The 55759-nt window shown below is 59.1% G+C and carries 56 protein-coding genes and 1 tRNA gene (1 of these 57 running past the window's edge); 42 read left to right on the top strand and 15 right to left on the bottom strand.

The window, feature by feature from the left end; all coding sequences use genetic code 11:
* The first annotated feature begins 188 nt into the window (after positions 1–188).
* The 6 genes from B2790_RS06620 to B2790_RS06640 all read left to right on the top strand — a co-directional run bounded on the left by B2790_RS06620 (position 189) and on the right by B2790_RS06640 (position 5586).
* Positions 189–1559 (top strand): oligosaccharide flippase family protein, encoded by a 1371-nt coding sequence (locus B2790_RS06620; protein ID WP_137163525.1) that lies wholly within the window; start codon positions 189–191, stop codon positions 1557–1559.
* Positions 1560–1980: 421 nt separating this feature from the next.
* Positions 1981–2055 (top strand): hypothetical protein, encoded by a 75-nt coding sequence (locus B2790_RS24950; RefSeq protein ID WP_350059728.1) that lies wholly within the window; start codon positions 1981–1983, stop codon positions 2053–2055.
* Positions 2056–2098: 43 nt separating this feature from the next.
* Positions 2099–3058, top strand: a complete 960-nt coding sequence (locus B2790_RS06625; RefSeq protein WP_414708566.1) for a hypothetical protein — start codon at positions 2099–2101, stop codon at positions 3056–3058.
* Positions 3059–3091: 33 nt separating this feature from the next.
* A complete protein-coding gene (locus B2790_RS06630) occupies positions 3092–4207 on the top strand; it encodes a glycosyltransferase 61 family protein (protein WP_286918500.1) in 1116 nt (371 codons plus the stop codon).
* 126 nt (positions 4208–4333) lie between these two features.
* Positions 4334–4903: an SPOR domain-containing protein gene (locus B2790_RS06635; RefSeq protein ID WP_025338525.1), complete on the top strand. Its 570-nt coding sequence runs from the start codon at positions 4334–4336 to the stop codon at positions 4901–4903.
* Positions 4904–5160: 257 nt separating this feature from the next.
* Complete coding sequence (locus B2790_RS06640) at positions 5161–5586, top strand: HD domain-containing protein (protein WP_003260953.1); 426 nt, start codon at positions 5161–5163, stop codon at positions 5584–5586.
* Positions 5587–5600: 14 nt separating this feature from the next.
* Here B2790_RS06640 and B2790_RS06645 read toward each other — a convergent pair whose 3' ends face one another.
* Entirely contained in the window at positions 5601–5843 is a 243-nt protein-coding gene (locus tag B2790_RS06645) for a DUF1654 domain-containing protein (protein WP_075044724.1), read from the bottom strand.
* Between the two features lie 437 nt (positions 5844–6280).
* Here B2790_RS06645 and B2790_RS06650 point away from each other — a divergent pair, with 437 nt between their 5' ends.
* The 3 genes from B2790_RS06650 (at position 6281) to B2790_RS06660 (ending at position 9717) form a co-directional block, all read left to right on the top strand.
* Positions 6281–7663 carry an NAD(P)/FAD-dependent oxidoreductase gene (locus B2790_RS06650; protein WP_274120237.1) on the top strand — a complete coding sequence of 461 codons (1383 nt, stop codon included), beginning with the start codon at positions 6281–6283 and terminating at the stop codon, positions 7661–7663.
* 14 nt (positions 7664–7677) lie between these two features.
* Positions 7678–8028 (top strand): cupin domain-containing protein, encoded by a 351-nt coding sequence (locus tag B2790_RS06655; RefSeq protein ID WP_025338531.1) that lies wholly within the window; start codon positions 7678–7680, stop codon positions 8026–8028.
* Between the two features lie 177 nt (positions 8029–8205).
* Entirely contained in the window at positions 8206–9717 is a 1512-nt protein-coding gene (locus B2790_RS06660) for a CoA-acylating methylmalonate-semialdehyde dehydrogenase (protein WP_286918501.1), read from the top strand.
* A gap of 74 nt (positions 9718–9791) precedes the next feature.
* On the opposite strand, the gene B2790_RS06665 is transcribed toward B2790_RS06660, so the two are convergent.
* Positions 9792–10880, bottom strand: coding sequence for an asparaginase (locus tag B2790_RS06665; RefSeq protein WP_075044731.1), 1089 nt, complete (start codon positions 10878–10880; stop codon positions 9792–9794).
* A 406-nt stretch (positions 10881–11286) separates the two neighbouring features.
* On the opposite strand from B2790_RS06665, the gene B2790_RS06670 reads away from it, so the two are divergent.
* The 7 genes from B2790_RS06670 to B2790_RS06700 all read left to right on the top strand — a co-directional run bounded on the left by B2790_RS06670 (position 11287) and on the right by B2790_RS06700 (position 18324).
* A complete protein-coding gene (locus B2790_RS06670) occupies positions 11287–12243 on the top strand; it encodes a sugar ABC transporter substrate-binding protein (RefSeq protein WP_075044734.1) in 957 nt (318 codons plus the stop codon).
* A gap of 21 nt (positions 12244–12264) precedes the next feature.
* Positions 12265–13818: a sugar ABC transporter ATP-binding protein gene (locus tag B2790_RS06675; RefSeq protein WP_085692082.1), complete on the top strand. Its 1554-nt coding sequence runs from the start codon at positions 12265–12267 to the stop codon at positions 13816–13818.
* Positions 13815–14810, top strand: a complete 996-nt coding sequence (locus tag B2790_RS06680) for an ABC transporter permease (protein WP_015269786.1) — start codon at positions 13815–13817, stop codon at positions 14808–14810. Before B2790_RS06675 ends, B2790_RS06680 begins: the two co-directional genes overlap by 4 nt.
* 4 nt (positions 14811–14814) lie before the next feature.
* A complete protein-coding gene (locus tag B2790_RS06685) occupies positions 14815–15837 on the top strand; it encodes a LacI family DNA-binding transcriptional regulator (RefSeq protein ID WP_075044736.1) in 1023 nt (340 codons plus the stop codon).
* Between the two features lie 15 nt (positions 15838–15852).
* Entirely contained in the window at positions 15853–16761 is a 909-nt protein-coding gene (rbsK, locus tag B2790_RS06690; protein WP_286918502.1) for a ribokinase, read from the top strand.
* Complete coding sequence (gene rbsD / locus B2790_RS06695; RefSeq protein WP_025338538.1) at positions 16758–17156, top strand: D-ribose pyranase; 399 nt, start codon at positions 16758–16760, stop codon at positions 17154–17156. Before rbsK ends, rbsD begins: the two co-directional genes overlap by 4 nt.
* A gap of 166 nt (positions 17157–17322) precedes the next feature.
* A complete protein-coding gene (locus tag B2790_RS06700) occupies positions 17323–18324 on the top strand; it encodes a nucleoside hydrolase (RefSeq protein ID WP_286918503.1) in 1002 nt (333 codons plus the stop codon).
* Here B2790_RS06700 and B2790_RS06705 read toward each other — a convergent pair.
* Positions 18296–18508 (bottom strand): hypothetical protein, encoded by a 213-nt coding sequence (locus B2790_RS06705; RefSeq protein WP_003260960.1) that lies wholly within the window; start codon positions 18506–18508, stop codon positions 18296–18298. The genes B2790_RS06700 and B2790_RS06705 overlap by 29 nt on opposite strands.
* 276 nt (positions 18509–18784) lie before the next feature.
* On the opposite strand from B2790_RS06705, the gene B2790_RS06710 reads away from it, so the two are divergent.
* Entirely contained in the window at positions 18785–19105 is a 321-nt protein-coding gene (locus tag B2790_RS06710) for an I78 family peptidase inhibitor (RefSeq protein ID WP_003260961.1), read from the top strand.
* 166 nt (positions 19106–19271) lie between these two features.
* Here the strand turns inward: B2790_RS06710 and B2790_RS06715 are convergent, their stop codons facing one another.
* Together B2790_RS06715 and B2790_RS06720 are read right to left on the bottom strand one after the other, a co-directional pair.
* Complete coding sequence (locus B2790_RS06715; protein WP_003250656.1) at positions 19272–19484, bottom strand: cold-shock protein; 213 nt, start codon at positions 19482–19484, stop codon at positions 19272–19274.
* Between the two features lie 162 nt (positions 19485–19646).
* Entirely contained in the window at positions 19647–19952 is a 306-nt protein-coding gene (locus B2790_RS06720; RefSeq protein ID WP_286918504.1) for a hypothetical protein, read from the bottom strand.
* Positions 19953–20290: 338 nt separating this feature from the next.
* Here B2790_RS06720 and thrS point away from each other — a divergent pair, with 338 nt between their 5' ends.
* The 9 genes from thrS to B2790_RS06765 all read left to right on the top strand — a co-directional run bounded on the left by thrS (position 20291) and on the right by B2790_RS06765 (position 27777).
* Positions 20291–22213 (top strand): threonine--tRNA ligase, encoded by a 1923-nt coding sequence (thrS, locus tag B2790_RS06725; RefSeq protein WP_013972004.1) that lies wholly within the window; start codon positions 20291–20293, stop codon positions 22211–22213.
* Entirely contained in the window at positions 22213–22764 is a 552-nt protein-coding gene (gene infC, locus B2790_RS06730) for a translation initiation factor IF-3 (RefSeq protein WP_013972005.1), read from the top strand. The genes thrS and infC overlap by 1 nt, the downstream gene beginning before the upstream one ends.
* Before the next feature lie 61 nt (positions 22765–22825).
* Complete coding sequence (gene rpmI / locus B2790_RS06735) at positions 22826–23020, top strand: 50S ribosomal protein L35 (protein ID WP_003250667.1); 195 nt, start codon at positions 22826–22828, stop codon at positions 23018–23020.
* Between the two features lie 27 nt (positions 23021–23047).
* Positions 23048–23404, top strand: a complete 357-nt coding sequence (gene rplT, locus B2790_RS06740) for a 50S ribosomal protein L20 (RefSeq protein ID WP_003250671.1) — start codon at positions 23048–23050, stop codon at positions 23402–23404.
* Positions 23405–23513: 109 nt separating this feature from the next.
* Positions 23514–24530 (top strand): phenylalanine--tRNA ligase subunit alpha, encoded by a 1017-nt coding sequence (pheS, locus tag B2790_RS06745; protein WP_013972006.1) that lies wholly within the window; start codon positions 23514–23516, stop codon positions 24528–24530.
* Positions 24531–24561: 31 nt separating this feature from the next.
* Positions 24562–26943, top strand: a complete 2382-nt coding sequence (gene pheT, locus B2790_RS06750; RefSeq protein WP_286918505.1) for a phenylalanine--tRNA ligase subunit beta — start codon at positions 24562–24564, stop codon at positions 26941–26943.
* A gap of 4 nt (positions 26944–26947) precedes the next feature.
* Positions 26948–27250 (top strand): integration host factor subunit alpha, encoded by a 303-nt coding sequence (gene ihfA / locus B2790_RS06755; RefSeq protein WP_003250679.1) that lies wholly within the window; start codon positions 26948–26950, stop codon positions 27248–27250.
* Complete coding sequence (locus B2790_RS06760) at positions 27231–27587, top strand: MerR family transcriptional regulator (RefSeq protein ID WP_003250681.1); 357 nt, start codon at positions 27231–27233, stop codon at positions 27585–27587. Before ihfA ends, B2790_RS06760 begins: the two co-directional genes overlap by 20 nt.
* A gap of 113 nt (positions 27588–27700) precedes the next feature.
* Positions 27701–27777 (top strand) — tRNA-Pro (locus tag B2790_RS06765).
* Positions 27778–27899: 122 nt separating this feature from the next.
* On the opposite strand, the gene B2790_RS06770 is transcribed toward B2790_RS06765, so the two are convergent.
* Positions 27900–28742, bottom strand: coding sequence for a hypothetical protein (locus B2790_RS06770; protein WP_023464844.1), 843 nt, complete (start codon positions 28740–28742; stop codon positions 27900–27902).
* A 604-nt stretch (positions 28743–29346) separates the two neighbouring features.
* Here B2790_RS06770 and B2790_RS06775 point away from each other — a divergent pair.
* Together B2790_RS06775 and B2790_RS06780 are read left to right on the top strand one after the other, a co-directional pair.
* The gene (locus tag B2790_RS06775) at positions 29347–29601 is read left to right on the top strand and encodes a helix-turn-helix transcriptional regulator (protein WP_023464843.1); all 255 of its coding nucleotides are present in this window, start codon (positions 29347–29349) and stop codon (positions 29599–29601) included.
* A 326-nt stretch (positions 29602–29927) separates the two neighbouring features.
* Positions 29928–30899: an inovirus-type Gp2 protein gene (locus tag B2790_RS06780; protein ID WP_100413884.1), complete on the top strand. Its 972-nt coding sequence runs from the start codon at positions 29928–29930 to the stop codon at positions 30897–30899.
* A gap of 13 nt (positions 30900–30912) precedes the next feature.
* Here B2790_RS06780 and umuC read toward each other — a convergent pair whose 3' ends face one another.
* From umuC to B2790_RS06795, 3 genes are all read right to left on the bottom strand, one after another.
* On the bottom strand, positions 30913–32187 hold the full coding sequence (umuC, locus tag B2790_RS06785) for a translesion error-prone DNA polymerase V subunit UmuC (RefSeq protein WP_102082569.1): 1275 nt from the start codon (positions 32185–32187) through the stop codon (positions 30913–30915).
* Positions 32180–32617, bottom strand: coding sequence for a LexA family protein (locus B2790_RS06790; protein ID WP_037014824.1), 438 nt, complete (start codon positions 32615–32617; stop codon positions 32180–32182). The genes umuC and B2790_RS06790 overlap by 8 nt, the downstream gene beginning before the upstream one ends.
* A 332-nt stretch (positions 32618–32949) precedes the next feature.
* Positions 32950–33825 carry a WYL domain-containing protein gene (locus tag B2790_RS06795; protein ID WP_041506108.1) on the bottom strand — a complete coding sequence of 292 codons (876 nt, stop codon included), beginning with the start codon at positions 33823–33825 and terminating at the stop codon, positions 32950–32952.
* 138 nt (positions 33826–33963) lie between these two features.
* On the opposite strand from B2790_RS06795, the gene B2790_RS06800 reads away from it, so the two are divergent.
* The 11 genes from B2790_RS06800 to brxL all read left to right on the top strand — a co-directional run bounded on the left by B2790_RS06800 (position 33964) and on the right by brxL (position 50615).
* Positions 33964–34629 (top strand): OB-fold protein, encoded by a 666-nt coding sequence (locus B2790_RS06800; protein ID WP_041506107.1) that lies wholly within the window; start codon positions 33964–33966, stop codon positions 34627–34629.
* Positions 34630–34718: 89 nt separating this feature from the next.
* Positions 34719–34922: a methylation-associated defense system helix-turn-helix domain-containing protein MAD1 gene (gene mads1 / locus B2790_RS06805; RefSeq protein ID WP_025297450.1), complete on the top strand. Its 204-nt coding sequence runs from the start codon at positions 34719–34721 to the stop codon at positions 34920–34922.
* Positions 34915–35526: a DUF1819 family protein gene (locus B2790_RS06810; RefSeq protein WP_041506106.1), complete on the top strand. Its 612-nt coding sequence runs from the start codon at positions 34915–34917 to the stop codon at positions 35524–35526. The genes mads1 and B2790_RS06810 overlap by 8 nt, the downstream gene beginning before the upstream one ends.
* Complete coding sequence (locus B2790_RS06815; protein WP_041506105.1) at positions 35523–36179, top strand: DUF1788 domain-containing protein; 657 nt, start codon at positions 35523–35525, stop codon at positions 36177–36179. Before B2790_RS06810 ends, B2790_RS06815 begins: the two co-directional genes overlap by 4 nt.
* A gap of 11 nt (positions 36180–36190) precedes the next feature.
* Positions 36191–39745: a BREX system P-loop protein BrxC gene (gene brxC / locus B2790_RS06820; protein ID WP_041506104.1), complete on the top strand. Its 3555-nt coding sequence runs from the start codon at positions 36191–36193 to the stop codon at positions 39743–39745.
* A gap of 79 nt (positions 39746–39824) precedes the next feature.
* A complete protein-coding gene (gene pglX, locus B2790_RS06825; RefSeq protein ID WP_041506103.1) occupies positions 39825–41633 on the top strand; it encodes a BREX-1 system adenine-specific DNA-methyltransferase PglX in 1809 nt (602 codons plus the stop codon).
* On the top strand, positions 41630–42343 hold the full coding sequence (locus B2790_RS06830) for a hypothetical protein (protein ID WP_041506102.1): 714 nt from the start codon (positions 41630–41632) through the stop codon (positions 42341–42343). Before pglX (B2790_RS06825) ends, B2790_RS06830 begins: the two co-directional genes overlap by 4 nt.
* Positions 42340–44112 (top strand): BREX-1 system adenine-specific DNA-methyltransferase PglX, encoded by a 1773-nt coding sequence (gene pglX, locus B2790_RS06835; protein WP_156155245.1) that lies wholly within the window; start codon positions 42340–42342, stop codon positions 44110–44112. Before B2790_RS06830 ends, pglX (B2790_RS06835) begins: the two co-directional genes overlap by 4 nt.
* A gap of 3 nt (positions 44113–44115) precedes the next feature.
* Positions 44116–45993: a DUF262 domain-containing protein gene (locus B2790_RS06840; RefSeq protein WP_041506100.1), complete on the top strand. Its 1878-nt coding sequence runs from the start codon at positions 44116–44118 to the stop codon at positions 45991–45993.
* Complete coding sequence (gene pglZ, locus B2790_RS06845; protein ID WP_041506099.1) at positions 45990–48503, top strand: BREX-1 system phosphatase PglZ type A; 2514 nt, start codon at positions 45990–45992, stop codon at positions 48501–48503. Before B2790_RS06840 ends, pglZ begins: the two co-directional genes overlap by 4 nt.
* Positions 48504–48515: 12 nt before the next feature.
* Positions 48516–50615 (top strand): BREX system Lon protease-like protein BrxL, encoded by a 2100-nt coding sequence (gene brxL, locus B2790_RS06850; protein ID WP_041506098.1) that lies wholly within the window; start codon positions 48516–48518, stop codon positions 50613–50615.
* Between the two features lie 93 nt (positions 50616–50708).
* Here brxL and B2790_RS06855 read toward each other — a convergent pair whose 3' ends face one another.
* The 6 genes from B2790_RS06855 to B2790_RS06880 form a co-directional block, all read right to left on the bottom strand.
* Positions 50709–50879: a hypothetical protein gene (locus B2790_RS06855; protein ID WP_017940310.1), complete on the bottom strand. Its 171-nt coding sequence runs from the start codon at positions 50877–50879 to the stop codon at positions 50709–50711.
* Positions 50880–50888: 9 nt separating this feature from the next.
* Positions 50889–51386, bottom strand: coding sequence for a RadC family protein (gene radC, locus B2790_RS06860; RefSeq protein ID WP_041506097.1), 498 nt, complete (start codon positions 51384–51386; stop codon positions 50889–50891).
* On the bottom strand, positions 51358–52308 hold the full coding sequence (locus B2790_RS06865) for a hypothetical protein (RefSeq protein ID WP_041506096.1): 951 nt from the start codon (positions 52306–52308) through the stop codon (positions 51358–51360). The genes radC and B2790_RS06865 overlap by 29 nt, the downstream gene beginning before the upstream one ends.
* A gap of 92 nt (positions 52309–52400) precedes the next feature.
* The gene (locus tag B2790_RS06870) at positions 52401–53405 is read right to left on the bottom strand and encodes a YqaJ viral recombinase family protein (protein WP_041506095.1); all 1005 of its coding nucleotides are present in this window, start codon (positions 53403–53405) and stop codon (positions 52401–52403) included.
* Between the two features lie 79 nt (positions 53406–53484).
* Positions 53485–54453 (bottom strand): DUF932 domain-containing protein, encoded by a 969-nt coding sequence (locus tag B2790_RS06875; RefSeq protein WP_031299399.1) that lies wholly within the window; start codon positions 54451–54453, stop codon positions 53485–53487.
* A 97-nt stretch (positions 54454–54550) separates the two neighbouring features.
* Positions 54551–54880, bottom strand: a complete 330-nt coding sequence (locus tag B2790_RS06880; RefSeq protein ID WP_010953431.1) for a hypothetical protein — start codon at positions 54878–54880, stop codon at positions 54551–54553.
* A gap of 204 nt (positions 54881–55084) precedes the next feature.
* Here B2790_RS06880 and B2790_RS06885 point away from each other — a divergent pair, with 204 nt between their 5' ends.
* The 3 genes from B2790_RS06885 to B2790_RS06895 form a co-directional block, all read left to right on the top strand.
* On the top strand, positions 55085–55330 hold the full coding sequence (locus tag B2790_RS06885; protein ID WP_010953432.1) for a type II toxin-antitoxin system Phd/YefM family antitoxin: 246 nt from the start codon (positions 55085–55087) through the stop codon (positions 55328–55330).
* A gap of 124 nt (positions 55331–55454) precedes the next feature.
* Positions 55455–55727 carry a CopG family ribbon-helix-helix protein gene (locus B2790_RS06890; RefSeq protein ID WP_010953433.1) on the top strand — a complete coding sequence of 91 codons (273 nt, stop codon included), beginning with the start codon at positions 55455–55457 and terminating at the stop codon, positions 55725–55727.
* Positions 55715–55759, top strand: the beginning of a protein-coding gene (locus tag B2790_RS06895; RefSeq protein ID WP_010953434.1) for a type II toxin-antitoxin system RelE/ParE family toxin. It continues 249 nt past the right edge of the window; the window shows 45 of its 294 coding nt (coding positions 1–45); it begins with the start codon at positions 55715–55717; its stop codon lies beyond the right edge, outside the window. Before B2790_RS06890 ends, B2790_RS06895 begins: the two co-directional genes overlap by 13 nt.

Raw genomic sequence — 55759 nt, forward strand, 5'->3', positions numbered from 1 at the left:
GAGTCCAATTGTGCCTACCAAACAAAAGTCCCGGTTTCCGGGCATCAAAAGGGCGACCCCAAGGGGTCGCCCTTTTGTTTTTGTCGTGCCCAACGAAGGGCGACTTCACGCGCTACAGCCTCGTCGGATAACCGCATAGCGAATTGCGACTATAGTGAGTCTCTAGCGATGGGGTCAGAGATGCGGCTATGCCTTCGATTGATGTGTCGCTTCCGTTGAGCCTGCGCAAACGAGCCATGTTGGCCAGTGCGTTGAACCTTCTCGCTGTCTTTGCTTCCCAGGTCATGCGGCTGGGCGGCAATCTGGTTATCACCCGCTTGCTCGTGCCGGAAATGTTCGGCGTGATGGCCATTGCCACCACTGTTGCAGTGGTGCTGCAACTGCTTTCCGATGTTGGACTGCGGCCGAACGTCATTCAGAGCTCGCGCGGCGACGAACCGCTGTTTCTCGATACCGTGTGGACGGTGCAAGTCATCCGTGGGTTTGTGCTGTTCCTTCTGACGTTGCTATTGGCCCTGGGCGCTAAATTCACGCAGTACATCGAACTGTGGCCGGCCCATTCCACCTACGCCGCTCCAGAGCTACCGATGGTGCTGGCTTTGTCTGGGTTCGCCGCGATCATCTATGGCTTCCAGTCGCCCAAGGTCGATGTGGCCATCCGTGTCTTCCAGCAGAAGAAGGTAGTGATCGCCGAACTGATTGCACAGTTTGTCGGTTTGATCGTGATGCTCGTGGCAGGCTATCTCACCCGCTCCATCTGGTCATTGGTGGCGGCGGGGCTGCTGAGCACACTGGTTTTCACCGTACTCAGTCACCTGGTCTTCCAGGGGCCGCGCAACCGCCTGCGATGGGACCCCGCCGCGCTGCGCGAGGTGTTCGATTACGGACGCTGGATCTTGTTGTCGTCCTCCGTAGGGGTGCTGGCGATGCAGGGTGACCGGATCTGGTTCGGCGGAAGTATGTCGGTCGCGGAACTAGGGGTCTATTCCATCGCTGTCGCCATCCTCGGGGCCATTCAGTCGGTCCTGCTGCGGCTGGCGGGGGCAGTCGCCTTGCCGGCCTTCAGTGAGGCAACGAGAAGTGGCGACAAAGAGCGGGTGCGCAGCCTTTACTACCGTTCCAGGGTGCTGTTCGACCTGACCTCGCTGTTCGCTTGCGGTTTTTTGCTGACTGCCAGCCCGCTGTTGATCAGTTGGCTGTACGACGACCGTTATGCCGGCGCCGGCAATACCATGGCCATTCTCTCGCTCTCTCTTTTCACCTTGCGCTTCACGCTGGCACACCAGCTCTGGTTGGCCCTGGGGCTGACCAAATACGTGGCGATGGACAACATCATCCGGGTCGTTTCGCTGTTTATCCTGCTGCCGGTCCTCATGGCCATCGGTGGCGTGAGCTATGCCATCTGGGGTGTGGCGCTGCATACCTTCTTCACGCTTTTCCTGATTTTTCCTGTCAACCGCAAACTGGGTCTGCTGGACCTCAAGCGCGAGGTTGTAGTACTGCCTGCCCTGCTGATCGGCGTCATTTTCGGTGAAATGATAACCAGCCTGTTCACCTGATTGGGCCGTGAAGGCGCAGGCAGGTGAGCGTGTGGTCGGTAGACACATGGGCCGCGAAAGGTTCCAGCGCCTGGGAGGGGAGGCTGCATCAGGCGGCCCCTGAGGCCGCACGGTCAGGTATGCCGTTGTTATCTTTCGCCATATTCACAAGTAGAAAAAATGGCGCCATAAAACATACAGTTTCCACTGGCTAATCATTGAATAATCAATGATTAAGCGTGTCTTGACAGATCTTTTTCGCAGATCTTTAATCTTTTGGTATATGGCAGCCTGAGGCGTTTAACTGCCAAAGGTTATTGCGTGTTTATTTGGCAGCGCTTATTACCTGTTAACTGGATAAGCTCCAAGGACATGAAATGAGAGAGCACATACGAAAGCTCATAACGCCGTCGATGCGCTTCGAAATAAGAAAGTTCTTGACTTGGGCCCAGGATATAATGGGGCGCGCGTGTTTGTGGCGCTGGGAAATTACCAGGTTTCGGCTGCAGACAAGTAACGACTACGAAGTCTTATATGTGGGTCGAAAGAGCCGCAAGGAGATGGCCAAGCTGCTCATCGGCGGTAAACCCGAGGCCGACACCAAATCCGGCGATGGCACGCAACAGCCTGGCGCCGCGTCCCATAGGGTGTTGATTAGCGAGATGCCCAGTGCAGGTGCCCTGTACGTGCCCCATTACCTGAGTGCCATCATCCCCCTGGGGCGTCCGCTGGAAGAGATCATCGCCCGCTACGACGGTGAACTGCGCCGCAACATCCGCAAGTGTCGGCCACTGTACCGCATGCAGCAGGTGCTGACGGACGAGGAGATTGGCAAGGCCGACCGGGAAATGTTGCAGCCATATGCTCAGGCGCGGCATGGCCTGCATGCCAAACAATTCGACTCCCAGGAAGTGTTGCGCATCGCCCAGACCGTTGGCCGGCTCGACCTCGTGATGAAAGGCGAGGAGGTTGTAGCCTGTCATTTCGGTTGTGTAATAACCCGGGCCGGCAAGCGCTATTGGAGCACGCTTCGCTTTGGCTACCCGGAGGCCGTCTTCAATGACCCAAAACGACTGCGCGAGGTCAACTCGATCACTACCTTCATGGCCCTGGAATGGGCCATCGAGCAGGGTTTCGATTATTACGATATCGGCCAATGTCTGGCACGTCCGGACGATGGGCTTTTGAAATGGAAGCGCCGGCGCGGCGGTGATGTGGATACCTTGGGCAACCAGGCTTATATGTTTGTCCGGCTGCCGAAGACCGGCATCGCCAAGTTTCTCTGGGAATTCCCGTTATTTGCCGTCGAGAACAGCAGGCTCACACTGCATCTGGGTTTGCCGGATGGGCCAAGTGACGAGGAAGTTGTCGACCGCTATCGTGAAATGGTCTTCGGTGGATTATTCAAGATATACATTTACTGTGCGAAAGCGCCTGGCGAACTGCTGCTGGAGAACTTGCGCGATCGATATGCTCACTTCCAGTCCCCTCCCATTCTGGAAAAAGTAGTGTGCAACTGAGCGTGAAAGAAAGCCTTTCAATGAGAGCGCTGCATGATGAACGACATTTCGGATGTAGACACGAAGGGATCCGACCATAAAAGCTGGAGCTTGGCCGCATACAAGTACCTCGCAAGAAAGCGGCTGGTACGAAAGCCGTCGGAGAACCTGAAGAACCTTGCGGTCAGGACCTGGGATATCGCCCCGGTCGAGGTCACCCCAGCGCCTCCCGCTTTCTTTCTGCCGAATCAGTTGGAGCGAGTGACCGGCTGGGAAGCGAAACGTTTCTTTCCTTTCGAGCATCCGCGGCGGACCATGGAGGGGCTGGGCAGCGTCGCACAGGCCCCTACCAAGGGCTATCTGATCAAGGATGTCATTCTGATCGATGGCGCACTCTACAAGAACAATGCCAGCTTCTGGCTGTCTGACCGGCCCAACGGGTTGCCGCGAATCGTCGTGGAGCAAGAGATCGAGCGTGGGGCCGCTTATTGTTCACGTTACGGCAACCGTTGGTTTGGAACGTGGCTGGCCGAGGATTGCGTCACATATGCTTTGGCCCGTAACGAAGGCGTGCCGGTCACCACGGCACCCTCCGGCAGGTTCCCCCTTTTTTCCCAGGCTGCGCAGTACGAAGAATGGCTTGGCATGCATCCGCTTCGGCTGCACACGGCCTTTTTTCGAGAGTTGGTGCTGTTCGATGACTTCAGCCACAACACAAACCAGTCCGAGCGATACCGCGCCATGGGCCGGAAGTTGTTGTCGCGGGTAAATTACCAGTCCCACCCCGGGGTTTTCATCTTGCGGGGCTGTGACGGAGATCCGCGCCTGCTGCACAACGAACTGGAGATCGCCGAACATCTGCAAAAACATCGCGGCTTTCGCATCCTTGCCCCTTTGAAGTGCGACCTGGCAACCATCGTGGAAACCTGTGCCGGGGCGAGGGTAGTGGTGGGCGTCGAAGGCAGCCAGCTCATCCACGGTATGAATGTGCTGTCGCCCGGCGCTTCGGTGCTGACGCTGCAGCCACCTGATCGCTTTGTCTGCTTCTACAAGTACCTGACTGATCGCGATCAACAGCATTTCGGCTTTGTGGTCGGGATACCTGATGGCAGCGGCTTCCGCATCGACCTCGATGAGCTCGAACGGACCTTGGATCTGCTGCCGTCATGACAAGGCAAGGCATGCCATGACTGCCTGAGGTGCATGGCCACTGGTTGCACGGTGTAACGTATGGTCGCGGTCCTTGCCCGGGGAGGGCGTGCTAGAATCCGCGCCTTCGAATCTGGAGGTACACGCGTGCGCAAACTGGCTGTGGTAATGGCAGTGCTCGCCCTGGCGGGCTGTGAGAACGAGGTCGAAGGCGTGCACAAACAGGTGGCCGAACACCTGCACAATCCCAAGACCGCCAAGTTCGGCAACGTGCGGATCGACACCCAGGGCACCATCTGCGGCCAGGTCCGCGGCAAGGATGATGCCGGGCAGTACGAAGCCTACCGCAGCTACGTGGCGATCAAGCGCGATGGCCAATACGAAATCATCGTCGACGACAGCGGCAACAACCTGCGCATCCGCGAGATGTGTGGCGGCGCCGAGCTGCAGCGTCGCGCCGAAGCCCTGGCTGGCCAGCCGGCCCCGCAAGGCTGGGATGTGGAAGTGATCCAGGGCGCCAACATGGGCGCGCTCAGCGACATGACCGCGCGCCTGATCGAAAAGGGCATCCCGTCCTCGGTGGAGTACCGCGACGGCAAGCCGGTGGTGCTGATGGGGCCGTTCCCCAGCCGTGAGGAAGCCGAAGCACGCAAGGCCGAGGTGATGGCCAAGCTGGGTACCGATTCGGTGGTGATCCAGCACGGCGCAGCGCGCTGAACCCGGTTTCTGCAGGCGCGGCCTTTTGTGGGAGCGGCCTTGTGTCGCGAAAGGGCTGCGCAGCGGCCCCAGAATCTTGAACCCTGCACAGATTGCCGGGGCCGCTATGCGGCCCTTTCGCGACACAAGGCCGCTCCCACACGGCTTCCACAAGGCCGCTTGTGCAAGGTCGGCGCGGCACAGTCAAACGCGCGCTAGACATTGTCCGCACAGTTTTGGCTATGCTTGGCAGGAAGAAGCCGAACGGGGAGGGCCTCATGTCTACACTGGAGCGGGCCATTGCCGTGGCCGCCAGGGCGCATGAAGGGCAATACGACAAGGGTGGGGCTGCTTATATCCTCCACCCGCTACGCGTGATGATGCGGGTTTCCACAACCGAACAACGGATTGTCGCGGTGCTTCACGATGTGATCGAAGACACCCCGCTGACCCTGTCCGACTTGGCGCGCGAGGGGTTCGCGCTGAAAATCCTTGCCGCCTTGCTGGCGCTCAGCCGCCGTGAGGGCGAGGCCTACCAGGACTTCGTGGTGCGCCTGGGCGGTGACCCGCTGGCACGCACCGTCAAGCTGGCCGACCTGGCCGACAACAGCGACCTTTCGCGCATCCCCTGCCCAGGCCCCACCGACCTGGCGCGGCTGGCGCGTTACCGCGAAGCAAGCGCCTACCTGCAGGCGTTGGCCTGAGGTTGAATACGCGGTCAGTCTTCCTTCGGCACGGTCCAGAAAATCTGCACACCGCCATCGTCGCGGTGGGCGAGGGTGACGTTATCGTTTTCGGCGATTTCCTCGAGCAGGGTTTCCCAGTCTTCCGGGGCTTCCTGTTCCAGGCGAAAGATCAGCGCCGCGCGGCTGCGCTGGGCAGTGGGGCTGTTGATGATCTTCTGGATGCGCATACCCAGTTGTTCATAGCTGCTCGGGGTGGCGGAGGCGGTGCTGGACACAAGTGTTTCCTTGTTTTTGCTGTATGCACATACAGTATTTCACTGTAAGTAATTTCGCAACAGCTTGTCAGGCGAAAACTGTGCTCAAGCCTGGGCCGATCCGTGCGCAGCGTTATCCAGGGTATTCCACAGGCTTCTCATCGTAGGGTTCTGATGCGGGAGACCCTGTGGGAGCGGGCGTGCCCGCGAACACCGGCGAAGCCGGTGCCATACACCGCGTCGCATGCTTCGCGGGCATGCCCGCTCCCACAGGTATCGCGCAACTGCAAATGCTGATGATCATTCATACATTTGTATGGCTGATGGCTCCGTCTATTGAAAATGGTCGATACCACCCCCCGCCAACCCCGCATAACCTCAGGCCAACACGCACTGGTCACTACTGACAAGACGAAGCCCTCTACACCAGTCGCAAACGCCAACGGGAAGCCACCAGCATGTCAGCGAAATCCGATTTGTCCCTGTTACCCAACAAACCGCTATGGTTTGCCCCGAGCGCGCCACGGGCCCGGCTGGACGGCGTGGCCGATGCCGATGTGGTGATCGTCGGTGCCGGGTACACGGGGTTGTGGACCGCCTACTACCTGCTCAAGAGCGACCCGTCGCTGCGCGTGGTGCTGCTGGAAAAGAACGCCGTCGGCTTCGGCGCCTCAGGCCGCAACGGCGGTTGGGCCTCGGCGATCTTCCCGATTTCCCTGCACCGGGTGGAGCAACTGTATTCCCACCCTGCGGCCTTGCACCTGCAGGCTGCGATGAACGCAACGGTCGACGAGATCGGCCGGGTGCTGGCGCTGGAAGAGATCGATGCCGACTATGCCAAACAGGGCTTCCTCTCCCTGGCCCGCAGCGCCCCGCAGATGGCGCGGGCGCGTGCGGCCGTGGAGTCCTCGGCGCGCTTCGGGCTGCCTGACCAGTGGCAAGTGCTGGAGGCTGCCGAAGCCCAGGCCCGGACCGGTGCCCAAGGCACCCTTGGCGGCCTCTACACCGAACACTGCGCGCTCATCCACCCCGGCAAGCTGGTACGTGGCCTGGCCAAGCTGGTCGAAAGCCTGGGCGCGACAATTTACGAGCAGTCGGCGGTCACCCAGATGGCCCCGGGCGTGGTGCACACCGAACATGGTTCGGTACGTGCCGGCATGACGGTGCGGGCCACCGAGGCATTCACTTCGCAACAGCCGGGCAAGTCGCGTTTCGTCATCCCGCTGTATTCGCTGGTGCTGGCCACCGAGCCGTTGCCACGAGAGCTGCTGGCCCGGCTAAACCTCGACCACCGCCTGGCGTTCAACGACATGCGCCACCTGCGCGTATACGGCCAGGTCACCGCAGAAGGCCGGCTGGTGTTCGGTGGCCGGGGCGCGCCCTACAAATGGGGCTCGAGCATGCCTGAGCAGGCCGACCTGGTGGACAGTATCCACGGCAAGATCCACGACACCCTGCTCGAATTCTTCCCGGCCCTGCGCGACGCCCGCATCACCCACCGCTGGGGTGGCGCGCTGGGTGTTTCCCGCGACTGGTGCCCGACCGTCAGTATCGACCGCAACCAGCGCATGGCCTGGGCCGGCAACTACGTCGGTGATGGCGTGGCCACCAGCAACCTGGCCGGGCGCATTCTGCGCAACCTGATTCTCGAGCGTGATGAAGACATCAACACGCTGCCCCTGGTTAACCACCGCTCGCCATCCTGGGAGCCAGAACCGCTGCGCTGGTTCGGCATCAACAGCGGCCTGGCTGCCGCGTCGCTCAGTGATCTGGAGGAGCGCTACACCCACAAACCTTCACGTACCGCGATGCTGCTGGAAAAGCTCACCGGCGCCCATTGACAAGGAGAAACCCCATGCCTTCGTTCACCATCATCAAGCACGCCGATATCAAGGCACTGCCACTGAACCCTGCCGGTCAGCGTGCCGGCGCCGACAAGGGAGACCCTCAGATCGCCATCAGCAAGCAGGCCCCGGAAGCGGTCGGCAACCTTGGTGTGTGGGAGTGCCAGCCGGGTGGCTGGCCGGTGGTCGACCGCCCTGACACCGAGTTCACCTACATCATCTCCGGCAAGGCGCTGCTCACCGACGACAGCACCCGGGAGGTGGTGGAAGTGACCGGCGGCGACCTGATCATCCTGCCGCCAGGCTGGACCGGCCGCTGGGACGTGCTGGAAACCGTGCGCAAGGTCTACGCCATCTACTGACGCAACACTGGCCCTTTGTACCTTGCTCGGCATTTGAAAGCTGGCGCGATCCCTGTGGGAGCGGGCTTGCCCGCGAACACGGGCGAAGCCCGTGCCATCCACCGCGGTGCCTGATTCGCGGGCACGCCCGCTCCCACAGGGGCAGGCGCTCTACCAATGAATTACGGGAAAAATACAATGACCCAAACCATCATGAACTGGATCTCCGGCGCTCAGGCCGAGACCACCAGCGGCCAGCAACTGCCGGTCTACAACCCGGCCACCGGCGTGGTCACCGGCCAGGTGCAGCTGTCTGCGCAAAAGGACGTGGACGCCGCCGTCGCGTCGGCCAAGGCCGCTTTCCCGGCCTGGAGCAACCTCTCGCCACTGCGCCGTTCGCGGGTGCTGAACAAGTTCCTGGCGTTGCTCAACGAGCACCGCGACGACCTGGCCCGCATGATTACCGCCGAGCACGGCAAGGTGTTCACCGATGCCCAGGGCGAGGTGATGCGCGGCATCGAGATCGTCGAGTTTGCCTGCGGCGCGCCGCAGCTGCTGAAAACCGACTTCACCGACCAGGTCAGCACCAACATCGACAACTGGACCCTGCGCCAGCCACTGGGCGTGGTCACCGGCATCACCCCGTTCAACTTCCCGGTGATGGTACCGATGTGGATGTTCCCGGTCGCCCTGGCCACCGGCAACACCTTCGTGCTCAAGCCCAGCCCGCTGGACCCGAGCCCGAGCCTGTTCATCTCCGAGCTGCTGAAGCAGGCCGGCCTGCCGGACGGCGTGTTCAACGTGGTGCAGGGCGACAAGGACGCGGTCAACGCGCTGATCGAGCACCCGGATGTGCAGGCGGTGTCGTTCGTCGGCTCCACGCCGATCGCCAACCACATCTACGAAACCGGTGCCCGCCACGGCAAGCGCGTGCAGGCGCTGGGCGGGGCGAAGAACCACCTGGTGGTGATGCCCGACGCCGACATCGATCAGGTGGTCGATGCGCTGATCGGTGCCGCCTATGGCTCGGCTGGCGAGCGTTGCATGGCGATCAGCGTGGCGGTGTTTGTCGGTGACGATACTGCCGAGAAGGTCATGCCCAAGCTGATCGAGCGTACCCGCGAGCTGAAAGTGCTGAACGGTACCAACCTGGAAGCCGAGATGGGCCCGATCGTCACCCGCGCGGCGCTGGAGCGCATCACCGGCTACATCGAGCAAGGCGTGAAGGAGGGCGCGAAGCTGCTGGTCGATGGCCGCAACTTCAACGGCCAGGCGGCTGGCGAAGGTTGTGGTGACGGTTTCTGGCTGGGCGGCACGCTGTTCGACAACGTCACCCCGGACATGCGCATCTACAAGGAAGAGATCTTCGGCCCGGTACTGGCCTGCCTGCGGGTGAAGGACTTTGCCGAAGCGGTCGACCTGATCAACGCCCACGAGTTTGGCAATGGCGTGAGCCTGTACACCCGCGACGGCCACATCGCCCGCGAGTTCGGCCGCCGTATCCAGGTGGGCATGGTCGGTATCAACGTACCGATCCCGGTGCCGATGGCCTGGCATGGCTTTGGTGGCTGGAAGAAGAGCCTGTTCGGCGACATGCATGCCTACGGTGAGGAAGGGGTGCGCTTCTACACCAAGCAGAAAAGCATCATGCAGCGCTGGCCGCAGGCGATTGCCAAGGGGGCGGAGTTCGCGATGCCGACCAGCCACTGAGGCCTTCGGCTAGCTGACAGCAAACGGCCCCGCCCACGCAGCGGGGCTGTTTGCATTTCAGGGGGTACTAGTGATCAGTACTCCCAGAAGATCCGCTGCAGCTCCTTGCTGTCCTGGGTCTTGGTCATCGCCACCATCGCCAGGATCCGCGCCTTTTGCGGGTTCAGGTCATGGGCCACGACCCAGTCGTTCTTGTCATCCGGCTGTTCGGCATTGCGCAGCACGAAACCACCTTGGTTGACGTGCGACGAGCGAATGATCTGCACGCCGTTCTTGCGCAGTTCCTGCAGCGCCGGCACTACCCGCGACGACACCGAACCGTTGCCGGTACCGGCATGGATCAGTGCCTTGGCCCCATTCTGCGCCAGCGCCTTGTAGGCGGTGTCGGTGACGTTGCCATAGCCATAGGCGATGTCCACCTGCGGCAGGCTGCTGATCTGCTTGATGTCGAACTCGGAGTTGACCGTGTGGCGCTTGGCCGGCAGGCGGAACCAGTAGGACTTGCCTTCCACCACCATGCCCATCGGGCCCCAGGCGCTCTTGAAGGCTTCGGTCTTGATGTTGAGCGCCTTGCTCACATCGCGGCCGGACTGGATCTCGTCATTCATGGTCACCAGCACGCCCTTGCCGCGCGACTGCTTGTCGCTGGCCACGGCCACGGCGTTGTACAGGTTGAGCATGCCGTCAGCGGACATGGCGGTGCCCGGGCGCATCGAACCGACGACCACGATCGGCTTGTCGGTCTTTTCCACCAGGTTGAGGAAGTAGGCGGTTTCTTCCAAGGTGTCGGTGCCGTGGGTGATGACGATACCGTCCACGTCCTTGCTTTCGGCAAGTTCGGCAACGCGTTTGCCCAACTTGAGCAGGTCGTCGTTGGAGATGCTCTCAGAGGCGATCTGCATGACCTGCTCGCCGCGCACGTTGGCCACGTTGGCCAGTTCCGGTACGCCGGCGATCAGCTTGTCGACACCCACCTTGGCGGCCTGGTAGGTGGCGCTGTTGGCGGCGCTGGCGCCAGCACCGGCAATGGTGCCGCCGGTGGCGAGAATGACCACGTTGGCCAGCTTCTGCTGGGTTTCGGCTTCTTTGGCCGAAACGGTGGTTGGCAGCACCAGCAGCAGGGCGAGTGCGCTGGGGGCGAAGGTTTTCAGTGCGGCATTCATCGTTATTGTTCTCTCTCTTCCTAATGAGATGGTTGTTTTGTCGCACAGGGTGCAAGGCAGGTTTCGTACCAGTTGTGCGCACGGGCCTTGTGGGAGCGGCCTTGTGTCGCGAAAGGGGCGCGCAGCGGCCCCGGATCCCGGCGCAACAACACACATTGCCGGGGCCGCCTTGCGGCCCTTTCGCGACACAAGGCCGCTCCCACATGCGGGGGTGTGTCATTCGAGATTCCGAACAAACGTAGGAAAAGACGTTCGGCTTTTCGGAAAAAATCCGGATAAACTGCCCCAGGCTCGACTTGATCTCCCACAGCCAAACGGATTTGACAAACCCCGGTCCTGTTTCCATAGTTAGGCAACGCAAACGTTTGCGATCCGACAAAAAACACAAGATCCGGAGTCATCGTCCATGAAACTGCCGTTCCCCGGTCGCCTGCTGGCCCTCGCGGTCATTTCCTCGCTGTCCCTGGCCCTGCCGTTTTCGGCCGCCCACGCCGAAGACAAGCCCAAGGTCGCCCTGGTCATGAAGTCGCTGGCCAACGAGTTCTTCCGCACCATGGAAGACGGCGCCAAGGACTACCAGAAAGCCCACGCTGATGAATTCGAGCTGATTGCCAACGGCATCAAGAACGAGACCGACACCGGCGAGCAGATCCGCATCGTCGAGCAGATGGTCAACGCGGGCGCCAAGGCCTTGGTCATTGCCCCGGCCGACTCCAAGGCGCTGGTATCGGCGGTGAAGAAGGCCATGGACCAGGGCGTGGTGGTGATCAACATCGACAACCGCCTGGACCCGGCGCTGCTCAAGAGCAAAGGCATCAGCGTACCCTTCGTGGGCCCCGACAACCGCAAGGGCGCGCGCCTGGTCGGCGACTACCTGGCCAACGAGAAGCTCAAGGCCGGCGACCAGGTCGGCATCATCGAAGGCGTGCCGACCACCACCAACGCCCAGCAGCGTACCGCCGGCTTCAAGGACGCCATGGAGGCCGCGCAGATCAAGATCGTCTCGGTGCAGAGCGGCAATTGGGAAATCGACAAAGGCAACGCCGTCGCCGCTTCCATGCTCAACGAATACCCCGACCTGAAAGCCCTGCTGGCCGGTAACGACAGCATGGCCCTGGGCGCCGTGTCGGCCGTGCGTGCTGCTGGCAAAGCCGGCCAGGTGCAAGTGGTGGGCTACGACAACATCAACGCCATCAAGCCGATGCTCGCCGATGGCCGTGTGCTCGCCACCCTCGACCAGGCGGCCAGCCAGCAGGCGGTGTACGGCATCCAGGCGGCACTGAAAATGGTCAAGGGCGAGAAACCCGACGTGGATGCCGACAACGTCATCCAGACCCCGGTCCAACTCATCACCAAGCCCTGATCGCTGGCAGGAGAAACGGCCATGCCTGCATCGGCCAATGAAGTGGTGCTCGCCGCCAGCGGCCTGGGCAAGACCTACGCCCAGCCCGTGCTCGGCGAGGTCAGCCTGAACCTGCGTGCCGGTGAAGTGCTGGCGCTCACCGGTGAGAACGGCGCCGGCAAGAGCACCCTGTCCAAGCTCATCAGTGGCCTGGAAACCCCCACCACCGGGCACATGCACTACCGCGGCCAGGCCTACGCGCCTGGCAGCCGCAGCGAGGCCGAGCGCCTCGGCGTGCGCATGGTCATGCAGGAGCTGAACCTGCTGCCCACGCTGACCGTGGCGGAAAACCTGTTCCTCGACAACCTGCCCGGGCGCTTTGGCTGGATCAGCCAAAAGCGCCTGCGCCAACTGGCCACGGCCGCCATGGCCCAGGTCGGCCTCGACGCCATCGACCCGGATACCCCGGTCGGCGAGCTGGGCATCGGCCACCAGCAGATGGTCGAGATCGCCCGCAACCTGATCGGCGACTGCCATGTGCTGATCTTCGATGAACCCACCGCCATGCTCACCGCGCGCGAGGTGGAGCTGCTGTTCACCCAGATCGAGCGCCTGCGCCAACGTGGCGTGGCCATCGTCTACATCTCACATCGCCTGGAAGAACTGCAGCGCGTGGCCCAGCGCATCGTCGTGCTGCGCGACGGCAAGCTGGTGTGCGACGAGCCGATACAGCGCTACAGCAGCGCCGAACTGGTCAACCTGATGGTCGGCCGCGAGCTGGGCGAGCATATCGACCTGGGCCGCCGGCAGATCGGCGCGCCGCTGCTCAAGGTCGACAAGCTCAGCCGTGCCGACAAGGTGCGTGAAGTGTCGTTCGAGGTCAGGGCAGGGGAGATCTTCGGCATCTCCGGCCTGATCGGTGCCGGCCGTACCGAGCTGTTGCGCCTGATCTACGGCGCCGACCGTGCCGACAGCGGCAGCATTGCCCTCGGCCAGCCACCGCAGGTGGTCACCATCGACTCGCCCAAGGCTGCCGTGCAGGCCGGTATCGCGCTGATCACCGAAGACCGCAAAGGCGAGGGCCTGCTGCTGACGCAGTCGATCAGCGCCAATATCGCCCTGGGCAACCTCGGCGCGGTATCACGGGCCGGAGTGCTCGATGGCGAAGCCGAAGCGGCATTGGCCGAGCGCCAGATCAAGGCCATGCGCATTCGCAGTGCCGGCCCGCAGCAGGTGGTGGGCGAGCTGTCTGGCGGCAACCAGCAGAAGGTGGTGATCGGCCGCTGGCTGGAGCGCGATTGCCAGGTGCTGCTGTTCGACGAGCCCACCCGTGGCATCGACGTCGGCGCCAAGTTCGACATCTATGGCCTGCTGGCCGAGTTGGCGCGCCAGGGCAAGGCCCTGGTGGTGGTGTCCAGCGACCTGCGCGAGCTGATGCTGATCTGCGACCGTATCGCCGTGCTGTCGGCCGGTCGCCTGATCGACACCTTCGAGCGTGACCATTGGAGCCAGGACCAACTGCTGGCCGCGGCCTTTGCCGGTTATCAGAAACGTGACGCACTGCTGCATGACGCAGCTCCCAGGATGGATGCATGAAAACCACCCCGCTCGACAGCCAAGGCGCCGCACCGGTGCGCCGCAGTGGCACCTATCTTGGCCTGGGTACCTACCTGGGCCTGGCCGGCGCCTTGCTGGCGATGATCGTGCTGTTCTCGTTCCTCAGCAGCCACTTCTGGTCGTACAACACCTTCAGTACCCTGGCCAACCAGATCCCGGACCTGATGGTGCTAGCGGTGGGCATGACCTTCGTGCTGATCATCGGCGGCATCGACCTGTCGGTGGGCTCGGTGCTGGCGCTGGCGGCCTCCACGGTCAGCGTGGCGATCCTCGGCTGGGGTTGGGGCGTGCTGCCTTCGGCCCTGCTGGGCATGGCCGTGGCCGCGCTGGCCGGCAGCATCACCGGCGGGGTTACCGTGGCCTGGCGCATTCCGTCGTTCATCGTCTCGCTCGGGGTGCTGGAAATGGCCCGCGGCCTGGCCTACCAGTTCACCGACTCGCGCACCGCCTATATCGGCGATGCCTATGCCTGGTTCTCCAACCCCATCGCATTCGGCATCTCGCCGGCGTTCATCATCGCCTTGCTGGTGATCGTGCTGGCCCAGTTGGTGCTGACCCGCACGGTGTTCGGCCGCTACCTGATCGGCATCGGCACCAACGAAGAGGCCGTGCGCCTGGCCGGCATCGACCCGCGCCCGTACAAGGTGCTGGTGTTCGCCCTGATGGGCCTGCTTGCTGGCCTGGCCGCGCTGTTCCAGATATCGCGCCTGGAAGCCGCCGACCCCAATGCCGGCTCCGGCCTGGAGCTGCAGGTGATCGCCGCCGTGGTGATTGGCGGCACCAGCCTGATGGGCGGGCGTGGCTCGGTCATCAGCACCTTCTTTGGCGTACTGATCATTTCGGTGCTGGCCGCAGGGCTGGCGCAGATCGGTGCCAGCGAACCGACCAAACGCATCATCACCGGGGCGGTGATTGTCATCGCCGTGGTGCTCGACACTTACCGTAGCCGGCGTGCAGGCCGGCGGAACTGAAAACATGGCAACCATCAAAGACGTCGCGGCACTGGCGGGCATTTCCTACACCACCGTGTCCCATGTGCTGAACAAGACCCGGCCGGTCAGCGAGCAGGTGCGGCTGAAAGTCGAAGCCGCCATCGCCGAACTCGACTACGTGCCCAGCGCCGTGGCCCGCTCACTGAAGGCGCGCAGCACGGCCACCATCGGCTTGCTGGTGCCCAACAGCGTCAACCCGTACTTCGCCGAACTGGCGCGGGGCATCGAAGACGCCTGCGAACGCAACGGCTACTGCGTGATCCTGTGCAACTCCGACGACAACCCGCAGAAGCAGCGCAGCTACCTGCGTGTACTGCTGGAAAAGCGCATCGACGGCCTGGTGGTGGCTTCGGTAGGCCAGGACAGCGACCTGCTGCAAAGCCTGACTGGCGTGCGCACGCCAATGGTGATCGTCGACCGCGAACTGGATGGCGTCGACGCCGACCTGGTGCGCATCGACCACGAGCAGGGCGCCTACCTGGCCACCCGTCACCTGCTGGAGCTTGGCCACCGCGACATCGCCTACATCGGCGGCCCCGCCGAGACCGGGGTCACCCAGCTGCGCCTGAGCGGCTTCCGTCGCGCCATGGCCGAGGCCGGTGCAGCGGTGCTGGGCGACCGCGTGCTGCACTGCGACTTCACCAGCCCGGGGGGCCATGCGGTGGCAACCCGGTTGCTGGAGGGCAAGCGGCCCACGGCGATCTTCGCCGGCAACGACATGATCGGCTTCGGCGTGCTGCGCGCCGCGGCCGAACGCAATATCAACGTGCCTGGCGAGCTGTCGGTGATCGGCTTCGACGACATCGAACTCAGCCGCTATGTGTACCCACCGTTGACCACGGTGGGCCAGTCGATCCGCGAGTTGGGCGAGAGCGCCGCGTCGCTGTTGCTGGCGCGTATCGGCACACCCCGCCAGGGCGCGGCGGAGCAACGCATCGTCGCCCCGCGCATCGTGCTGCGCGAGTCCACCGGGCCGCGCCCGGACCTGTTCAACGATTACCGCTAACGCTAAGGAAATGTCATGAGTGCCAAGGTCATGGTAGTCGGTAGCCTCAACATGGACCTGGTGGCCCGCGCCCAGCGCCTGCCCCGGGCCGGCGAAACACTCCCCGGCGAAAGCTTTTTCACCGTGCCGGGCGGCAAGGGGGCCAACCAGGCGGTGGCCGTGGCGCGCCTGGGCGGCAGCGTGGCGATGATCGGCAACGTCGGCGACGATGATTATGGCCGGCAACTGCACCGGGCCTTGTATGTGGAAGGCATCGACTGCCAGGGCGTCAGCACCTGCCAGGGCGTGTCCAGCGGTGTGGCGCTGATCACCGTGGATGCCGCCAGCCAGAACTGCATCGTCATCATCCCCGGTGGCAACGGCCTGCTGACGCCGCAGTCGGTGCAGCGGTTCGATGCATTGCTGCAGGCAGCCGAGGTGATCATCTGCCAGCTGGAAGTACCGGCCGACACCGTGGCCTGGACCTTGGCCCGGGGGCATGAACTGGGCAAGCGGGTGATCCTGAATCCGGCGCCGGCGACCGGCCCCTTGCCGACGGGCTGGTTCGCCCACATCGACTACCTGACGCCCAACGAAAGCGAGGCCGAAGCCCTGACCGGCGTGGTGGTGGCTGATCTGGACAGTGCCCGGCGCGCCGGCGAGCGCTTGCTGCAACTGGGCGCGGGCAAAGTGATCATTACCCTGGGCGCGCAAGGGGCCTTGCTGGTCACTCGTCAGGGCCATCAGCACTTCCCCGCGCCGGTGGTGCAGCCGCTGGACACCACGGCCGCCGGCGATACCTTCATCGGCGGCTTTGCCGCTGGCCTGGTGCGCGGCCTGGAGGAGGGCGAAGCCATCGCCTTCGGCCAGCGCGCCGCGGCCCTGTCGGTTACCCGCGCCGGTGCCCAGCCGTCGATTCCCTACCTGGCGGAGCTTGCGCCATGAAGAAAACCCCACTGCTGAACGTCGCCCTGTCGCGGACCATCGCCGGCATGGGGCATGGTGACATCCTGGTGATCGGCGATGCCGGGCTGCCGGTGCCGCCGGGTGTCGAACTGATCGACCTGGCCGTCACGCCCGGCCTGCCGGATTTCGCCAGCGTGTTGCGGGTTGTGCTGAGCGAGTTGCAAGTGGAGCGCCACGTGCTGGCCGAAGAGATGCAGAAAGTGGTGCCACCGGCGCTGGTCGAGATCGAGCGGCTGAAGGGCAAGCTGGGCAAGCGCGAATGGCTGAGCCATGAAGAATTCAAGGAATTGTCACGCAGTGCCCGTGCGGTAGTGCGCACTGGCGAGTGCCAGCCCTACAGCAACATCGCGCTGATTTCCGGCGTGACCTTCTAGCTCGTCGTTTTGGTCAACGCAGAACCCCTGTGGGAGCGGGCATGCCCGCGAACACCGGCAACGCCGGTGCCATCCACCGAGTTGGATTCTTCGCGGGCACGCCCGCTCCCACAGGGGATTGCGGTTTGCCTGAATAATTATGCTCTGGCAACAGGAGTGCCACCCCATGCTCAAACCCTTGCTACAAGGAATCGCCCTCATGGCCGCAGCCACCACCCTCCAGGCCGCCCCCATCGACCTGATCATCGACACCGACCCTGGCGCCGACGATGTGGTCGCGCTGTTCCTGGCCATGGCCTCGCCCGACGAGCTCAACATCCGCGCCATCACCACCGTGGCCGGCAACGTGCGCCTGGAAAAGACCTCGCGCAACGCCCGCCTGGCCCGCGAATGGGCCGGCCGCGAAGACATCCCCGTGTACGCCGGCGCCGCTCGCCCGCTGGTACGCAAGCCGATCTACGCCGCCGACGTGCACGGCGAAGAAGGCCTCACCGGCATCCAGGTCCACGAACCGAAAGCGCCGCTGGCCCAAGGCAATGCCGTGCAATACCTGGTCGACACCCTTGGCACCGCCAAGCCCCACAGCATCACCATCGCCATGCTCGGCCCACAGACCAACCTGGCCCTGGCGCTGATCCAGCGTCCGGACATCGCCAAAGGCATCAAGCAGGTGGTGGTCATGGGCGGTGCCCATTTCAACGGCGGCAACATCACCCCGGCGGCGGAATTCAACCTCTATGCCGACCCACATGCCGCCGAAGTGGTGCTGGCCAGCGGCGTGCAACTGATCTATCTGCCGCTGGACGTCACCCACAAACTGCTGACCAGCGACGCCCGCCTCAAGCAACTGGCAGCGGTGAACAACCAGGCCAGCAAACGGGTGGTGGATATCCTCAACGCCTACATCACCCACGACATGGATCTGTACGGCATGCCCGGCGGCCCGGTGCACGACGCCAGCGTCATCGCCTACCTGCTCAAGCCCGAGCTGTTCAGCGGCCGGCGCATCCATATGAGCATCGACAGCCGCGAAGGCCCCAGCTTCGGCCAGACCCTTGCCGACTGGTACGGCGTGCTCAAGCAGCCAGCCAACGTGATGTGGGTGGAAGAGGGCGATGCCCAGGGCCTGTTCGACCTGCTCAGCGCCCGTTTGGCGCGATTGGAATAGCCGTGTGCGGTGCGTAGCGCTCGAACACCTGGTCGAAGAAGCTGCGTGCCGCCTCGGCGCCGCGATCGCGCACCAGCAGGTCGATGGCAATCAGCAGCAACTCCTCCGGCGTGCCAGGGCTGTACGCGCTCTGGCCTTCGGCCCATTTGACCTTGATATCGGCTTCGATGCTGTGGCTGCTCATGAAAGGCTCTCGCTTGGGGCCCGGGACGAAGGGGCGAACACCTGACCCTGGTGTTCGATGGAGGCGGGGTGCGCTCCACTTCTTGCACTAAATCATGACTTTGCGTCAGTGACCTTGCGGCTTAAGCATATGGCAAACGCAGCAGGTTGTGCAAAATCCGGTCACGATTGCGTTTTCGCCTCGGCTGGCGAGTTCAGGCAGACTTGACCGGTTTTGCAACAAAAGATGAGCGGAACTGTCGGATCAGACAGTTCCCGGACCGATTTAGGAGGCTTCATGTTCCGTACCCGTGCTTACCTGGCAACCCTGGCGGTGGCTGCTGTCCTGGCTGGTTGCAGCACTGGTGGCAATTCTGCTGGTGGCGCTGCACCGGCCACGCCGGCAGGCAACGATGGCCGCTGCGAAGCCAGCGGCGCCGATTTCGCCATTGGCAAGCCAGCCAGCGCCGAGCTGCTGGAGCAGGCGCGCAAGGCCAGTGGCTCGCAGATGGCCCGCATTCTCAAGCCGCATGACGTGGTTACCCTGGAGTACCGCTCCGAACGCTTGAACCTGAATGTGGACGAGCAGGGCAAGGTGGTTCGCGTCAACTGCGGTTGACCTTACCGGCCTCATCGCCGGCAAGCCAGCTCCCACAGGTTCAGCACAGGCCTCACCCTTGGCGCCGCAGCTGTGGGAGCTGGCTTGCCGGCGATGAGGCCGGTACAGGCTACAGATGCCATAAAAAAACCCGCCACAAGGGCGGGTTTTTTTACAGCTATCCGAATTACTCCGGACGAACCTGTGCAGCCTGCATGCCCTTCTGGCCGCGCTCGGCGACGAAGGAAACAGTCTGGCCTTCTTTCAGGCTCTTGAAGCCGTCAGATTCGATGGCCTTGAAGTGAACGAACAGGTCGTCGCCGCCGCCTGCTGGGGTGATGAAGCCGTAGCCTTTCTCATCATTGAACCATTTGACGGTGCCTTGTTGGCGATTGGACATGGGTGAATCTCCAGAACATTTAGTTTTTTCAGTGGTGCAATGCGGCCGAGGCTACGGAGCACGGAACACATCATAGTCTAATTCTGCGCATCTAGCGCCTTTTACCTTCGCAGGATATTGATCCAGCTCAAAGAATGGCTGGTCTGCTCTGGCTTTAAGGTTTCAGCTCTTCGGTGCGCAGGCCTGTTTCACGACCGTCTGGGCCTTCTGCATCAGCTTGGCGTCCACGCCATCTTTGCTGTCCAGGTCGGCGATCTCCGCGTCACTGAAATTCTTTTTGATGGCTTGAGCGCCACATTCGCAGTGTTTCTTTGCTGTCGCAGCATCAACGCCCTGGCCGCTGGCCACCTGCGTGCACTGGGCCATGTAGCCAGCCTCCTTTCCGGGCGGGAAGTTGCCGGCGTTCGCAGCCATGGGCAGCAGCAGGGCCCCAGCAGCCGCCAGGGCCAGAAGAGACGGAACTCGCATAACCAGTTACTCCTTGGGTTAAGGTCTCATCAAGAGTAGGTTGCTTCCCAAGGTCTGATAGGAATTTTTCCGCGTTAGTTCACCGCTGCGGCGTAATTTCCAAATATTTCTGCCTGGCATGCAACCCGCGTGCTAGCATGCCCGGCTTGCAGCTGACAACTTGCAGCCTGCAGCTATCTTTTTTCTTTCCAGTCACTCTGGTTCGTCCCTGGCAAGCCGAAAGGCTTCTGCCACTGTGAGGCAGGCTTCCCGTTGCGGGAAGGCAGGTCGGATCTTGTACTGGCTCATCCCAACCCACGTGACCTTTGGTAGGGGTCACCACTAGGAGAGGAGGCGCCATGCCCGTTATTACTCTTCCCGATGGCAGTCAACGTTCGTTCGATCATGCCGTATCCGTAGCCGAAGTCGCCGCTTCCATCGGCGCCGGCCTGGCCAAGGCCACCGTGGCCGGCAAGGTCGACGGCAAACTGGTCGATGCCTGCGACCTGATCAGCAACGACGCCACCCTGCAGATCATCACCCCTAAAGATGAAGAGGGACTGGAGATCATCCGTCACTCGTGCGCCCACCTGGTCGGCCACGCGGTGAAACAGCTGTACCCGACCGCCAAGATGGTGATCGGCCCGGTCATCGACGAAGGCTTCTACTACGACATCGCCTACGAGCGCCCCTTCACCCCTGAAGACATGGCCGCCATCGAAAAGCGCATGATGGAGCTGATCGACAAGGACTACGACGTCATCAAGAAGGTGACCCCGCGCGCCGAAGTCATCGACGTGTTCAAGGCCCGTGGCGAAGACTACAAGCTGCGCCTGGTCGAAGACATGCCGGACGAGCAGGCCATGGGCCTTTACTACCACGAAGAATACGTCGACATGTGCCGCGGCCCGCACGTGCCGAACACCCGCTTCCTCAAGGCATTCAAGCTGACCAAGCTGTCCGGCGCCTACTGGCGCGGCGATGCCAAGAACGAGCAGCTGCAACGCGTGTACGGCACCGCCTGGGCCGACAAGAAGCAGCTGGCGGCGTACATCCAGCGCATCGAAGAAGCCGAAAAACGCGACCACCGCAAGATCGGCAAGCAGCTCGACCTGTTCCACCTGCAGGAAGAAGCCCCGGGCATGGTGTTCTGGCACGCCAACGGCTGGACCGTGTACCAGGTACTCGAGCAGTACATGCGCCAGGTCCAGCGCGTCAACGGCTACCAGGAAATCAAGACCCCGCAGGTTGTCGACCGCATTCTCTGGGAGCGTTCCGGCCACTGGTCCAACTACGCCGAGAACATGTTCACCACTTCGTCGGAAAGCCGTGACTACGCGGTCAAGCCGATGAACTGCCCGTGCCACGTGCAGGTGTTCAACCAGGGCCTGAAGAGCTACCGCGACCTGCCGCTGCGCCTGGCCGAGTTCGGTGCCTGCCACCGTAACGAGCCGTCCGGCGCCCTGCACGGCATCATGCGCGTGCGTGGCTTCGTGCAGGACGACGCGCACATCTTCTGCACCGAAGAACAGGTGAAGAAAGAAGCCGCCGACTTCATCAAGCTGACCCTGGACGTGTACAAGGACTTCGGCTTCACCGACATCGCCATGAAGCTGTCGACCCGCCCGGCCAAGCGCGTGGGTTCCGAAGAGCTGTGGGACCGTGCCGAAGGCGCACTGGCCGACGCCTTGAACGAATCGGGCCTGGAGTGGGAGTACCAGCCGGGCGAGGGCGCCTTCTACGGCCCGAAGATCGAGTTCACCCTGCGCGACTGCCTCGGCCGTAACTGGCAGTGCGGTACCCTGCAGTACGACCCGAACCTGCCGGAACGTCTGGATGCCAGCTATATCGCCGAAGATAACAGCCGAGTTCGCCCGGTCATGCTGCACCGCGCCATCCTCGGTTCGTTCGAGCGCTTCATCGGCATGCTGATCGAGCACTACGCCGGCGTGTTCCCGGCCTGGCTGGCCCCAACCCAGGCCGTGATCATGAACATCACCGACAAGCAGGCCGATTTCGCCCTCGAGGTGGAAAATACCCTGAACGGTAGCGGTTTCCGTGCCAAGTCGGACTTGAGAAATGAGAAGATCGGCTTTAAAATCCGCGAGCATACTTTGCTCAAGGTCCCGTACCTTTTGGTTATAGGGGATCGCGAAGTCGAAACGCAGACCGTCGCCGTACGCACCCGTGAAGGCAAAGACCTCGGCTCCATGCCGGTGGCTGAATTCACGCAGCTGCTCAACAGCGCTGTTGCCCAGCGCGGTCGCCTAGAATCGGAGTAATGACTATTAAGCGTGAAATGAGAAACGATAAACGAACTGCACCGAAAGCCCCGATCAACGAGAATATCTCGGCACGCGAGGTTCGGTTAATTGGCGCTGACGGCGAGCAGATTGGCATCGTCTCGATTGATGAAGCGCTTCGTATCGCTGATGAAGCGAAGCTGGATCTGGTGGAAATCTCTGCAGACGCGCAACCGCCCGTCTGCAAGGTGATGGACTACGGCAAGCACCTCTTCGAGAAGAAGAAGCAGGCCAACGAAGCCAAGAAAAACCAGAAGCAGATCCAGATCAAAGAAATCAAGTTTCGTCCAGGGACGGAAGAAGGGGATTACCAGGTAAAACTACGCAACCTGGTACGTTTCCTTACCGATGGGGACAAGGCCAAGATCTCTCTGAGATTCCGCGGCCGTGAGATGGCCCACCAGGAGCTGGGCATGGAGCTGTTGAAGCGGGTCGAAGCCGACCTCGCCGAATACGGCTCCGTTGAGCAGCATCCGAAGATGGAAGGACGCCAGCTTATGATGGTCATCGCCCCCAAAAAGAAGAAGTAATCTCCCGGGCACGGCAGGCCTGATGATTATTGTGTAATTTTATCGAATGCGGAGTTCCAACATGCCAAAAATGAAAACCAAGAGCGGTGCTGCGAAGCGCTTCCTGAAGACCGCTTCCGGCTTCAAGCACAAGCACGCTTTCAAGAGCCACATCCTGACCAAAATGTCGACCAAGCGTAAGCGTCAACTGCGCGGTGCCAGCCTGCTGCACCCGTCTGACGTGGCAAAAGTCGAGCGCATGCTGCGCGTACGTTAATTCTGGTTTAGATAGAGGAAGTTACTCATGGCTCGTGTTAAGCGTGGCGTCATCGCTCGTAAGCGTCACAAGAAAATTCTGAAACTGGCTAAAGGCTACTACGGTGCGCGCTCGCGCGTATTCCGCGTTGCCAAGCAGGCTGTCATCAAGGCAGGTCAATATGCCTACCGTGACCGTCGTCAGAAGAAGCGTCAGTTCCGCGCACTGTGGATCGCTCGTATCAACGCCGGTGCCCGCACCAACGGTCTGTCCTACAGCCGTCTGATTGCTGGCCTGAAAAAGGCTTCGATCGAAATCGACCGTAAGGTTCTGGCCGATCTGGCAGTGAACGAAAAAGCGGCGTTTGCTGCGATTGTCGAGAAAGCTAAAGCCGTTCTGGCTTAAGTACCCGCGACAATCACCCGGCGGCGCTAGCGCCGTCGGGCATTGAACGTCATCGATAGGGGAAGAGCCTTCAAAGCTCTTCCCCTATTTTCGTATCTGGAGTCTGTACATGGAAAACCTGGATGCGTTGGTCTCCCAAGCCCTAGAGGCCGTGGAGCGCGCTGAAGACATCAATACCCTGGAACAGATCCGGGTGAATTATCTCGGCAAGAAAGGCGAGCTGACCCAGGTGATGAAGACCCTGGGCAACCTGCCAGCCGAAGAGCGGCCGAAAGTCGGCGCGCTGATCAACGACGCCAAAGAGCGCGTCACCGTTGTGCTCAATGCCCGCAAGGCCGCCTTCGAAGAAGCCGAGCTCAGCGCTCGCCTGGCTGCCGAATGCATTGACGTCACCCTGCCAGGCCGCGGCCAGGCCACCGGTGGCCTGCACCCGATCACCCGTACACTCGAGCGCATCGAGCAGTTCTTCACCCACATCGGCTACGGCATTGCCGAAGGCCCAGAGGTGGAAGATGACTACCACAACTTCGAAGCGCTCAACATCCCCGGCCACCACCCGGCCCGGGCGATGCACGACACCTTCTATTTCAATGCCAACATGCTGCTGCGTACCCACACCTCGCCGGTGCAGGTGCGGACCATGGAGTCCACCCAGCCGCCAATCCGCATTGTCTGCCCGGGCCGCGTGTACCGCTGCGACTCGGATATCACCCACTCGCCGATGTTCCACCAGGTCGAAGGCCTGCTGATCGATCGCGATATCAACTTCGCCGACCTCAAGGGCACCATCGAAGAATTCCTGCGCGTGTTCTTCGAAAAAGAACTGGCGGTACGTTTCCGCCCATCGTTCTTCCCCTTCACCGAGCCGTCCGCCGAAGTCGATATCCAGTGCGTGATGTGTTCCGGCAAAGGCTGCCGCGTGTGCAAGCAGACCGGCTGGCTGGAAGTGATGGGCTGCGGCATGGTGCACCCGAACGTGCTGCGCATGTCCGGCATCGACCCTGAAGAGTTTCAGGGCTTCGCCTTCGGCATGGGCGCCGAGCGCCTGGCCATGCTGCGCTACGGCGTCAACGATTTGCGTCTGTTCTTCGATAACGACCTGCGGTTCCTTGCCCAATTCCGCTAGGCCCAATCGACGCACATTCTAGGAGAACAGCATGAAATTCAGTGAACAGTGGCTGCGCGGTTGGGTAAACCCGCAAGTCTCCCGTGACGAACTGGTCGCCCGCCTGTCCATGGCCGGCCTCGAAGTCGACAGCGTTACCCCCGCTGCCGGCCAGTTCAGCGGCATCGTCGTGGGCGAAATCCTCGCCACCGAACAGCACCCGGACGCCGACAAGCTGCGCGTGTGCCAGGTAAGCAACGGCCAGGAAACCTTCCAGGTCGTGTGCGGCGCCCCTAACGCTCGCCCAGGCATCAAGATCCCGTTCGCCATGATCGGCGCCGAACTGCCAGGCGACTTCAAGATCAAGAAGGCCAAACTGCGCGGCGTCGAGTCCTTCGGCATGCTGTGCTCGGCTGCCGAGCTGCAGATCAGCGAAGAGAACGACGGCCTGCTGGAACTGGCTGCCGACGCCCCGGTTGGCGAAGACATTCGCCAGTATCTGAGCCTGGACGACGCCAGCATCGAAATCGGCCTCACCCCCAACCGCGGCGACTGCCTGTCCATCGCAGGTCTCGCCCGTGACGTCAGCGCCCTGTACGACACCCCGGTCACCCGCCCGGTAGTGCCAGCCGTACCGGCTGCCCACGACGAAGTGCGCCCGGTCGAAGTCAGCGCCCCGGCTGCCTGCCCACGCTACCTGGGCCGCGTCATCCGCAACGTCGACCTGAGCAAGCCGACCCCGCTGTGGATGGTCGAACGCCTGCGCCGCAGCGACGTGCGCAGCATCGACGCCGCCGTCGACATCACCAACTACGTGATGCTCGAACTCGGCCAGCCGATGCACGCCTTCGACCTGGCAGAAATCAACGGCGGCATCCGCGTACGCATGGCTGAAGAGGGCGAGAAGCTCGTCCTGCTCGACGGCCAGGAAGTTGCCCTGCGCGCCGACACCCTGGTAATCGCCGACCACACCCGCGCCCTGGCCATCGCCGGCGTAATGGGTGGCGAGCACAGCGGTGTGAACACCGAAAAAACCCGCGACCTGTTCCTCGAAAGCGCCTTCTTCGAGCCGATCTCCGTCGCCGGTAAAGCCCGTTCCTACGGCCTGCACACCGACGCCTCGCACCGCTACGAGCGCGGCGTAGACTCGCAGCTGGCCCGCGAAGCCATGGAGCGTGCCACCCAGCTGCTGCTGGACATCGTCGGCGGCGAAGCCGGCCCGGTTGTCGAAGCCGTCAGCGAACAGCACCTGCCGCAAGTGGCCCCGGTTACCCTGCGCGCCGAACGCATCACCCAGATGCTCGGCATGGAAATGGACCCAGCCCAGGTCGAGCAACTGCTCAATGCCCTGGAGCTGACCACTACCAAGACCGAAGAAGGGCAGTGGACTGTCAATGTCCCAAGCCACCGCTTCGACATCAGCCTGGAAGTGGACCTGATCGAAGAGCTGGCCCGCCTGTACGGCTACAACAACCTGCCGGTTCGCTACCCGCAAGCCCGCCTGGCCCCCCAGGGCAAGCCGGAAACCCGCGGTGACCTGCCGACCCTGCGCCGCCTGCTGGTTGCCCGCGGCTACCAGGAAGCCATCACCTACAGCTTCATCGACCCGAAACTGTTCGAACTGTTCAGCCCGGGCGTAGAGCCGCTGCTGCTGGCCAACCCCATCTCCAGCGACATGGCCGCCATGCGCGCGTCCCTGTGGCCGGGCTTGGTCAAGGCACTGCAGCACAACCTGAACCGCCAGCAAGACCGCGTGCGCCTGTTCGAAAGCGGCCTGCGCTTCGTCGGCCAGCTCGGCGACCTGAAGCAGCAGCCGATGATCGCCGGCGTTGTCACCGGCAGCCGCCTGCCAGAAGGCTGGGCCAACGGCCGCGACGGCGTCGACTTCTTCGACGTCAAGGCCGACGTGGAAGCCCTGCTGGGCTACTCCGGCGCCCTGAGCGACTTCACCTTCAGCGCCGGCAAGCACCCAGCCCTGCACCCAGGCCAGACCGCCGCCATCGAGCGTGACGGCAAGCTGGTCGGCTACCTCGGCGCCATCCACCCAGAGCTGGCAAAAGCCCTGGATCTGGACCGCCCGGTGTTCCTGTTCGAGCTGGTGCTGGGCGACGTGGTCGAAGGCCGCCTGCCGAAATTCAGCGAGCTGTCCAAGTTCCCGGAAACCCGCCGCGACCTGGCTTTGATCGCAGGACGTGATGTAGCTTCTAGCTCGGTGCTTGAAGTAATTCGTGACAATGCAGGCGAATGGCTCACAGACCTCAGGCTGTTTGATGTCTACCAAGGTAAAGGCATTGATCCTGATAGAAAAAGCCTTGCCGTCGGCTTGACCTGGCAGCATCCATCGCGCACTCTTAACGACGATGAGGTGAACGCCGCACTGCAAAACATCCTCACCTCGCTCGAACAAAGGTTGAACACCACGTTAAGGAAATAACGGCATGGGTGCTCTGACGAAAGCTGAGATGGCCGAAAGGCTGTACGAGGAGCTGGGGCTTAACAAGCGTGAGGCCAAGGAGTTGGTCGAGCTGTTTTTTGAAGAAATTCGGCACGCACTTGAAGAGAACGAGCAGGTCAAGCTGTCCGGTTTCGGCAACTTCGACCTTCGCGACAAACGCCAGCGGCCGGGCCGCAACCCCAAGACAGGGGAAGAAATCCCGATCACTGCACGGCGCGTCGTCACCTTTCGTCCAGGGCAGAAGTTGAAGGCCCGGGTTGAGGCCTATGCTGGAACCAAGCCATAACGACGAACTGCCCCCCATACCGGGCAAAAGGTACTTCACCATTGGTGAGGTGAGTGAGCTTTGTGCGGTAAAACCGCACGTGCTGCGGTATTGGGAGCAGGAGTTCGATCAGCTCAATCCCGTGAAGCGGCGGGGGAACCGGCGGTATTATCAGCGGCAGGATGTGCTGATGATTCGCCAGATTCGTGCGCTGCTTTATGATCAAGGGTTCACTATTGGTGGGGCTCGGTTGAGGCTTTCCAGTGATGAGGCCAAGGATGAGTCGAGCCAGTACAAGCAGCTGATTCGGCAGATGATTGTCGAGTTGGAGGATGTGTTGGTGGTGTTGAAGAAGTGACCTGGGTTTTTGATGAGTGAAATTTTTTTGAGAAAAAGCTTTCATTTATCAGGAGGTTAGAGTACATTCTTCAACGTTCTCAGAAGCATTGAGAACATGCTTCAAAGCCCAGTCGGGGCGTAGCGCAGCCCGGTAGCGCACTTGCATGGGGTGCAAGGGGTCGAGTGTTCGAATCACTCCGTCCCGACCAAAAAACCCTAGAAAATCCAGTCACTTAACGGTGACTGGATTTTTTTATGCCTGATGGTTTTCTGTCTCGCTCGAATTTTGTGCCACTTTTTGTGCCACTGGGCTTTCGTGGCTCCAGATGGCTCATCTGGAGGGTTGTTTCGGGAGATACAGCTCGTGCTGTTCCTCGCCTAGGATAAGCATCTCCAAGACCTTGGTTCTGGATAGCTGGTGCTCTTCAGCAAGCTTGTCCAGGAGCGCATTGACGCTCAGGGGGAGCACAAAGTTGTATTGCTTCTTCTCGACAGCCTTCTCGCGCGTTTTTTGCGTGCTCCAGCGCCTCTTAATTTTGTCGACGTAGAGTTCCTTTTCCTCGTCGGAGGCTCCGCTATGGTCGAAGAACTCCAGCAGCTCAGTGAGCTTTGTAAAGGGCTCGGCGCGCCACGTTAGCCTGGGCTTGTTTTTCTCAAGCCAACTCCATGCCAGAGCGCATTTTGTGCGTTCGTCCTTGTCTTTGAACCAGCTGAAGATCCTGTCTGACCGCGCGTGCTCGGTCCAGGCGTCTGATAGGCGCTTCAATGCACTCTCTTTCTGGCCGAAATCTCTGTCCCAGAGATCGAACAGTGCAATCAGTTGCTCCCTGTCAGTGAGTGTGCGGAAGACACTGCTACGTATTCGCAGTCCTGTTTTATTCCCTGCTTGAGCGGCGAGCCATTTTGGTTGTCGTCCGCTTTTTTCGACCCAGCTGAATGCCTCCTCCGGTAGCAGCTCGCTATCCCGTGCTCGTACTAGGCCCCTCGTGACGCGAGGATTCCTTCTGAGTGCTCTAGCAATTTGGTTTCGCATGGTTTGGCTGTTGAGCTGGCACTCATCCATCTGAATGCTTTCCCTGCTTTCCAGGAAAAGCCATAGCCACGTTACCTCCCGTTCAGTCAGACCCCACCCGGGAAGCTCCTCAGAAAGCAAATCCATCTCATTTACAGCCATTTATCTATTCATTCCTAGCACATAAAAAGTACAAATTAAGTTAATCAGGAGATAGGTAATAGTCAATGAAATGAATCATGAAAGAACATCTGTAGATGATTTATAGATGTATGAAATCTTGTGTAACCCAGATTTTACATGGCTTCAACGTAGCTATAGGCATGTAAATGCCAGTAGCAGAACGGTAAGCATTGGCTGAAATTCATGCTTTTTTCGGCAGCTGCGCTTCGTCCGACAAGCATTCAGCTGCTGGTTGATTTTCAGTCAGCTGCTGCTAGCAATGACGTGGTGCTCAGTCAGTTTGTTCTTGCTGGTTAGGGAGGGGCACCCCGGAGGCTTCACGTGCCTTGAGGCTATGTGTGGCGCCCGAGCGGGACTTTCACTGTTCACAGGAGGGCGGGCAAGTGAGCTGCCCCTGTATTGCATTTGTCTGTTGCGGTTGGCTTAGCTTCGGATTCGTCGGCTGCCGCCTGTGCCAGGCCGCCATGATTACTTTCCCGCAATGGATGGCTGCCTCGGGCGTACTTGCCTACAGGGCTGGCTTTGGGTCGGTTCTTTTTTAAAACCCTTGCACATCCTCTGAGCCATAGAGGAGTGCCTGCTCATGCGTATAATGCGATTGAAAGAAGTAATCGATACGACTGGTCTTGCCAGGTCAACTATCTACAAATACATCGCGGACGGAATCTTCCCGAAACCGGTTAACTTAGCTCCTGCCGGCATGGATATGCCGAGTACCCGAGGCGTGGGGTGGATCCAGTCAGAGGTCGATGATTGGATCCTGGCAAGAATCGAGGAGCGGGATATGGCTGAGGGATCCGCCACACGTCCAAGCAACCATTTGAGCGTCGCCAAGTAAACTTTTCCGCCATGATCGGCTTCGCTGGTCATGGCGCTTATGCCGTTTCTGGTAGGGCTCTGCTCTCAGCTAACTCTCCCAAAGCTCAGTACGGAAAATCTCTCGACAGGCTTGGCAATGTTGCTCCCTATTTCCCGCCCAGGTCTGGAGGGACGGCTCTGGTCAGGGCTGCATCTATTGATATAGCTATTAACTACCAGCTCTTACTAATCGATAGCAACCATCACTACCCATCACTACTGACTACCACCAGAGGGAAAGAACACCAGTAAAAAGAAACACACCACGTGCCTGGTATGCACCAACAACCAATCAGGTACTCACCGATGAACAACCGTAAGCACAACACCCACCTCTCCCAGTCCGACATAGCCCTGCAGATCGAATCACTCGTTCAGGCTATCGAACACAGCGACACTCCTGCATTCCGGATCACGCACAAGCGCTCAGGCTATGAGCAGGTCGAGCAGACCAGACTCTCCCGGTACTTCACCAACGTCCAGCAGATGTACAACCTGTTCGATGATCGAGTGCCGTACGACTACAGCGAGCACCTGTTAGCGTTCCGGGAAGCCTGTGACGACATCGGTCTTCAGCGTTCACCCAATGGTCCTGTCTGCATGAGCGAGACGGGGACGTACTGGCTCAGTCATCACCAGAGCATGAACGTCCTGACCGCACGGATCCGTGAGTTGACCCGTCAGCGGTGGTATCAGCGCAAAGCTGGGGATCGAGCCTATGAGGCACGCAAGCAAGCGAAGGAGATCATCGCTTACAACGATGCAGTGATGAGCCTTTACTCACGCACTACGGTAATCCGGCTGGACTTGTACTACCGCCTTGAAGCTCAGGCCAGGCAGCGCGTCGAGCAGGTCTTTGATCACCTGGATGCTCTGATCCACAAACACAGCCATCACCGGACTTTCGAGCACCTGATTGGCTACACCTATTCAGTCGAGCAGGGGGATTGCAAGGAGGGGCGCGGGTACCACATCCATGCGGCCTACTACTTCAATGGCAACCAGGTATGCCGGGATGTCTGGAAGGCGATTGAGATCAGTGAGCTTTGGGAGGAGGTCACGCGTGGTCAGGGCTATGCCCATAGCTGCAACCACGACAAGGAACGGTATGGTGACAAGCTAGGCATTGGCCTGATCCAGCGGGAGGATCAGTCGAAGCGGCCCCATGTACACAAGGCAATGAAGTATCTGGTCAAGGACGGTCAGCACCTTCGCTTGAAGTCTGCAGGGGCACGCTGCTTGCGTAAGGGGGCTCTGGGGCGTGTTTGCCGCCGATAAGTAAGTGGGAAGGCTACGTGGCCTTTGCAACCATTAACTCAGACCAGCGAGTAGTGTAGGCGGGGGAGAGCAATTCTCTTCGCATGGCCCACTCGACTGGCTTGGCGATGCGTCCTGGTTGCAGAGTGCCACGCCCCCAGCGGTTGTTGATCGCGTCCAGGGTGCTCATCAGTCGTTCGGTTTTCACGGGCTGCTCGGAGGCGAACAGATCCGGTGTGTACTCATTCTTGCGGCATAGATCCAACAGCAGAACCTGAGCCTTGGCGTAGCTGAATCCCTCTCTGTAGACCTGCTGCAATCCCGCCTGGACGGCCTTGATGATCAGCCTGCTGTCATCGGTTGGATAGGGCAGTTGGCAGAGAACGCCGTTGGCATATTTAGCCTCGGTTGGGTTGAACATCCCGGTGCGCAGACTGACCCGCACCTGTCTGCAGAGTGACTCCTGCTTGCGCAGCTTTTCAGCAGCGCGCGAGGCATAGCTAGTGACGGCTTCCTGTATGGGGGCTAGCTCACGCAGACGCTTGCCGAATGAGCGACTGCTGCAGATCTCTTGCTTGGGTTCGATTTCGTTCTCGATCTCTAGGCACGCCACACCGCGCAGTTCGCGCACAGTTTTCTCGACCACGACATTGAATCGCTTGCGCAGAGTCCAGGCATCCATCTGTGCCAAGTCCCAAGCGGTTTTAATCTGCATACCTTCCAGGTGCGCACGCATGCGGGGGCCAACACCCCAGACTTCTTCAACGGGCATAGCCTTGAGCAACTTGTCGCGCCGAACCGGATCGCGGATGTCTACGACGCCACCAGTTTGCTTCTGCCAGCGCTTGGCGGCGTTATTGGCGAGCTTGGCCAGTGTCTTGGTGGTGGCGATGCCTATGCCGACCGGGATACCAGTCTTCTGCTTAATCTCTGCCTGCACCTGACGACCTATCGACTCCAGAGGTTCGGGCAGTCCGGTCATATCGGCAAAGGCTTCGTCGATGCTGTAGACCTCGATGCTTGGAAAACAGCCTTCGAGGATGGTCATCACACGCTCGCTCATGTCGCCATAGAGGGCGTAGTTGCTGCTGAAGGCGACGATCCCATGGCGCCTGAGGTCGCCCCTGATCTCGTGGAAGAGGGCGCCCATTTTCACGAACGGCTTAGCATCGGCCGAGCGTGCAATCACGCAGCCATCGTTGTTGCTGAGCACCACGATGGGCGTTCGCAACAGATCCGGACGAAACACACGCTCGCAACTGGCGTAGAAGCTGTTGCAGTCGACCAGTGCGTAAACCGGCTCAGCCATGGGTGAGGTGATTCCGCAGGCTGTGAGTGACGACGCCCCAGATCATCAGTTCATCGTTCTCCAGGATGTAGCGGGGAGAGTAGGCCGGGTTCTCAGAGCGCAGGATGAACTGCCCCTGTTCCTGTGCCAGGCGCTTTACCAGGACATCGCCGTTGAGGCAGGCCACTACTACGTGACCTGGTTTTGCAGGGATGGCACGGCTGACGATCAGATGGTCGCCGTCGAAGATGCCAGCCCCTGTCATGCTGTCACCGCTTACGGCGACCACATAGGTGTGCGTAGCTTGCAGATCCAGCAGAGCATCAAGCGATAGCTTGTGCTCCATGTGATCAAGTGCCGGGCTGGGAAAGCCAGCCGGAACGCGTGCATCAAAGAGGGGGAGGGCTGCGCTGCTGCTCTGCAGCGGGCCGAGGATAAGTGCGGTGCTCATAACGGGCTGTCCAGTAACTGTATTTATATACAGTAACCAGCGCTCAGCCATCCAGACAAGGTGCATTCGTCGCCGGTGTCTGGGGTATGCACGGATTGTTTACAGGCGAAAAGTAGACAGGTCGCCCAGTCGGACCATTCTCGCTAGGTTGGTGGAAACCGACCAGGAGGATCTCCTATGAACTTGCTACCCACCCTTAACGATCTTTTGCCACTGGCGCTTTTGCTGCCTGCACTGCTCGGGCTGGCCAAGCTGGCCTACGGTGGCACTACGGACTAAGAGATGACCTCGCCTGGCAGCATCGACTCAAAGCCAGACGTGCCTGTCGTTAGTCAGTGATACAGCCAGGGCTGTAGCTCTTCCAGGTTGGCGACCACGATCTGCTGAGCCGTGGCCTTGGCATGCACTTTGGTCGGATCGATCTGATAGCGCTGCAGCACGTACTGCACCAAAGCGCCTCGGGTCTCGATCACCAGTTGCCCATCACACATGCCGTAGTCCGCTTCAATAATGGAACGCTGCTCGGGCTTGAGGCGTGAGTCCGACTCAATCACTACCGTTAGCTGGGTGTTCCAGCCATCGTCGAGTTCGCGAGTGTGCTCCGAGGGGGCATCCATCAGATCGGGCTCACCACGAAAGCGGCTCAGCACGAAGTCGCGGTAGTCGCGGTTTTTCTCGCAATAGGCCCGCACATGCCAGCGCATGCCTGTGTAGATCAGGGTATGCGGTGCGATCAGGCGGGTTTCGCCGTCCGGCGTAGTGAAGGATACATACTCGCACTCCAGTCGAAGCCCCTCGCGGCAGGCCTTGAGCAGCGGGCGCAGCACCTCTGGGCGCACAGAGCGATCCGGAACGTCGAGTACTTCAGTGTGCGCATAGGCCAGTGCCAGTCCCTCGATGTGTGGGGCACGGTCGTGATTTTGGTTGAGCAGGTGCAGGTAGGCGCTGGCGCTGTCATCGATAAACAGCGGTTTGAAGTGGCGGCTCGGCACATACCCCTTCAAATGCTTGTCGTATTCCAGGTTTTTCGGCGCGTAGTCGGTGATGTAGGAGTTGATGTCTTTTGACGCCTGCTGGCGGCTTATGCCAAAACTCTGCATCAGGTGGTTTGTTGTCAGGCGTCCCTCCCACCAGACCACAGTCTCGATCAGACGGTAGCGCAGCGCCAGGTCCCAGCGCACGGACTCGATTTCCTGTTTGCGTTTCATCCCTGCCTCACTTGCTCGAAAACTTTACCTGTACGAACGCACACTCTAGATGCGTCAAGCCACGCTACATATCTTGATCCTGACAAACAAGCCAGCCAATCCAGGCTGGCTCAGGAAGTGCAATCAAGGAGTAGTGAAATGGCATTGATCAACTGCAGCGAGTGCGATCGCATGGCCAGCGACCAGGCGGCTGCCTGCCCGCATTGTGGTGCGCCTATCGCCAAGCAGGCAGCCACCGTTCAAATGCAGCCAGCCCCCGCAATTAGCCGCAGTGTTGGCTTCTGGCTGGGCGTGGGGATCTTTCTGTTTCCGGTCGTTTTTGTTTGGTTCTTGCTGCGCCAAGGGCACAGCACCACCAGTCGGCTAATCGGCTTTGCATGGTTGGCGGTTATGTTGGTTGCAATGGCCTCGGGGGATCGTCCGTCCGACAAGGCCGCTACGGCAACAACCCAGAGTCAGCCTGCAAAGGTGGCAGCCCCGGTTACGCCGTTGTTTGAAGTGAGCGCTCAGCAACTGGCCCAGGCCTATGACCGCAATACGGTCGCGGCGGACCAGCAGTTCAAAGGCAAGACCTTCAAGGTCACTGGCGTGGTGGATTCCATCAATACCGATCTGTTCGGTAGCCCTTACGTCACCCTACGTGGCGGGGTAAACCAGTTCATGGAGCCGCAATTCCAGCTCGATGACGCCCATGCCAACTACGCCGCAGGCCTGCAGAGCGGTATGCGCATTAGTCTGATCTGCACCGGGCGCGGCGATGTGGCCAAGACCCCCATGTCCAAAGACTGCGCTCCCGCCAACTGAGTCAGCGTGATTTCACTGGGCAGATAAATCCGCCTTAATCCTGCTCAATCAGCTAAGATCTGTGCTTCCTATTCGATATGGATCTGGAAATGACCGATCGGTGGTTGAGCGTAGAGGAAATTGGCGAACACTTGGGCGTGAGTAAGGACACTGTCTATGCATGGATCGCAAAGCGGCACATGCCCGCGCACAAGGTCGGGCGGCTCTGGAAGTTCCAGAAGGCTGAGGTGGACGCGTGGGTTAAAGCTGGCGGTGCCAGTGATGATGCCGCCTCGGAGTCGGCGCATGGCTGATCCATACCGCTTGTCATTCACCACAGGTGGGCTCTTCATTCAGGAGTCACCGCCTGTGGCTGAGCTTTTCCTCATGAAGCATGACTGGCAAGAGGCTCGTGATCAGGTTCGTGAGATGAACCTGTTGCAGGTGCGTACTGCAGCAGCTGCCACGCGTATTAGTAAAGAGATTGTCGCCCGATTGGAGTACCTGGATGTAGGTGAGCTTGAGGCCTTGGTTGAGGGGAAAAGGAAGGACCAGGGATACCTTCTCTGGGCTGCCTGTTCCCGGCGCTACACCTTTATCCGCGAGTTCGCGATGGAGGTGCTTCGTGAGCATCTACTGATGAGGCGGCGCGTCCTGTCCTCGATCGACTTCGACGCATTCTGGAGCAGGAAAGCTCTGTGGCACGTTGAGCTAGATCAGATCGCTGAGTCGACGCAAAAAAAGCTCAAACAAAATCTATTTCGAATGATGCGAGAAGCGGATCTGATTGGTGATTCGCTACAAATTCAGCCGGCCCTATTGTCGCCGGCGTTGGCCCAGCTGTTGGCCAAAAGGGGTAAGGAAGAGTTGCTTATCTACCCCGTAACTGATCAGGAGATTAAGCGTTGGCTTCAATGAACCGGAAAATCAGCGAGCAGCCAATGGCCGTTCGCTTCGATCATTTGCTAGGCGTAATCAGTGGTCAGCGTTTCCTTGAAATGAGGGGATTGAACAACGATCTGCCCTTTTACATCTGCGAGTTCAAGGCTGCTGAAGCGGTGGAGATGGAGCGTGTACGCCGGCAGCTGGTAACGCGGCTGGCGAACATGAGCATTCCCTGTCTTCAGGGAAGAGGCATCCAGGTTCTGGAAATCAACCTGTATGACTTGTCCATTGAGCTGCTCAAGGCCCGAGAGGGCAGTAGTGAGCAGGGCTGCCTCTGGGATGACCTACTCGCCATTGAGCCTGAGGTAGAGAAAGAACAGCTGTTGGAGACTCTGCAGAACGTCTTGGGCATCGAGGAGTATCTGATCCCCGCTATCGGCGAGCGACTGGAAGTTGCTGAGTACGACGTTTTATTCCTCTCCGGCATCGGTGAGGTGTTCCCCTACATCCGTTCACACAACGTGCTGAACAACCTGCAAAGCACGGCCAAGTCCAAGCCCACTGTTATGTTCTTTCCCGGCGAGTACCGGTACTCGCTGGAGCAGGGGGCTTCTCTGGAGCTGTTTGGCTTGCTGCATGACGACAAGTACTACCGCGCATTCAACATTTTTGAGACTCAGGCCTGAGGAAGCAGTAGATGGAACTCAACGGCATTTTCCTGAACCCCGTCAGCCGTCCTATTGAAGGGGTGATCAAAGCTGATGATGAAGCCAGCCTTTACAACGAGCTGAGCGAGTATGTGCTGACTGACGAGGTCGCCAAGCGCCTGGAGCACTTCCTTGATGCTTACACTGACTATCATGGCGCCAATGGCGTGTGGGTGTCTGGCTTCTTCGGGTCGGGTAAATCTCACTTGTTGAAGATGCTGGCGCTTCTGTTGGAAAACCGCCGCGTCGATGGCTCCTCTGCCCTGGATATCTTCCTTCCCAAGATCCACGAGGATGATGCACTGCTGCGCAGCAAGCTCAAGCAGGCTGTCGCCATCCCCTCGAAGAGCATCCTGTTCAACATCGACCAGAAGGCCGACATCATCAGCAAGACGCAGATCGACGCCTTGCTGTCGGTCTTCGTCAAGGTCTTCAATGAGATGTGCGGCTACTTCGGCAAGCAGGGCTACATTGCCCAGTTCGAACGTGATCTCGACAGCCGCGAGCAGTTCGATGCTTTCAAGGAGGCCTACCAATCCATCGCCAAAAAGCCTTGGGAGCGTGGTCGCGAGCAGGCCCTGCTGGAGTCCGGCAACATTGCCAAGGCCTATGCGCAGATCACCGGTGAAGATCCGACTCTGGCCAAGGGAATCCTCGACAAGTACCGCACCCAGTACAGCGTCTCCATCGAGGACTTCGGCAATCAGGTCAAAGCCTGGCTAGACAAGCAGCCAGCCAATTTCCGCCTGAATTTCTTCGTCGATGAGGTAGGCCAATACATCGCCGAAAATACCAAGCTGATGACTAATTTGCAGACAGTCGCCGAAAGCCTGGCGACTAAGTGTCAGGGGAGGGCTTGGATCATCGTTACCGCCCAAGAGGATATGAACTCCGTGCTCGGGGACATGAGCAAGCAGCAGAGTAATGACTTCACCAAGATCCAGGCTCGCTTTGCTAACCGTCTCAAGCTCACCAGCGCTGACGTGGCTGAGGTGATCCAGAAGCGTCTGCTGACCAAGAATGATAGCGGTGCAGATCTGCTGAAAACTGTTTACGACCAGCAGTTCAATAACTTCAAGACCCTGTTCGAGTTCGCCGATGGCGGCCAGCATTACCAGAACTTCCGAGATCTGGAGCATTTCACCTACTGCTATCCGTTTGTGCCGTATCAGTTCCCGCTGTTCCAGTCGGCCATCCGTGGCATTTCTTTGCACAATGGCTTTGAAGGTAAGGCCAATTCGGTAGGTGAGCGCTCCATGCTCGGCGTGTTCCGAGAGGTGGCCATCGCCATTGAGAACGAACCAGTTGGCCAGCTCGCCACCTTCGACCGAATGTTTGAAGGCATTCGTGGCGCGCTGAAAAGCGCAATCCAGAGCGCGATCAACAACGCCGAGCGTCACTTGGGGGACGAATATGCCATCCGTGTATTGAAGGCTCTGTTCCTGGTCAAGTACGTCAAGGAGTTCAAGGCCACCCTGCGCAACCTCAGTGTGTTGATGCTGGAGCGTTTCGGCGAGGACGTGCCCGCCCAACGCAAGAAGCTGGAAGCCGCACTCAACCTGCTTGAGCAGCAGACCTACATCCAGCGCAACGGCGATCTCTACGAGTACCTCACTGACGAAGAGAAGGACATCGAGGAAGAGATCAAAAACACCGAGGTGGAGTCTGCGGACATCCTCAAGGAGTTGGAAGTCCTACTTTTTGATGGGGTAATCAAGCAGCGCAAGATCCGCTACGAGAACGGACAGGATTACTCCTATACCCGCAAGATGGATGATCGGGTGCTCAGCCGGGAGCATGAACTCACCATTCATGTCGTAACGCCGCTCAGCGACAACTTCGATAATCTCACCGTGCAGCGTATGCAAAGCATGGGGCGTGACGAGCTGCGTGTCGTGCTACCTGCCGATGCGCGTTTCATGCAAGACCTGACTATGTACAAGCGCACTGAGACGTACATTCGTCAGAACAGCAGCACTCAACAGGAGGCGGTGAAGCGAATCCTCGACTCCAAGAGTTTCCAGAACACCGAGCGACTTGCGGATATCCAGGAGCGTGCCAAGCAGCTGTTGGCAGGTGCCCAGCTGATCATCAATGCTGCCGATATCGAAGCCCCCAGTACTGATGGTCAGACACGAATTCTGAAAGGTTTCTACCAGCTCATCGAGACCACCTATCCGAACCTGCGCATGTTGCGGGATGTGCCGTTCAGCGAGGCTGATATTGGCAAGTACTTGCGCCAGGGGCAGGATGGACTGCTTGGCAATGATGCTACCAGCCTGAGTGAGCCCGAGCAGGAGCTGTTGGCTTTTATCCAGACCAATGCTCGCAGTGGCGTTCGCACCACGGTCAAGAGCTTGCTCGAGCGCTTCGAACGCAAGAGCTACGGTTGGTACTACGCTGCAATTCTCTGCAACCTCGCCCTGCTTTGCGCGCGAGGCAAGGTAGAGGTGCGTCAGGACAGCAATCCCCTGGAAGGGGATCTGCTGGAGCGCAGCCTGCGCAATACCAATGCCCACGCTACCCTGGTGTTGGAGCCGCAGATCGAGTTCAGCGCGTCCCAGGTACGTGCATTAAAGGATTTCTTTGCGGATTTCATCGGCGAGCCGGCCAGCAGCAATGAAGCCCGCGCTCTGGCGCGTGAAACCATAGATGCCATCAAGGAGCTGGAGATCGATCTGGCTGAGTTGCACGGTCAGAAGGTGCAGTATCCCTTCCTCAGTGCCTTGGACGGTGTGCTGGCGACTCTCAAGGAAATAGCTGCCAAGAATCCAGCTTGGTTCCTGACGGATCTGTCCCGCGCAGAAGATGCGCTGCTAGAAGCCAAAGAGCAGATCATCGACCCTGTGCAGCGCTTTATGAAAAGCCCGCAGAAAGAGATCTACGATCAGGCTCGTCTGCTGGTGCAAGAGCAGCAAGAGAATTTTGCCTATGTCGGCTCGGCGGAAGTTGACGCCATTCGAGCCGTGCTTGCAGATGCAAAGCCCTGGCAAGGCAATCGTCTTCAACAAGCACGGCAGCAGTTGGAGGCGCTTCAGCTTGCCATTGCCAACCAGCTAGCCAGCGAGCAAAAAACCAGTGAGCAGTTGCTCGACGATCTGGAGCAGCGCCTGCAGGGCGCTGAGGGTTACGCTGCTCTCGACGCGGCGCAGAAACAGCAGCTCTCAGCCCCCTTCGCACAGGCTAAGCAGCAACTGAAAGGGCAGAAGCTCATTGCAGTCATTCGTGACCAGCGCAATCGTTTCGAGGACGAGCAATACCCTCAGCTGTTACTCAAGCTTGATCAGCTGGCTCGTCCGGAGCCGGCCCCTTCTGAGCCGCCTGTGCCATCTAACCGACCCGAGAGCACTAAGGCGCTGGGCACTGACACGCCTGAACAACCGACGCTGAAAGTGGCGGAGCCTCGCATCGTGCCGGCCCGTCATATCAAAGTTGGCTACTCGAAGCCCTGGTTGACCAGTGAAGCGGAGCTGGACGATTACCTGCAGAAGCAGCGTGAAGCCTGGCTGAAAGAAATCCAGGCCGGCAACCGTGTGCAGATCTGACACTGAATAAATACAACTGGCCCGCCCGATGCGAGGCCAAGTCTAGGGCCGTTCGGTTGAATGGCTGAGTGGGGGATTGATGGATACCAGCAAACTCAAGAAATTTGCTCAATACGCACGTCGCACCTTGCTTGATCAGGTGAGTGGCAAGTTGGATGTGGTACTGGCACCGCAAAGTGCTGCACGTCGTGAGCGGGCCCAGGTAGTGGCTGAGTTGGAAAAACTGATCAGCAACTCCAGTCGCGATAATGTGACAGAGCGTGTTGCCTACACCTGGTTTAACCGCTTCTGTGCCCTGCGCTTCATGGACGTAAATCGCTACACCCGCATCGGCGTAGTGTCTCCAGCTGAGGGGCAGTTTCAACCTGAGATCCTGGCTGAAGCCAAGATGGGGCATATCGACGAAGAGATGGTCCCGAGCCAGATTCGTCAGAAGGTCCTGGATCTTCTGGCGGGTCGTGCACCAAGTACTGACTCACAGGGCGAAGCCTACCGTCTGCTGGTCGTTGCCGCGTGCAACGCTTGGAACCAGTCGATGGATTTTCTGTTCGAGCGCATCGACGACTACACCGAATTGCTGATGCCCGATGATTTGCTTTCGGGCAACTCTATCCTGGCCTACACGCGCGAAGCCATGACGCCTGACGCCTGCAAAGATGTTGAGGTGATCGGCTGGCTGTACCAGTTCTACATCTCCGAGAAGAAGGACGCGGTGTTCGAAGGGTTGAAGAAGAACCAAAAGATCACCCCGGAGAACATCCCGGCTGCTACTCAGCTGTTCACCCCGCACTGGATTGTGCGCTATCTGGTGGACAACTCGCTGGGCCGACTCTGGTTGCTCAACCGGCCCAACTCACGGCTAGAAGAGCAAATGGAGTACTACATCCCGCCAGAGAAGCCAGAGAGTGATTTCCTCAAGATCACCGGACCAGAGGACATAAAAGTCTGCGATCCGGCGTGCGGCTCCGGTCACATGCTCACCTACGCCTTCGACCTGCTGTATGCGATGTACGAAGAAGAGGGTTATGACCCGGCCGAGATCCCGGAAAAGATCCTCACTCACAACCTCTTCGGCATCGAGCTGGATGAGCGCGCCGGTGAGTTGGCCGCTTTCGCGCTCACCATGAAGGCCCGTGGCCGCCAGCGCCGCTTCTTCAATAAAGGCGTCAAGCCGAACATCTGCGTGCTGGAAAAGGTGAGCTTCAGCAGCGAAGAGCTGGACGAGTATATGAGCTTTGTCGGCCGTGACTTGTTCACCTACGGCCTTCGCGAAACGCTGGAGCAGTTCAGTGAAGCCGACAACTTCGGCTCGCTGATCGTGCCGAAGGTTGCCAACGTGACCGATGTGCTGGCCACGCTGGAAAGTAAGGACATGAGCAGCAACCTGTTCCTGGCCGAGACGCACAAGAAAGTCCTGACTGTTCTGCGCATGGCTGATGCCTTGAGTCCGCGCTATGCAGTGGTCGTAGCCAACCCGCCTTACATGGGCGGTAAGGGCATGAACCCTCGCTTGAGCACTTGGGCCAAGGAGAACTTCCCGAGCAGCAAATCCGACCTGTTTGCGATGTTCATCGAACGCAACTTGGATCTGACGGTGAAGGGAGGAGCTGTTGCCATGATCACCATGCAGAGCTGGATGTTCCTTTCCTCCTTCGAGTCTCTGCGTAGCCGCATCCTGAATCAGCACACCATCCTATCCATGGCGCACTTGGGTGCACGGGCCTTCGACAGTATTGGCGGTGAAGTTGTTTCGACCACTGCCTTTGTGCTGGAAAACGCCCACAAGCCCGATTACCGGGGCGCTTACATGCGCCTGGTGGATGGCAGTTCGGAAGCGGAAAAGATGGAAATGATGGCCAAAGCCATCATTCAAGGCAGGGTTGCATGATCACCAACCTGCAGCTCAAGAACTTCATTGCCTTCACCGATCTGGCCATCGACTTCACGCCGGGCGGCATTTCGTTGATCACTGGCATTGAATACCTGCACGTCAGTAAAGGGCGCGTGCGCAACCAGGTTTGGGCTGCGCTGTCGCACGATGGCCTGGGCTTCCCTTCGTTGATGATCTATCGGCAGGACAAACAGCGCCCAGCTTTGCATGAGGAACGTGAACTGCAGCGCCTGGCTGGCTTGGAGTTGAAACCTGACAAGGCGTGGCGAACACCGCCCATCCTGCAGCATGGTGACTTGCGGTTTGCCCTGCTGATCTGCAGCGAACTGACCAACATCAGCTATCGTGCCGCCCTGCGCGGCAAGGTGGACGCGTTGTTTGTGCCTGAGTGGAACCAGGACACCGAGACCTTCAACGCCCTGGTGGAGTCTGCCGCGCTGGATATGCACGCCTACATCATCCAGTGCAATGACCGCCAATATGGAGACAGCCGCATTCGCGCACCAGCAAAAGACAGCTGGGATCGTGACGTACTGAGAGTTAAGGGCGGTGTGACCGACTATTGCGTGATCGGCGAGATTGACGTGCGGGCGCTGCGCCAGTTCCAGAGCAGCTATCGCTCGCCGGCCAAACCGTTCAAACCGGTGCCGGATGGATTTGAAATTGATTTTGGCCGCAAGGTATTGCCGGCGGGAGAAAAAGAATGAGCAAGAGCAACAGTCATGAGCATGAACGGGCGAAATATTTTTTTCGCGCGTCGGCTGCGGATTTCAGAAAAATCCCAGGAGAGCCAATCGTCTATTGGGTTAGCAATGCCTTCCTGAACATATTCGAGACTAGCGAAAACTTAGGCAACAAAACAAAAGCGCGGCAAGGCTTGGCTACTGGAGATAATTCGATATTTGCAAGGCTTTGGTACGAAGTTTCGGCGAGCAGCTTTTCTATGCAAGCAAAGAGTTGTGCTGAAACCACAAAACTAAAAGAGAAGTGGTTCCCATATAACAAGGGTGGAGAGTTTCGTCGGTGGTACGGAAACCTTCAGTGGCTTGTAAATTGGAAAAATGATGGAGAGGAGATCAGGAATTTCAAAGATGAAAAAGGGAAGCTTCGCTCACGCCCGCAAAATACGGATTGTTACTTTCAGGAAGGTATTACTTGGTCGGACGTAACCAGTGGGCACCTATCAGTGAGAGCGTTACCTCCAGGGTGTGTTTACGATATATCCGGCCATAGTGCTTTTCCGCAGGCTGGCGTGGAGAAGTATTCAATTTTGGCCTATTTGAATACTAAGTTTTCCAAGCTTACGGCCAAAATGCTAAACCCCACTCTGCATTTTCAGATTGGGGATTACCAGTCTTTCCCATATCCTGATAAGTTTATCCGCTCGGATGTTGAGGGTATTTCTAAGAAGTGCGTTGCTATTGCTCAGGACGACTGGAATTCATACGAAGCATCCTGGGGCTTTGGAAACCTCCCTCTGCTGCACACCATCCATCGCGAGCCCACACTTAAGGCCTGCTACCAAAAGCTACGCACACATTGGCGCGAGATGACGCTAGAAATGCAGCGCCTAGAGGAAGAGAACAATCGTATCTTTATTGACGCTTACGGCCTACAGGACGAACTGACGCCCGATGTACCGCTGAACGAGATCACGCTCACCTGCAACCCGCACTACCGCTACGGCGGGGACAAAAGCGAGGAGGAGCTGGAAGCTCTGCTGCTGGCCGACACCATGCGCGAGCTGGTGAGCTACGCTGTGGGCTGCATGTTTGGTCGCTACAGTTTAGATAAGCCGGGACTGATCTTGGCTAACCAGGGCGAGACGCTGGCGGACTATCTGGCCCAGGTGCCGCAGCCTACGTTCCCGGCCGATGACGATAACGTGATCCCGCTGCTCGATGGTGACTGGTTCCCGGACGACATCACCCTGCGCTTCCGCCAGTTTCTGCGCGTGGCCTTTGGTGATGAGCATTACGAGGACAACCTGGCTTTTATCGAGCAAGCGCTCAACGTCAAGGGCAAGCGCAACTACAGCCTGCGCGACTACTTCTTGGGCGAGTTCTATAACGACCATGTGAAGCGCTACAAGAAGCGTCCCATCTACTGGCTGTTCAGCAGCCCCAAGGGCACCTTCAGCGCACTGGTCTATCTGCACCGCTATCGCCCTGACACAGTAAGCGTCGTGCTCAACTACCTGCGCGACTTTCGCAAGAAGCTCGCCTCGCGTCTGGATTATCTGCAGCAGGTAGCTATCAACCCATCTGCCAGCCAAAGCGAAAAGACCAAGGCCAGCAAGGAAGCCGATACCATCAAAAAACAGCTTATTGAGCTGGATGATTACGAGCGCGATACGCTTTACCCGCTGGCGACCGAACAGGTCGAGCTCGATCTGGACGATGGCGTTAAGGTCAACTACCTCAAGCTGGGCGCAGCCCTGAAGAAGATTCCGGGATTGGAAGCCAAGGAAGACTGATCTATGCCAGGTAGCTTCGAAAAGGCGATCACGATTCGCCAGGCCATACGCAACATCGATGACCGGACGTTTTTGTTGCCGGCAATCCAGCGCAATTTTGTCTGGTCGACGCAGCAGATCTGTACGCTCTTTGACTCACTGATGCGTGAGTACCCCATCAACACATTCATGATGTGGGATGTGACGAGCCCCGAGATCAAGAATAAATACCGCTTTTACAGCTTCTTGACTGACTACTGCCAGCGCTTCAAGGAGTCTAACGACTATGTCCCGACCCAGGGGGACTTCAAAGACTTCAAGGCGGTTATAGATGGGCAGCAGCGTCTGACCTCAATCTACATCGGCCTAAAAGGAACGTACGCCTATAAGCAGCCCCGAGTCTGGTGGCCCAATACGCGCAACGATCAGGTCCTTCCGCCGCGCCGGCTTTATCTCAATCTGAGCAAGGGTGTTGAAGGGGAAGACAATGAGTCGATGGCTCAGTACGACTTCCGGTTTCTGACCGAGAAGCAGGTAGCAACGTATAAGAGCGATAGCACCTCGTTTTGGTTTGAGGTGGGCAAGGTTTTGGAACTGCCCGATGTGCGATCTGATGATGAGATCCTGATGGAGGTTGTGCTGCCTTACCTGACGGAGCGCGGGCTGGCCAGCAACAGGTTTGCACTTAAGACGTTGAATCGTCTGTACCACCTCGTTCGCCGGGACGAGGTTATCCACTACTACAACGAGGAAAGTCAGGATATCGACCATGTCCTTGACGTGTTCATTCGTACCAACAGCGGTGGTACGCCGCTGGCGTTCTCCGACCTATTAATGTCCATCGCCATTGCTAACTGGCAGGGTGACGCACGCAAGGACATTGATGAGCTGATTGCGGAGGTAAGGCAGAGTTCAGAGATGCAGTTTTCGATTGGTCGAGACTGGGTTCTGAAGACCTGCCTGATGCTGATCGGTGCCGATGTGCGGTTTAAGGTCAAGAACTTCGACGCTGATCAGGTCAGTGTTATCCAGACGCAATGGTCGCAGATCCGATCCTGCATTGTCGCAACCTTCAAGCTGTTGCGTCTGTTCGGGCTAAATGATCATTCGCTGAGAGCAAAGAATGCTGTCATCCCGTTGGCTTTCTACCTGTACAGGCAGTCATTCCAGGACAAGCCGCTTTATCTAAGCATCAACAACATCAACCAGTTGCGCGATGAGCGCCTAGCACTGTCTCGCTGGCTGCACATGGTGCTGCTGCGCGGGGTGTTTGGCGGTCAAGCGGATGGTGTATTGACGAGAATGCAGCGGCTGATTAACAAGCACATCAACAAGAAGGCATTCCCTCTGGACGAGATCATTGAAGCCTTCACTGCGACCAACAAGGATCTGCGCTTTGACGAGGCGTACCTCAGAGGGTTGCTCGATATCCAGTATGGGGACTCGCGGTGTCGTTCGGTCTTGAGTTTGTTGTTCCCCGAAATCAATGAAAACCTGCAGTTGGACATCGATCACTTGCATCCGCAAAGTGCCTTCACCAAGGCAGAGCTCTCCAAGCAAGGCTTTCTTAAAAATGACTCCGAGCTGATGGCGTTCTACCAGAACCCAGTCAATTGGAATTCAATTGCCAATCTGCACCTGCTGAATGCTTCGCAGAACCGCTCGAAAAAGGATATGCCGCTGATCGAGTGGCTGGCCGAAAAAGGGTGCGGCATCAAACGAGCCGATTTGCTGCTAGACGAGAATGACAGCCTTCAGTTTGAGGACTTCCAGGCGTTCTGCAATGCACGGCGTGAGGCCCTTCTACAGCGCCTGCGTAGCAATGTGGTGGTCAGTGGACCACAGCCGCCAGCGTCTGAAGAAATATTGGATGAAGAGGAAGAAACCGAGGCTGTGGTATGAGCAACTCGAAGATTAACCAGGCTCTGACCAACCTGTTCGAGAAGCAGCGTATTGTCTTCTGGTACGACAACCGTCTGGAGTTCCGTGCAGATTTCGAATCCCTAGAGCTGCCGGGTGTCGAGAAAATCGAGCTGGCCAACAACGAGTTCGGTGTTAAGTACCGCATTCTGCGCGAGCAGCCCGAGCAGAAGTTTCTGCTGTATCGCGAGGGTGCAGAGCCAGCCTATCTGGATAACTGGTTGCTTGATGTACAACTGGCCAGCGGCAATACCTTCCGCACGGACCAGCTTGCTCTTTGGTTGGCCGAGCTAGAGTTAGGGCCAGACTGCTATCCGGTATTGGAAGAGCATGCTGCCTTCTTTGCTGCGGCCAAGCGGCGTGAGCAGTTGCATAAGCTGCTACAGCCGGGCGACTCGCACAGTATGCTGCGCTTCAAGATGCTTGCAGTTTGTGCTGGTGCAAAGGGTGAGCCGCGACTGGATGTGATTGTTGAGGAGTTGCTGGCTGAGCTCGCCAATGCGGAAGTCACACGCATCAAGCTTATTGAAACAAGTGGCCTGGATAGCTTCCTCTGGGAGCAGATGAAGCGCGCTTACGGCTATGTGTCGGACCAGCCGGGACTGCACGATTTCGTGATCGAGCTGTTCAAGGCCTGCTTCATGATGGGCACGGATCCTGAGTACAAGGCACGTTTGTACGGGGAGTCCTTAGTCTTTCTCCGGCGCTGGAAGGACAGTCGTTCGCATGAGAGCAGCTTCGAACTGCTCTCTGCGCAGTGTGCAGAGGTACTACAGATTGGTGACAAGCTGCATAAGCTTGATTATCGAGCCCTCCTTGATCTTGATTACTTTGAGCTGATCGACCGCAAGATCCTCAGTGAGCTGGTTCGCGCGATTGTTGCCCGAACGGCGACTGCTGCCGATGTCGAGCAGTCTGTGCGTCAACGGCGCCAGAGCCATTGGTTCAGCCATTTCGAGGATGTGTATCTGGCGCTGGATCATGCTGCGCAGTTCCTGCAGACGCTGGATGCTGCCAAGCTGGAAATGACCTCCTTGGCCGATGGCGTTGAGAAGTACGCGAAGAGCTGGTATCGGCTGGATCAGCTGTATCGCAAGTTCGTCTATCATGCGCGCAAGTCTGGCCAGGCCTCCTTGCTGGAGGAGCTCAGCGCCCAGATCGAAAACCAGTACACCAACAACTATCTGGCGCGCCTTAATGATCGTTGGCAGCAGTTTGTGGACTCTGCAACAAGCTGGACGGCAGCTCCGATCATGCTGCAGCGGAATTTCTTCAGCCGCTGCGTCAAGCCTTTCCTGGAGCGCAAGACCAAGGTCTGCGTACTGATCTCGGATGCTTTCCGTTATGAGGTAGGTGAAGAGCTGCAGAGCCTGATTCGCCGTGAAGACCGCTTTGAGGCCGAGCTGGAACCGGCGCTTTCCATGTTGCCGAGCTACACACAGCTGGGTATGGCCGCACTGCTACCTAACCAGGCACTGCAGCTGGCTGAAAACGATAGCGGCGATGCAATAGTGGATGGTCAGAGCGCCCAGGGCTCGACTAATCGCGGCAAGATCCTTGCTGCTGCGGTGCCGAGTTCTGCTGTTGTTTTGGCCAAGGACCTGCTGGCTATGAACCAGGCGGATTCGCGAGCGCTGCTGCGTGATAACGATGTGGTTTACGTCTACCACAACCTGATCGATAAGACTGGCGACACGCGAGATACCGAGGAACGGGTATTTGCTGCGGCAGAAGAGACATTGGCCGAGCTGGTCCGGCTAATAAAGAAACTGACCAATGCCAATGCCAGCAACCTGTTAGTCACCGCAGATCATGGCTTCATCTACCAGCACCGACCGCTGGAGGAGAGCGATTTTCTCAGCAACGTGCCGGAAGGCGACGAGGTACTCTATCGGGACCGGCGTTTCGTCCTGGGGCGCGGTCTGCGCAGCCAGGCAGGTTTCCGAACCTTCACCCCTGAACAGCTGGGACTTGAAGGATCGCTGGATGTGCAGATCCCTAAGTCGATCAATCGCTTGCGTCTCAAAGGTTCTGGCAGCCGGTTCGTACATGGCGGAGCCACGTTGCAAGAAGTGGTGATCCCGGTTGTGCGTATCAACAAAAAGCGCCAAAGCGATGTAGGCAGTGTCGACGTCGAGTTCATCGGTGGCGGGAGCAGAAGCATCACCACCGGCCAGTTGGCCGTTGTGCTGTATCAGTCCGAGGCGGTCACCGAGAAGAAACAAGCTCGCCGCTTGCGTGCAGGCCTGTATACCCTGGACGGGGAGCTGATCTCCGACTCGCATGAATTGACGTTCGATTTCGCGTCCGATAACCCGCGTGAGCGCGAGCTGTCGGTGCGCTTCATCCTCAGCAGAAAAGCCGATGAAGCAAACAACCAGCAGGTTGAGTTGCGACTCGAAGAGCAGGTTGAAGGCACCTCGCATTTCACCCAGTACAAGGCCACTCGGTATACGATTCGTCGTTCGTTCACCAGTGAATTCGATTTTTAAGCGGGAGCCCTCATGAGTCAGCTCGATGACAAGATCAACCAGCATTTCGCGGGCTTAGTCGTTCGCAAGGATCTGGTCAAAGCTGTTAAGGGCAACGCCATCGTGCCGTCCTACGTGCTGGAGTACCTGCTGGGCCAGTACTGCGCAACGAATGATGAGTCGACGATTCAAACCGGCATCGAGACGGTTAAAGAAATCCTGCGCAAGCACTATGTGCATCGCAACGAAGCGGGGTTGGTGCGTTCGATCATCAAGGAGAAGGGGCGCCACAAGGTCATTGACCGGGTCAGCGTTTCTCTCAACGACAAGGATGATGTGTACGAGGCTGAGTTCGCTAACCTCGGGATAAAAAAAGTGCTGATCGACTCTAGCACGGTGAAGGCACATCAGAAGCTGTTGGTTGGGGGCGTGTGGTGCATCGCTGATCTGGAGTACGACTACACCGAGGACAAATCCGCCTCTCCCTGGGTGCTGGCCTCGCTCAAGCCTATCCAGATCTCCCGTTTTGATTTCGACGGTTATCTGGAGTCCCGCAAGCAGTTCACCACAGATGAGTGGATTGATCTGCTTATCCAGAGCATCGGCTTCAATCCGCAGATGTTCGGCAAGCGCAACAAGCTCTTGCAGCTGATCCGTCTGATTCCATTCTGCGAGCGGAACTACAATCTGATCGAGCTAGGGCCGAAGGGCACCGGCAAGTCGCACGTCTACTCCGAGTTTTCGCCCCACGGCATCCTGATTTCCGGCGGAGAGGTGACGGTGCCCAAGCTGTTTGTCCACAACGGTACGGGCAAGCTCGGCCTGGTTGGCTACTGGGACGTGGTGGCCTTCGACGAGTTCGCCGGCAAGCAGAAGCGGGTGGACAAGGCGCTGGTCGACATCATGAAGAACTACATGGCCAACAAGTCGTTTTCGCGGGGTGTGGAAACCCTTGGGGCCGAGGCCAGCATGGTGTTCGTGGGCAACACCGATCACACCGTTCCGTACATGCTTAAGCACAGCGACCTATTCGATCCGCTGCCGGAGAAATTTCACGACTCGGCCTTCCTCGATCGCCTGCACAGCTACATACCGGGCTGGGAGGTGGACGTCATCCGTGGGGAGATGTTCTCCAGCGGCTACGGCTTTGTCGTCGATTATCTGGCCGAGATCCTCCGTTCACTGCGCAGCCATGACTTCTCGGATCGCTACAAAGGTCTGTACACGTTGTCGGATGAAATCTCCACGCGTGATCGTGACGGTATCAACAAGACTTTCTCTGGGCTGATGAAGATCCTCTTCCCTCATGGCGAGGCGACTGAGTCGGAGGTCGAGGATGTGCTGCGCTGTGCTATCGAAGGGCGTAAGCGGGTCAAGGATCAGCTGCTGCGCATAGACACCACTTACCCAGCTGTGCGTTTTGCCTATCAAGGAAAAGATGGCGTAGAGAGGCTGGTCAGCACTCTGGAGGAAGGGGAGTACCCGAACCAGTACCACCGGCGAGTGGCGAGTGAGGTTTCGGAGTCTGATCTGTTCGATACGGCTAATGTCGCTCCTCGCGAGCCGGTTAGCGATGCGGCCAGTCCTCACCCCATTCAACAGCCTGCTGGCTCGGTTAGTAAAGAGCCAGAGCTGAAACCTCAGCACCTGGTTATTCAGGAGAACCAGCGCGGTGTCACCTTCGATAGGCTGTTTGGGCCCTATCTGAAAGGGGCTAAGCGGATCATCGTTATTGATCCGTACCTGCGGATGTTCCATCAACTGCGCAACCTGATGGAGCTGATGGAGACGATCAGCAAGCAGTTGGTTTCAGGTGAGGAAGTAGCTGTACATGTGGTCACCGTGGAGGATGAGTTCAATGGTGATCGCCAGACCGAAAGCCTGCAGAAAATTGCTGACGCATGTGCAGGGGTGGGTATCAAGTTCACTTGGGCGTATGACACGACAGGGACTAAGCATGATCGTGACATCACCACTGATACGGGCTGGAAAATCGTGCTTGGACGTGGGCTGGACATCTTCCAGCGCTTCGAACTGAACGACGCGTTTAGCTTTGCGAACCGGTTGCAGCAACACCGGCAATGCAAGGAGTTCAGTGCAACGTTCGTTAAGGTTGAGGATGCCAGCGAGTGAGTGATCTTGCTCCTGGCAACCAGGCAGAGCAAAAAAGAAAGCAGACAGTGGCATGGTTACAGCCTCTCAGCTGTAACCACGCTTTCTGACCAACTAGCGTTCAGACTTCGGAAGCCGATTGAAGATCCAGCACGCCAGCACCACAGCCACGAGCAGTGGCGGAAAGCGCACCATCAGAATCACCAGTAGCAATATCGCCAGGCAGCCAGCCAGTATCCCGGCAAACATGAACGCGGCTGCGAACGTGCGTAGCAGTAGCTTCATATCGCCTCCTTACAGGTAGCCCAGTTCAGCCAGTGACACGCAGCCTTCGTTCCCCACCACGATGTGATCGAGCGTGCGCACACCGACGAGATTCAGCGCGTCCTGCAGTTTCGTGGTGAGGTTGCGATCCGCCATGCTAGGCTCAGGGTCACCCGAAGGGTGGTTGTGCACCAGGATCAGGGCAGCGGCGTTGTGCTCCAGGGCGAGCTTCGCGACCTCCCTGGGATACACGCTGGCGCCATCGAGAGTCCCCCTGAACAGCTCCTCAAATGCGATCACCCGGTGCCGGCTGTCGAGCATGAGCAGTGCGAACACCTCGTGCTCATAATCAGCCAGCAGCGCCTGCAGGTGACTGAACACCTCCTTAGGCGACGTCAGGGCACGTCCCTTGCGTAGACGCAGACTGGCCAGTTGTTTGGCCATCAGCAAGATGTCGTTTTCCGTCACCGGCGACTCGACCAGGTAGGTGCCTGTCGTGTCACTGGCTTTCAGCTTGTGCAGGCGCATGGCGGCCTCCTTGGTTTTGGTCTGTGAGTGGGGTTTGACGTGCAGCCTGTGCATCGAGCTTTTCAGCCAGGCTAGGTTTGGTGGGATTGACTGGAGAGGTCGTTGCTGCAGCTGGTGCTTCACTCTCGGGGTAGAACTCTTCCACGATGGCGCTGGCATCCTCCTCGCTGTCTTCGAACGCACCGTTGCCAAAGCCGCGTCGTGCTGCCTCATCCAAAGCGGCCTGATCGAAGCCCGCAGCCTGCCGCCGCGAATCGAGCTCACTGGCGGTCACCAGTGCCTCGGCCATTTCCATGCCTCCGCGTACCGTCAGATCGGCGTAGAAAATTGGAGTGCCATGACTCTGGCGAGTCGACTTACCACGCAGACGCAACTCCAGCGGCAGACAGGCCAGGCGGTTGCCCGAGATGGCCTGGAAATAATGCAGACGAGCAGCAAGGGTGCGGATGCTGTTGAAGCCAGTGGTGCGAAACACGAAGCTGCCCAGCGGATCCTCATCGCCAATGACCACGTTCAGTCGGCCGTAGGGCTTGCAGGCACCGCCTTTCGCCAGTGGGCAGGCATCCGGTGAAGGACAAGGCAACGACTGCATGCCGTCCTGGGTAACCCGCTTGCAGGTCTCGCCATTGCCAACGCAAACCGGTCGGCCCGATTGCCGGTCGAACAGCGTGTAGTCGGCCCGGAAGTTCAGCTCCGGTTCGTTGAACAGCAGGCGTACCGGAATGCTGCGTAGCTTGTCGTCCTTGCCCTGTCGTAGCTCGTCATTCAGCGGGTGCAGTAGCCAGCCGTCCTTACCCTGCACCTGGGACGTGATGGTGAATTGGTCATCCTTCTCCGGCAGTCGTTTGCCATTCTTCTCGATGACTTTGCCGATGGAAATCCGCCCGAGTACCGGCGGGGTTATAGCCAGACCTTTGAGCATGGTGAGTCTCCTGGAAATGAAAAAAGGCCAGCCACGCAGCGCGAACTGCATGGACTGGCCAAGGGGGAGGGAAGGGTTGGGGAAGTTGGGTTTCAGCCGACCAGGAAGCGCCGTGCTCCCGGTTTCAGTAGTGGGTACTTGGCCTGCAGGTAGGGCTTGTCCTTGAGCAGTTGAGCGACATCGAGGCCGATGCTGTCCTTGGCTTTGCGCCAACTGACGTAGCCATTGGAAAACTCCGCCCGACTGGCGTCGCCCATGGCTTGCTGCAGCATCTGCTTGAGCTCAGCCTCGCGCTTTTCTTTGTCGGCAATCGACTGACGCACGGCTTTCAGCTCGATGTAAGCCGCTGACAGACCAGCATGCTGGCTGAGATCGATGACCTGGCCGTTGTCCTCCGGGTAGAGGCAGCGCAGGGCTGATTCAGCGGAGGCGGTGCCATCGGCCGGCGGTGGGGTGTCGGTTTCCACGTAGTGCCAGAACTTTCGCTCCAGCTCGATCAGCCGAGCGATCATCTGCTCATCTCGCTCGATGCGGTGGATCTCCAGCATCTGGCCACCCAGCAGTACCGCCACATCCGCCGCCTGCTTGCCGGTGACGGCGAGCTGGTGCATCACCTGCAGCTGCACATACTCCGGCACGCCCTCCTTCCAGAGGCGTGCCCCGTTTATGCCGGCTGTTTTGCATTCGAGGATCTGCACGTCGTCCGCCCCGATCACCTCGCGGTCGATGTTGGCCAGCATCCAGGGCAGCTCCGGATCCGGATGTTGGAGCACGGCATTGATGCGCCGTACCTTGTTTTTCGTGCGCTTGCTGTAATGCCAGGCCACGATGGGCTCCAGCACGTTGCCCCAGTACATCGGGCTTTCCTCATCCTGAGGATCAGCCTTGGGCATGCCAGCATCGCGCCCGGTCTTTTCCAGCCACAGCTCCAGCTGCGACTTATAGGGGTTCAGACCGACCGCCGCCGCAGCGTCCGAACTGCCGATGCCTTGCTTGCGGATCTGCAGCCAGTCCTCGCGGGGTAGCTCCTTGGTGCTAACCAGGCGCAGAGCGGGACGGATTTTGCTGGTGCTGCGATTCAATGAAGTGGCTTTCATAGTGTTCACCTTGCAGAAATAGAAACGCCCGACCTGCAACGAAGCGGGTCGGGCGTTATGGGGTGGGATTGGTAAAAGGTCAGGCGACCAATTGCAGGGCAGTATCCAAGGCGCGTTGCTTGATTTGGGCACCCTGGCCGAACCAGGCGGAGTCGAGGCGGTATTCGGTGCTGCGTGCCCGCCGCTCGTGATCGACGTACTCGGTTACGGCATTGAGCAGACCCCAGGCCGTGCCGCGTGCGGAGTCCAGCTGGCTGCCACGACCACGGCCTTCGTACAGCTCCTGCACTTTGCGCAGCGCGCGCTCGTTGGGTAGCTGTTCCGGCAGGGCGCCGGTCGGGCTGGTTTCGCACATCACGTTCATGAAGAAGCCCAGCGCCTCATGCCACTGCACCTTGCGTTCAGCCAGGTGGCGCATGCGGTACATGAAGTCATCCCATTGCGAGACGGCGATGCCGAGCTGCTTCTTCACCAGATCGCTGTCGAAGCGGGTGCTGTGCGGCACCTTGATCGCACGGCTGGTGCTGTCCAGGGCGATGGTCAGCGTGTTGTTGCAGACTACGCGGATGGTGGTGGGTGTTGCGGTGGTGGCCAGAGTGCCGTCACAGGAAGTGGCCAACAGCAGATAGCCATTCACCTGGTCGTTGCCCTTGAGTGCAGCGCCCTGCCCAGTACGCGCCAGCGCCCAGAACTTGCGACCGCCCTTGAGCACGCCAGCGGTTTCCAGCTCGTAGCCGGAGACCTCGGTCAGGTCACGATAAAATTCGAGTACTTCCCGAGGCTGCACGGTGTGATAGCGCTGCGAGACCACTGACAGCGGTGCCTTGGTGTCCGAACGGTAGAGCACCTTCTGCTCGGGGAAGGAGTGGATCGCGCCCAGATGGCCGATGGCGTCCGACTTGAAGTGCACTGGGCTTTCCATGATCTGCCAGTCCATACCGGCTTCGCGTTGCCAGACTTCGATGGGTTGTTTCTGCGGCAGGTTGTTGCCCAAGCCGTGCCACGGAGTAGCGCCAACGTAGGCCATTTGTTCGATTTGATGAGCCATGACGAATTTCCTTTGGGTGCAGGCCGGCATAAAACGCCGCGCAGAGCGCAGCACCGGCAATCAATGAGAGATAAGGAAGAGGAGAGCGCTGGCCGGATCAGGCCGGCAGGTTGAAGCGGTGACCACAGAGTAGGCAGAGGTTGTGGGCCAGGACATGACGGTCCAGCGACTCGCCGAGCTGCGCGCCAATCGCACAACCACCGACGCTTCCGGCCAGGCCGCCGAGAATGGCGCCGGATACCGAGCCGAGGGTGATGCCGACAGGGCCGGCGATTAGGCCGAGTGCTGCACCGGCCTTGCCGCCTGCCAGAGCAGCGCTGACGCCACGTGCGAGGCCTCCGACAGCGCCGATGGCCGCGCCGGCTTTCATGGCGTGATGGAATGAAGCGACTTTTGGGGAGTGACAGCGGGGGCACTGCAATGACATGGGGCGAACCTCCTTGGTGCTGATGTCATGGCAGTAATGTGTGGCTGAGATTTTTTCGAATCGAATGCCGGGCCCAGTTATAAAATAAAAATCTGACTTATCTCTATTTGAAAGTCCGTGTTGGCTTCAAGCTCATCCGGGGACGGGATCTTTGATCCAGATTCGTCCTGCAACCCTCGGGCAATAGGGGCAAAGAGGTTTTCTATGCGAAACATCTTCTCTGAGGCAGCAGTCAGCATTTCTGAGCTGAAGAAAAATCCATCCCGCATCTTGGCTGAAGCCGCAGGTGCCCCAGTAGCCTTGCTCGACCAGGATCGTGTTATGGCATATCTGGTGCCAGCAGAGCTGTACGAACAAATACTGGAGCGCCTGGACGATTTCGAGCTGGCTGCATTGGCGAAGGCTCTGGCAGCTGAAAAATCCATCCGGGTGTCCTTGGAAGACCTTTAAGCAGCAGATGCTCTGGCTTGGATTGGGTCATCCGGTGTTATGCCCATCGGCGTATTCATAGGCAGCACAGTTTTTTTCTGCTACGATATTCAAAGGTAATACCTTTAGATAACGGGGGCTGACCATGGCCACTTCCATCAAAATTGACGACGATCTGAAAGGTCGCATTCAGCATTTGGCTTGTTTGCGCCAGCGCTCATCTCACTGGATCATGCGTGAGGCGATCACCCAGTACGTCGAGCGTGAGGAGGCCCGTGAGAGCTTCAAACAAGAAGCGCTGGCATCTTGGGCTGCATACCAGGAAACCGGCCAGCACTTGACCGGCCAGGAGGCTCGCACCTGGCTTGGTAGTTGGGGTACAGATGCTGAGGCAGAGTTACCCAAGTGCCACGACTGATCGTCACTGAAGGCGCGGCGAAGGGCCTGGAG

This window comes from Pseudomonas sp. UBA6753, from assembly GCF_002453565.1.
GTDB lineage: Bacteria > Pseudomonadota > Gammaproteobacteria > Pseudomonadales > Pseudomonadaceae > Aquipseudomonas > Aquipseudomonas putida_Z.

Coding starts and splice junctions, on each gene's coding strand:
- pglZ (WP_041506099.1), top strand. CDS start 45,990: ATGAGCAACTCGAAGATTAACCAGGCTCTGACCAACCTGTTCGAGAAG.
- B2790_RS06855 (WP_017940310.1), bottom strand. CDS start 50,879: ATGAAGCTACTGCTACGCACGTTCGCAGCCGCGTTCATGTTTGCCGGG.
- B2790_RS06655 (WP_025338531.1), top strand. CDS start 7,678: ATGCCTTCGTTCACCATCATCAAGCACGCCGATATCAAGGCACTGCCA.
- B2790_RS06760 (WP_003250681.1), top strand. CDS start 27,231: ATGCTGGAACCAAGCCATAACGACGAACTGCCCCCCATACCGGGCAAA.
- infC (WP_013972005.1), top strand. CDS start 22,213: ATGACTATTAAGCGTGAAATGAGAAACGATAAACGAACTGCACCGAAA.
- B2790_RS06830 (WP_041506102.1), top strand. CDS start 41,630: ATGATCACCAACCTGCAGCTCAAGAACTTCATTGCCTTCACCGATCTG.
- B2790_RS06815 (WP_041506105.1), top strand. CDS start 35,523: ATGAACCGGAAAATCAGCGAGCAGCCAATGGCCGTTCGCTTCGATCAT.
- B2790_RS06715 (WP_003250656.1), bottom strand. CDS start 19,484: ATGTCCAATCGCCAACAAGGCACCGTCAAATGGTTCAATGATGAGAAA.
- B2790_RS06840 (WP_041506100.1), top strand. CDS start 44,116: ATGCCAGGTAGCTTCGAAAAGGCGATCACGATTCGCCAGGCCATACGC.
- B2790_RS06880 (WP_010953431.1), bottom strand. CDS start 54,880: ATGTCATTGCAGTGCCCCCGCTGTCACTCCCCAAAAGTCGCTTCATTC.
- brxL (WP_041506098.1), top strand. CDS start 48,516: ATGAGTCAGCTCGATGACAAGATCAACCAGCATTTCGCGGGCTTAGTC.
- rbsD (WP_025338538.1), top strand. CDS start 16,758: ATGAAGAAAACCCCACTGCTGAACGTCGCCCTGTCGCGGACCATCGCC.
- pheS (WP_013972006.1), top strand. CDS start 23,514: ATGGAAAACCTGGATGCGTTGGTCTCCCAAGCCCTAGAGGCCGTGGAG.
- ihfA (WP_003250679.1), top strand. CDS start 26,948: ATGGGTGCTCTGACGAAAGCTGAGATGGCCGAAAGGCTGTACGAGGAG.
- pglX (WP_041506103.1), top strand. CDS start 39,825: ATGGATACCAGCAAACTCAAGAAATTTGCTCAATACGCACGTCGCACC.
- thrS (WP_013972004.1), top strand. CDS start 20,291: ATGCCCGTTATTACTCTTCCCGATGGCAGTCAACGTTCGTTCGATCAT.
- B2790_RS06650 (WP_274120237.1), top strand. CDS start 6,281: ATGTCAGCGAAATCCGATTTGTCCCTGTTACCCAACAAACCGCTATGG.
- B2790_RS06625 (WP_414708566.1), top strand. CDS start 2,099: ATGGCCAAGCTGCTCATCGGCGGTAAACCCGAGGCCGACACCAAATCC.
- umuC (WP_102082569.1), bottom strand. CDS start 32,187: ATGGCTGAGCCGGTTTACGCACTGGTCGACTGCAACAGCTTCTACGCC.
- B2790_RS06620 (WP_137163525.1), top strand. CDS start 189: ATGCCTTCGATTGATGTGTCGCTTCCGTTGAGCCTGCGCAAACGAGCC.
- B2790_RS06800 (WP_041506107.1), top strand. CDS start 33,964: ATGGCATTGATCAACTGCAGCGAGTGCGATCGCATGGCCAGCGACCAG.
- B2790_RS06660 (WP_286918501.1), top strand. CDS start 8,206: ATGACCCAAACCATCATGAACTGGATCTCCGGCGCTCAGGCCGAGACC.
- B2790_RS06720 (WP_286918504.1), bottom strand. CDS start 19,952: ATGCGAGTTCCGTCTCTTCTGGCCCTGGCGGCTGCTGGGGCCCTGCTG.
- B2790_RS06680 (WP_015269786.1), top strand. CDS start 13,815: ATGAAAACCACCCCGCTCGACAGCCAAGGCGCCGCACCGGTGCGCCGC.
- B2790_RS06870 (WP_041506095.1), bottom strand. CDS start 53,405: ATGAAAGCCACTTCATTGAATCGCAGCACCAGCAAAATCCGTCCCGCT.
- B2790_RS06670 (WP_075044734.1), top strand. CDS start 11,287: ATGAAACTGCCGTTCCCCGGTCGCCTGCTGGCCCTCGCGGTCATTTCC.
- B2790_RS06685 (WP_075044736.1), top strand. CDS start 14,815: ATGGCAACCATCAAAGACGTCGCGGCACTGGCGGGCATTTCCTACACC.
- radC (WP_041506097.1), bottom strand. CDS start 51,386: ATGCGCCTGCACAAGCTGAAAGCCAGTGACACGACAGGCACCTACCTG.
- B2790_RS06700 (WP_286918503.1), top strand. CDS start 17,323: ATGCTCAAACCCTTGCTACAAGGAATCGCCCTCATGGCCGCAGCCACC.
- B2790_RS06675 (WP_085692082.1), top strand. CDS start 12,265: ATGCCTGCATCGGCCAATGAAGTGGTGCTCGCCGCCAGCGGCCTGGGC.
- B2790_RS06640 (WP_003260953.1), top strand. CDS start 5,161: ATGTCTACACTGGAGCGGGCCATTGCCGTGGCCGCCAGGGCGCATGAA.
- pglX (WP_156155245.1), top strand. CDS start 42,340: ATGAGCAAGAGCAACAGTCATGAGCATGAACGGGCGAAATATTTTTTT.
- B2790_RS06795 (WP_041506108.1), bottom strand. CDS start 33,825: ATGAAACGCAAACAGGAAATCGAGTCCGTGCGCTGGGACCTGGCGCTG.
- rbsK (WP_286918502.1), top strand. CDS start 15,853: ATGAGTGCCAAGGTCATGGTAGTCGGTAGCCTCAACATGGACCTGGTG.
- B2790_RS06665 (WP_075044731.1), bottom strand. CDS start 10,880: ATGAATGCCGCACTGAAAACCTTCGCCCCCAGCGCACTCGCCCTGCTG.
- B2790_RS06630 (WP_286918500.1), top strand. CDS start 3,092: ATGATGAACGACATTTCGGATGTAGACACGAAGGGATCCGACCATAAA.
- brxC (WP_041506104.1), top strand. CDS start 36,191: ATGGAACTCAACGGCATTTTCCTGAACCCCGTCAGCCGTCCTATTGAA.
- B2790_RS06775 (WP_023464843.1), top strand. CDS start 29,347: ATGCGTATAATGCGATTGAAAGAAGTAATCGATACGACTGGTCTTGCC.
- pheT (WP_286918505.1), top strand. CDS start 24,562: ATGAAATTCAGTGAACAGTGGCTGCGCGGTTGGGTAAACCCGCAAGTC.
- B2790_RS06865 (WP_041506096.1), bottom strand. CDS start 52,308: ATGCTCAAAGGTCTGGCTATAACCCCGCCGGTACTCGGGCGGATTTCC.
- B2790_RS06890 (WP_010953433.1), top strand. CDS start 55,455: ATGGCCACTTCCATCAAAATTGACGACGATCTGAAAGGTCGCATTCAG.
- rpmI (WP_003250667.1), top strand. CDS start 22,826: ATGCCAAAAATGAAAACCAAGAGCGGTGCTGCGAAGCGCTTCCTGAAG.
- rplT (WP_003250671.1), top strand. CDS start 23,048: ATGGCTCGTGTTAAGCGTGGCGTCATCGCTCGTAAGCGTCACAAGAAA.
- mads1 (WP_025297450.1), top strand. CDS start 34,719: ATGACCGATCGGTGGTTGAGCGTAGAGGAAATTGGCGAACACTTGGGC.
- B2790_RS06885 (WP_010953432.1), top strand. CDS start 55,085: ATGCGAAACATCTTCTCTGAGGCAGCAGTCAGCATTTCTGAGCTGAAG.
- B2790_RS06710 (WP_003260961.1), top strand. CDS start 18,785: ATGTTCCGTACCCGTGCTTACCTGGCAACCCTGGCGGTGGCTGCTGTC.
- B2790_RS06875 (WP_031299399.1), bottom strand. CDS start 54,453: ATGGCTCATCAAATCGAACAAATGGCCTACGTTGGCGCTACTCCGTGG.
- B2790_RS06780 (WP_100413884.1), top strand. CDS start 29,928: ATGAACAACCGTAAGCACAACACCCACCTCTCCCAGTCCGACATAGCC.
- B2790_RS06810 (WP_041506106.1), top strand. CDS start 34,915: ATGGCTGATCCATACCGCTTGTCATTCACCACAGGTGGGCTCTTCATT.
- B2790_RS06790 (WP_037014824.1), bottom strand. CDS start 32,617: ATGAGCACCGCACTTATCCTCGGCCCGCTGCAGAGCAGCAGCGCAGCC.
- B2790_RS06705 (WP_003260960.1), bottom strand. CDS start 18,508: ATGAGCAGCCACAGCATCGAAGCCGATATCAAGGTCAAATGGGCCGAA.
- B2790_RS06770 (WP_023464844.1), bottom strand. CDS start 28,742: ATGGCTGTAAATGAGATGGATTTGCTTTCTGAGGAGCTTCCCGGGTGG.